Annotated in this window: 56 protein-coding genes, 1 tRNA gene and 1 other RNA gene (2 of these 58 cut by a window edge); 21 read left to right on the top strand and 37 right to left on the bottom strand. The window is 61.0% G+C overall.

Annotated elements, in window-relative coordinates:
• The 3 genes from OHL18_RS18620 to OHL18_RS18630 form a co-directional block, all read left to right on the top strand.
• Window positions 1-50, top strand: the 3' end of a protein-coding gene (locus OHL18_RS18620) for an ATP-dependent helicase (RefSeq protein WP_263376377.1). 2,749 nt of this gene lie to the left of the window's left edge; 50 of the gene's 2,799 nt are visible here — the last part of the coding sequence; its start codon lies beyond the left edge, outside the window; the stop codon is at window positions 48-50.
• Window positions 51-122: 72 nt separating this feature from the next.
• Window positions 123-278 (top strand): hypothetical protein, encoded by a 156-nt coding sequence (locus OHL18_RS18625; RefSeq protein WP_263376378.1) that lies wholly within the window; start codon window positions 123-125, stop codon window positions 276-278.
• 146 nt (window positions 279-424) lie between these two features.
• Window positions 425-1,933 (top strand): amino acid permease, encoded by a 1,509-nt coding sequence (locus OHL18_RS18630; RefSeq protein WP_396274901.1) that lies wholly within the window; start codon window positions 425-427, stop codon window positions 1,931-1,933.
• On the opposite strand, the gene OHL18_RS18635 is transcribed toward OHL18_RS18630, so the two are convergent.
• From OHL18_RS18635 to parS, 3 genes are read right to left on the bottom strand one after another with little or no spacing between them, the layout of a single operon-like run.
• Window positions 1,934-2,506, bottom strand: coding sequence for a hypothetical protein (locus tag OHL18_RS18635; protein ID WP_263376379.1), 573 nt, complete (start codon window positions 2,504-2,506; stop codon window positions 1,934-1,936).
• 28 nt (window positions 2,507-2,534) lie between these two features.
• Complete coding sequence (locus OHL18_RS18640; protein WP_263376380.1) at window positions 2,535-3,017, bottom strand: RES family NAD+ phosphorylase; 483 nt, start codon at window positions 3,015-3,017, stop codon at window positions 2,535-2,537.
• On the bottom strand, window positions 3,017-3,451 hold the full coding sequence (gene parS, locus OHL18_RS18645; protein ID WP_263376381.1) for a type II RES/Xre toxin-antitoxin system antitoxin: 435 nt from the start codon (window positions 3,449-3,451) through the stop codon (window positions 3,017-3,019). The genes OHL18_RS18640 and parS overlap by 1 nt, the downstream gene beginning before the upstream one ends.
• 57 nt (window positions 3,452-3,508) lie before the next feature.
• Between parS and add the strand changes: the two genes are divergently transcribed.
• The 4 genes from add (at window position 3,509) to OHL18_RS18665 (ending at window position 9,272) form a co-directional block, all read left to right on the top strand.
• Window positions 3,509-4,594, top strand: coding sequence for an adenosine deaminase (gene add, locus OHL18_RS18650; protein ID WP_317890512.1), 1,086 nt, complete (start codon window positions 3,509-3,511; stop codon window positions 4,592-4,594).
• Window positions 4,595-4,711: 117 nt separating this feature from the next.
• On the top strand, window positions 4,712-5,701 hold the full coding sequence (locus OHL18_RS18655; protein ID WP_263376382.1) for a zinc-dependent alcohol dehydrogenase family protein: 990 nt from the start codon (window positions 4,712-4,714) through the stop codon (window positions 5,699-5,701).
• Window positions 5,702-5,725: 24 nt separating this feature from the next.
• A complete protein-coding gene (locus tag OHL18_RS18660; protein ID WP_263376383.1) occupies window positions 5,726-7,663 on the top strand; it encodes a glucosidase family protein in 1,938 nt (645 codons plus the stop codon).
• 88 nt (window positions 7,664-7,751) lie between these two features.
• Window positions 7,752-9,272, top strand: a complete 1,521-nt coding sequence (locus OHL18_RS18665; protein ID WP_263376384.1) for a sensor domain-containing diguanylate cyclase — start codon at window positions 7,752-7,754, stop codon at window positions 9,270-9,272.
• Between the two features lie 23 nt (window positions 9,273-9,295).
• Here OHL18_RS18665 and OHL18_RS18670 read toward each other — a convergent pair whose 3' ends face one another.
• The 14 genes from OHL18_RS18670 to OHL18_RS18735 form a co-directional block, all read right to left on the bottom strand.
• Complete coding sequence (locus OHL18_RS18670) at window positions 9,296-9,883, bottom strand: hypothetical protein (RefSeq protein ID WP_263376385.1); 588 nt, start codon at window positions 9,881-9,883, stop codon at window positions 9,296-9,298.
• A 96-nt stretch (window positions 9,884-9,979) separates the two neighbouring features.
• Window positions 9,980-11,065 (bottom strand): VWA domain-containing protein, encoded by a 1,086-nt coding sequence (locus OHL18_RS18675; RefSeq protein WP_263376386.1) that lies wholly within the window; start codon window positions 11,063-11,065, stop codon window positions 9,980-9,982.
• 109 nt (window positions 11,066-11,174) lie between these two features.
• Window positions 11,175-12,332, bottom strand: coding sequence for an RluA family pseudouridine synthase (locus OHL18_RS18680; RefSeq protein ID WP_263376387.1), 1,158 nt, complete (start codon window positions 12,330-12,332; stop codon window positions 11,175-11,177).
• Window positions 12,333-12,334: 2 nt separating this feature from the next.
• Window positions 12,335-13,072: a prolipoprotein diacylglyceryl transferase gene (locus OHL18_RS18685; RefSeq protein WP_263376388.1), complete on the bottom strand. Its 738-nt coding sequence runs from the start codon at window positions 13,070-13,072 to the stop codon at window positions 12,335-12,337.
• A 36-nt stretch (window positions 13,073-13,108) separates the two neighbouring features.
• A non-coding RNA gene (ssrS, locus tag OHL18_RS18690) (6S RNA) lies at window positions 13,109-13,295 on the bottom strand.
• An 83-nt stretch (window positions 13,296-13,378) separates the two neighbouring features.
• Window positions 13,379-13,744 carry a cell division protein ZapA gene (locus tag OHL18_RS18695; RefSeq protein WP_263376389.1) on the bottom strand — a complete coding sequence of 122 codons (366 nt, stop codon included), beginning with the start codon at window positions 13,742-13,744 and terminating at the stop codon, window positions 13,379-13,381.
• Between the two features lie 35 nt (window positions 13,745-13,779).
• Window positions 13,780-14,040: a hypothetical protein gene (locus OHL18_RS18700; RefSeq protein WP_263376390.1), complete on the bottom strand. Its 261-nt coding sequence runs from the start codon at window positions 14,038-14,040 to the stop codon at window positions 13,780-13,782.
• 105 nt (window positions 14,041-14,145) lie between these two features.
• On the bottom strand, window positions 14,146-16,257 hold the full coding sequence (gene pheT / locus OHL18_RS18705) for a phenylalanine--tRNA ligase subunit beta (RefSeq protein WP_263376391.1): 2,112 nt from the start codon (window positions 16,255-16,257) through the stop codon (window positions 14,146-14,148).
• Window positions 16,258-16,347: 90 nt separating this feature from the next.
• Window positions 16,348-17,445, bottom strand: a complete 1,098-nt coding sequence (gene pheS / locus OHL18_RS18710) for a phenylalanine--tRNA ligase subunit alpha (protein ID WP_263376392.1) — start codon at window positions 17,443-17,445, stop codon at window positions 16,348-16,350.
• Between the two features lie 280 nt (window positions 17,446-17,725).
• On the bottom strand, window positions 17,726-18,307 hold the full coding sequence (locus OHL18_RS18715; RefSeq protein ID WP_263376393.1) for a YceI family protein: 582 nt from the start codon (window positions 18,305-18,307) through the stop codon (window positions 17,726-17,728).
• A gap of 96 nt (window positions 18,308-18,403) precedes the next feature.
• Window positions 18,404-19,108: a pirin family protein gene (locus OHL18_RS18720; protein ID WP_263376394.1), complete on the bottom strand. Its 705-nt coding sequence runs from the start codon at window positions 19,106-19,108 to the stop codon at window positions 18,404-18,406.
• 56 nt (window positions 19,109-19,164) lie between these two features.
• Window positions 19,165-19,668: a MarR family winged helix-turn-helix transcriptional regulator gene (locus tag OHL18_RS18725; RefSeq protein WP_263376395.1), complete on the bottom strand. Its 504-nt coding sequence runs from the start codon at window positions 19,666-19,668 to the stop codon at window positions 19,165-19,167.
• A gap of 71 nt (window positions 19,669-19,739) precedes the next feature.
• Window positions 19,740-20,207, bottom strand: a complete 468-nt coding sequence (locus OHL18_RS18730; RefSeq protein ID WP_263376396.1) for a hypothetical protein — start codon at window positions 20,205-20,207, stop codon at window positions 19,740-19,742.
• Between the two features lie 84 nt (window positions 20,208-20,291).
• The gene (locus tag OHL18_RS18735; protein ID WP_263376397.1) at window positions 20,292-20,723 is read right to left on the bottom strand and encodes an organic hydroperoxide resistance protein; all 432 of its coding nucleotides are present in this window, start codon (window positions 20,721-20,723) and stop codon (window positions 20,292-20,294) included.
• Window positions 20,724-20,931: 208 nt separating this feature from the next.
• On the opposite strand from OHL18_RS18735, the gene OHL18_RS18740 reads away from it, so the two are divergent.
• Window positions 20,932-21,429 (top strand): nucleoside deaminase, encoded by a 498-nt coding sequence (locus tag OHL18_RS18740; protein ID WP_263376398.1) that lies wholly within the window; start codon window positions 20,932-20,934, stop codon window positions 21,427-21,429.
• Window positions 21,430-21,551: 122 nt separating this feature from the next.
• On the opposite strand, the gene OHL18_RS18745 is transcribed toward OHL18_RS18740, so the two are convergent.
• From OHL18_RS18745 to OHL18_RS18760, 4 genes are all read right to left on the bottom strand, one after another.
• Entirely contained in the window at window positions 21,552-23,795 is a 2,244-nt protein-coding gene (locus OHL18_RS18745) for a xanthine dehydrogenase family protein molybdopterin-binding subunit (protein ID WP_263376399.1), read from the bottom strand.
• Between the two features lie 139 nt (window positions 23,796-23,934).
• Entirely contained in the window at window positions 23,935-24,939 is a 1,005-nt protein-coding gene (locus OHL18_RS18750; protein WP_263376400.1) for an FAD binding domain-containing protein, read from the bottom strand.
• An 11-nt stretch (window positions 24,940-24,950) separates the two neighbouring features.
• Complete coding sequence (locus OHL18_RS18755; RefSeq protein WP_263376401.1) at window positions 24,951-25,568, bottom strand: 2Fe-2S iron-sulfur cluster-binding protein; 618 nt, start codon at window positions 25,566-25,568, stop codon at window positions 24,951-24,953.
• Between the two features lie 55 nt (window positions 25,569-25,623).
• A complete protein-coding gene (locus OHL18_RS18760) occupies window positions 25,624-28,998 on the bottom strand; it encodes a TonB-dependent receptor (RefSeq protein WP_263376402.1) in 3,375 nt (1,124 codons plus the stop codon).
• A 133-nt stretch (window positions 28,999-29,131) separates the two neighbouring features.
• On the opposite strand from OHL18_RS18760, the gene OHL18_RS18765 reads away from it, so the two are divergent.
• Window positions 29,132-29,587, top strand: a complete 456-nt coding sequence (locus OHL18_RS18765) for a hypothetical protein (protein ID WP_263376403.1) — start codon at window positions 29,132-29,134, stop codon at window positions 29,585-29,587.
• Here the strand turns inward: OHL18_RS18765 and OHL18_RS18770 are convergent.
• Together OHL18_RS18770 and OHL18_RS18775 are read right to left on the bottom strand one after the other, a co-directional pair.
• Window positions 29,584-29,847: an anti-sigma factor family protein gene (locus tag OHL18_RS18770; RefSeq protein WP_263376404.1), complete on the bottom strand. Its 264-nt coding sequence runs from the start codon at window positions 29,845-29,847 to the stop codon at window positions 29,584-29,586. The genes OHL18_RS18765 and OHL18_RS18770 overlap by 4 nt on opposite strands.
• Window positions 29,838-30,461 (bottom strand): sigma-70 family RNA polymerase sigma factor, encoded by a 624-nt coding sequence (locus tag OHL18_RS18775; RefSeq protein WP_263376405.1) that lies wholly within the window; start codon window positions 30,459-30,461, stop codon window positions 29,838-29,840. Before OHL18_RS18775 ends, OHL18_RS18770 begins: the two co-directional genes overlap by 10 nt.
• 155 nt (window positions 30,462-30,616) lie before the next feature.
• On the opposite strand from OHL18_RS18775, the gene OHL18_RS18780 reads away from it, so the two are divergent.
• The 4 genes from OHL18_RS18780 (at window position 30,617) to OHL18_RS18795 (ending at window position 33,312) form a co-directional block, all read left to right on the top strand.
• Window positions 30,617-31,387: a DUF1223 domain-containing protein gene (locus OHL18_RS18780; protein WP_263376406.1), complete on the top strand. Its 771-nt coding sequence runs from the start codon at window positions 30,617-30,619 to the stop codon at window positions 31,385-31,387.
• Between the two features lie 31 nt (window positions 31,388-31,418).
• Entirely contained in the window at window positions 31,419-32,588 is a 1,170-nt protein-coding gene (locus OHL18_RS18785; protein WP_263376407.1) for a M24 family metallopeptidase, read from the top strand.
• 113 nt (window positions 32,589-32,701) lie between these two features.
• Window positions 32,702-33,139 (top strand): DUF6677 family protein, encoded by a 438-nt coding sequence (locus tag OHL18_RS18790; RefSeq protein ID WP_263376408.1) that lies wholly within the window; start codon window positions 32,702-32,704, stop codon window positions 33,137-33,139.
• The gene (locus OHL18_RS18795) at window positions 33,136-33,312 is read left to right on the top strand and encodes a hypothetical protein (protein WP_263376409.1); all 177 of its coding nucleotides are present in this window, start codon (window positions 33,136-33,138) and stop codon (window positions 33,310-33,312) included. The genes OHL18_RS18790 and OHL18_RS18795 overlap by 4 nt, the downstream gene beginning before the upstream one ends.
• Window positions 33,313-33,530: 218 nt before the next feature.
• Here the strand turns inward: OHL18_RS18795 and OHL18_RS18800 are convergent, their stop codons facing one another.
• The 9 genes from OHL18_RS18800 to OHL18_RS18840 form a co-directional block, all read right to left on the bottom strand.
• On the bottom strand, window positions 33,531-34,244 hold the full coding sequence (locus tag OHL18_RS18800) for a lysophospholipid acyltransferase family protein (protein WP_263376410.1): 714 nt from the start codon (window positions 34,242-34,244) through the stop codon (window positions 33,531-33,533).
• A gap of 6 nt (window positions 34,245-34,250) precedes the next feature.
• Window positions 34,251-35,717, bottom strand: a complete 1,467-nt coding sequence (gene mpl / locus OHL18_RS18805; RefSeq protein ID WP_263376411.1) for a UDP-N-acetylmuramate:L-alanyl-gamma-D-glutamyl-meso-diaminopimelate ligase — start codon at window positions 35,715-35,717, stop codon at window positions 34,251-34,253.
• A gap of 111 nt (window positions 35,718-35,828) precedes the next feature.
• On the bottom strand, window positions 35,829-36,743 hold the full coding sequence (locus tag OHL18_RS18810) for a S66 peptidase family protein (protein ID WP_263376412.1): 915 nt from the start codon (window positions 36,741-36,743) through the stop codon (window positions 35,829-35,831).
• Complete coding sequence (dapF, locus tag OHL18_RS18815; protein WP_317890513.1) at window positions 36,740-37,540, bottom strand: diaminopimelate epimerase; 801 nt, start codon at window positions 37,538-37,540, stop codon at window positions 36,740-36,742. Before dapF ends, OHL18_RS18810 begins: the two co-directional genes overlap by 4 nt.
• On the bottom strand, window positions 37,540-38,244 hold the full coding sequence (locus OHL18_RS18820) for an MgtC/SapB family protein (protein ID WP_263376414.1): 705 nt from the start codon (window positions 38,242-38,244) through the stop codon (window positions 37,540-37,542). The genes dapF and OHL18_RS18820 overlap by 1 nt, the downstream gene beginning before the upstream one ends.
• A 121-nt stretch (window positions 38,245-38,365) precedes the next feature.
• On the bottom strand, window positions 38,366-40,063 hold the full coding sequence (locus tag OHL18_RS18825; protein WP_263376415.1) for a hypothetical protein: 1,698 nt from the start codon (window positions 40,061-40,063) through the stop codon (window positions 38,366-38,368).
• 2 nt (window positions 40,064-40,065) lie between these two features.
• Window positions 40,066-41,010, bottom strand: coding sequence for a PfkB family carbohydrate kinase (locus OHL18_RS18830; RefSeq protein WP_263376416.1), 945 nt, complete (start codon window positions 41,008-41,010; stop codon window positions 40,066-40,068).
• Between the two features lie 31 nt (window positions 41,011-41,041).
• Window positions 41,042-41,902, bottom strand: coding sequence for an S-methyl-5'-thioadenosine phosphorylase (gene mtnP / locus OHL18_RS18835; RefSeq protein ID WP_263376417.1), 861 nt, complete (start codon window positions 41,900-41,902; stop codon window positions 41,042-41,044).
• 46 nt (window positions 41,903-41,948) lie between these two features.
• The gene (locus OHL18_RS18840; RefSeq protein ID WP_263376418.1) at window positions 41,949-43,574 is read right to left on the bottom strand and encodes a hypothetical protein; all 1,626 of its coding nucleotides are present in this window, start codon (window positions 43,572-43,574) and stop codon (window positions 41,949-41,951) included.
• Between the two features lie 59 nt (window positions 43,575-43,633).
• On the opposite strand from OHL18_RS18840, the gene ygfZ reads away from it, so the two are divergent.
• The 6 genes from ygfZ (at window position 43,634) to ribF (ending at window position 48,867) form a co-directional block, all read left to right on the top strand.
• Window positions 43,634-44,650, top strand: a complete 1,017-nt coding sequence (ygfZ, locus tag OHL18_RS18845; RefSeq protein WP_263376419.1) for a CAF17-like 4Fe-4S cluster assembly/insertion protein YgfZ — start codon at window positions 43,634-43,636, stop codon at window positions 44,648-44,650.
• Between the two features lie 3 nt (window positions 44,651-44,653).
• Window positions 44,654-45,430 (top strand): signal peptidase I, encoded by a 777-nt coding sequence (gene lepB, locus OHL18_RS18850; RefSeq protein ID WP_263376420.1) that lies wholly within the window; start codon window positions 44,654-44,656, stop codon window positions 45,428-45,430.
• 63 nt (window positions 45,431-45,493) lie between these two features.
• Window positions 45,494-46,162 carry a DUF1844 domain-containing protein gene (locus OHL18_RS18855; RefSeq protein ID WP_263376421.1) on the top strand — a complete coding sequence of 223 codons (669 nt, stop codon included), beginning with the start codon at window positions 45,494-45,496 and terminating at the stop codon, window positions 46,160-46,162.
• A 74-nt stretch (window positions 46,163-46,236) separates the two neighbouring features.
• Window positions 46,237-47,091, top strand: coding sequence for an MBL fold metallo-hydrolase (locus OHL18_RS18860; protein ID WP_263376422.1), 855 nt, complete (start codon window positions 46,237-46,239; stop codon window positions 47,089-47,091).
• A gap of 104 nt (window positions 47,092-47,195) precedes the next feature.
• Window positions 47,196-47,858: a hypothetical protein gene (locus tag OHL18_RS18865; protein WP_263376423.1), complete on the top strand. Its 663-nt coding sequence runs from the start codon at window positions 47,196-47,198 to the stop codon at window positions 47,856-47,858.
• 4 nt (window positions 47,859-47,862) lie between these two features.
• On the top strand, window positions 47,863-48,867 hold the full coding sequence (gene ribF, locus OHL18_RS18870; RefSeq protein WP_263376424.1) for a riboflavin biosynthesis protein RibF: 1,005 nt from the start codon (window positions 47,863-47,865) through the stop codon (window positions 48,865-48,867).
• 133 nt (window positions 48,868-49,000) lie between these two features.
• On the opposite strand, the gene OHL18_RS18875 is transcribed toward ribF, so the two are convergent.
• The 4 genes from OHL18_RS18875 to OHL18_RS18890 all read right to left on the bottom strand — a co-directional run bounded on the left by OHL18_RS18875 (window position 49,001) and on the right by OHL18_RS18890 (window position 55,387).
• The gene (locus tag OHL18_RS18875) at window positions 49,001-51,478 is read right to left on the bottom strand and encodes a penicillin-binding protein 1A (protein WP_449727819.1); all 2,478 of its coding nucleotides are present in this window, start codon (window positions 51,476-51,478) and stop codon (window positions 49,001-49,003) included.
• 192 nt (window positions 51,479-51,670) lie between these two features.
• Entirely contained in the window at window positions 51,671-52,918 is a 1,248-nt protein-coding gene (locus OHL18_RS18880; protein ID WP_263376425.1) for a S41 family peptidase, read from the bottom strand.
• Window positions 52,919-53,064: 146 nt separating this feature from the next.
• Window positions 53,065-54,342: an MFS transporter gene (locus OHL18_RS18885; RefSeq protein WP_263376426.1), complete on the bottom strand. Its 1,278-nt coding sequence runs from the start codon at window positions 54,340-54,342 to the stop codon at window positions 53,065-53,067.
• A 37-nt stretch (window positions 54,343-54,379) separates the two neighbouring features.
• Window positions 54,380-55,387 carry an AraC family transcriptional regulator gene (locus OHL18_RS18890; protein WP_263376427.1) on the bottom strand — a complete coding sequence of 336 codons (1,008 nt, stop codon included), beginning with the start codon at window positions 55,385-55,387 and terminating at the stop codon, window positions 54,380-54,382.
• A 106-nt stretch (window positions 55,388-55,493) separates the two neighbouring features.
• Here OHL18_RS18890 and OHL18_RS18895 point away from each other — a divergent pair, with 106 nt between their 5' ends.
• On the top strand, window positions 55,494-56,390 hold the full coding sequence (locus OHL18_RS18895; protein WP_263376428.1) for an SDR family oxidoreductase: 897 nt from the start codon (window positions 55,494-55,496) through the stop codon (window positions 56,388-56,390).
• A 105-nt stretch (window positions 56,391-56,495) separates the two neighbouring features.
• Here OHL18_RS18895 and OHL18_RS18900 read toward each other — a convergent pair.
• Window positions 56,496-56,572 (bottom strand) — tRNA-Met (locus tag OHL18_RS18900).
• Window positions 56,573-56,773: 201 nt separating this feature from the next.
• On the opposite strand from OHL18_RS18900, the gene OHL18_RS18905 reads away from it, so the two are divergent.
• Window positions 56,774-56,992 carry the start of a hypothetical protein gene (locus tag OHL18_RS18905; protein ID WP_263376429.1) on the top strand. The gene runs 555 nt beyond the window's last position, so only the first 219 of its 774 coding nucleotides appear in the window; the start codon lies at window positions 56,774-56,776; the stop codon falls past the right edge of the window.

Here is a 56,992-nt window from a genome sequence, read left to right on the forward strand (position 1 = left end):
ACGGCGTGAAGAAGCTGGTGGAGAAGTTTGCCCAGCTCGAACGGCTCTAGCCCTTCGCTCGCCAGCAACCATTCCGGATCACATCCGAAATATTTTAGAGAGATAAAGAGACCCGACCCTTCATGGCGAACACCAAGGCAATCACCGACACACTCGAGCGCAAGAAGATCAAGCGCGCAGCACGCAAGGCAGCACCAGCCAAGGGACCGCGCGCAGGCGCACGCGGCGAGAACAAGCAGAAGCTCAAGAAGGCAGCCCGCGGTAAGAGCAAGCGGTAGTCTTACGCCGAGGAACGGGCGAAGTGGCGCGTGAAACCTGCCGCCGCTTCGCCTGTTTTCGTGTAGATTCTGAATACCAAAGAAAACTGAATATTCGGAGCGCCCCACTGCCCCGCCAAATCTTTCGCACGAAGTCGATCGACAAACTGATCTCGGACTCGGAACGGCCGGAGCACGCCCTCACCAAGACGCTTGGCCCGCTCTCTCTCACCGCCCTTGGTATCGGCGCGGTCATCGGCTCCGGCATCTTTACCGTCATCGGCACGGCCATCGGCGGCAATCCTTCGAAGATCGCCGACTGGAAGGGCTCGCCGATCATCGACCTGATCCTGCACCACGGGGCAGTCGCCGGCCGCCCCGGCGCAGGTCCTGCATTGGCGCTATCGCTCGTACTTGTAGCCATCGTCTGCGGCCTCACTGGCCTCTGCTATGCGGAGCTCGCCAGCATGATCCCTATCGCCGGCTCGGCCTACACCTACACCTACGCCACGCTCGGCGAACTGATCGCCTGGATCATCGGCTGGGACCTTATCCTCGAGTACGCCTTCTCCAACATGAGCGTCAGTGTCGGCTTCGCCGCGCACATCGTCGACCTGATGGACTGGCTTGGGATCCATCTCGATCCCAAGTGGCTCTCGCCCGCCTATCTTCCGCTCGGTCTCCAGGACCTCGCCGGTAAAGACATCTTCCCCGAAGGCTGGCACTTCGGCTTCGATATCCCCGCCTTCATTATCGTCCTTCTGCTCACGGTCGTCCTCGTCCGAGGCATTCGCGAGTCCGCCCGCACTAACAACATCATGGTGCTGGTCAAGATCACGGCGATTCTGCTGTTCATCGGCTTCGGGCTGTCGTTCGTCCACCCATCGAACTATCATCCCTTCTCGCCGAACGGCTTCTCGGGCGTGCTCGCGGGCGGGTCGATCATCTTCTTCACGTACATCGGCTTCGACTCGGTCTCGACGGCCAGCGAAGAGTGCAAGAACCCACGCCGGGACGTGCCGATTGGCATTGTCGCCACACTGATTGTCTGTACCATCCTCTACATCGGTGTGGCTGCCGTGCTGACGGGCATGGTGCCTTGGCAGTCGGTCGCAGGCGACGGCGCTCCGGTCGTCAATGCGCTGAAGCGCCTCTCGCTCACTCCGGGCGGAGGACGCCTGCATTGGGTGCGCCTGATCGTCGTGCTCGGCGCAATCGTCGGCATGATCTCGTCGATTCTCGTCTTCCAGCTCGGCCAGGCCCGCGTCTGGTTCGCGATGTCGCGCGACAAGCTTCTGCCTGACGTCTTCTCGCGCATACACCCCAAGTTCCGTACGCCCGCCTTCGCTACCTGGGTCGCGGGAATTCTGGTCGCGATTCCCTCGGGCCTCTTCGACGTCGGCACCTTCGCGGAGATGTCGAACATCGGCACCCTCTTCGCGTTCGTGCTGGTCTCCATCGGCGTGATGGTTCTTCGCGCCAAAGATCCCGCCCGTCATAGAGGATTCCGCGTCCCGTTTGGCCCGCTCATTCCCATCCTCAGCACGCTCTTCTGCATTCTGCTGATGGCTGGTCTGCCCGCGATTACCTGGGTACGATTCTTTGTATGGCTCGTGATCGGCCTGCTTGTCTACTTCTTCTACAGCCGGAAGCGGAGCGAGTTCTACGAAGGCTAATCATTTTCCGGTGTAGCGTCTCACAGTAGGGGCGGGGTCTACACTACTTTCCCCGTTCGCTCCAACGTCCGTCCGGAATCCCCAGTCATTTTTCAACACCAACCCTTGTGGCTGTATGTCACCATAAGCAGACACCGTAATTCCCTGCCCCACCACAATCCCCACGTGCCCGTAGACCGGTCCATGCTCCTGCGCGATGACGTCGCCCGGCAACGCCCCGGTGCGAGGCATCGGAGCTGACCAGCCCTTGATGGCGATCTTTGGGTCGGCCCACTCATGCGCGCTCGGGTCGCGCGGAATCAAGCCAAAGTGTCCGCGCACGAACGGCCTCGGATGACCCGAATCCACGATCCAGTCCGCCACCGCCTTGTTGCACTTGTTGCTTCCCGGCCGGTACCATCCGTTCCACTTCGCCGCCTCATAAGCCGTATCGCCCTGATGACGAAGGGCGATCTCAGCAAGCGTTCCGGCAGCGGTCGGTGCAGACCGACGCACAAGAAGGATGACTGCCGCAACAGCTAGCAGCACCATGAGAATCGTGCCAACAAAAATCCTGCGTCTGGATCGGATCATGACGAGATCGTACCGCAATCGCGGTGCCTCACTGTTGCCTTGTCCGAAACATCCTCGCGTCAAAATGGAACGGCTTCGGCTCGGCTCGCTTGATCCTGGAAACGTCTGGATGATTTGGGTTTATCAAGAGACTCCACTCACCCTCGATCACCACCGATGGAACCATCATCGCAAGCGAACTCCCAGATGCAACCCAATCGTGCCCCATCTGACGCAATGCAGCGTGATCCAATCGCCGCCAATCCTCCGGCAGGTTCGCGGTCAGCTCCTCGCCCCGCTGCCGCAACTCAGACTCGTCAACAGGCAACTCGGCGCTAACGGAGACCAGGTTGGCGGGTTCAATGCCGATCTCGATGTGGACGAAGAACTCCATCGCGGCAAGCGACAGAGAAGTCGAGGTGTATACCATCGGTACTCCCGCTGGATTCCAGCGCCCCGAATACAGCCGTGCGCCTTCGCCCAGAAATGCCGCTTCAGCGAATCTCTTCAGGCAGATACGCCACACCTGCATCAGCTATAGATTCCGTAAGCGATCCGGCCCAGGATCGTCTCGACCGACCTTGTACCCGTATCCGTATCGAGCAGGTCAAGCGGCGATTGTCCTTCCAGCGCCCGATTCGGCTTCTGCAACCATGCAGACGCCTTACTCGCATCGCCCAACGTATCGGTCGCCGCCGCCACAATACGCGCCAGCCGCACCGTCCGATCGCTCTCTTCCGCCGAAAGCCGACCGCCGTTCGCGATCCTGCGATTCAGCGTCCGGTCGGAGATACCCACCACGCGCGCAAGGGTCTTGCGATCGATCGACAGCCCAGCCGCCAGCAGCGTCAGCGCACTTACCGGCAGCCCCTCGCGTGTCAGCAGGGTCAATTCGGAGTCGGAGTTAATGCGCCGCTTCAGCAGCTTGTGTCCGCCCAGCACCGAGGTGATCGCCGCAACCGTCATACGCCAATTGTCTTCTCTTACCAGCCATTTGGCAATGCCCCGTCGAGGAGAGTTTCCATGCTGAGTACAACCATAGAATCGTCCAAAGCCATTAGACTTATAGCCATGCCGCAGAAGCGCACGAAAGCTAAGCCCGAGATCGATGTCCCCACCTGGCTGAAGGGCCTGCCGAAGGTCGAGCTCCATCTCCACCTCGAAGGCACCATTCTCCCCGCCACGCTGCTCGAGCTCAGCCAGCGCCACGATGCCCAGCCGCTCACCGCCGAGGACGCGCGCAAGCTCTACATCTACGAAAACTTCCTCGGCTTCATGGACTCCTTCAAAGCCGTCTCCGCCCGCCTCAAAGGCCCGGACGACTACGAGCTCATCACCTACAACATGGTCCGTGAGCTCGCCGCCCAGGGTGTCGTCCACGCCGAGGTCTACATCTCCTTTGGCATCATCTATTACTGGAAGAATGCGGAGGTTGAGCCCTACGTCGAGGCCATCGAGCGCGGCCGCATCCGGGCCGAGAAAGAGTTCGGCACCACCATCTACTGGCTCATCGACGCCGTTCGCCACTTCGGCGCGGAGGAGGCTTCGAAGGTCTTCCGCAAAGCCGCCGAGCTGCGCCAGCAGTATCCCAGCATCATCGGCATCGGAATCGGGGGCGACGAGGCCCGCGGCTCCGCCGACCTCTTCCGCGAGAGCTACGCCGAAGCCAAGGCCGCTGGTCTCCGTCTGACCGCCCATGCTGGCGAGACGATCGGTCCCGAAAGCATCTGGTCCGCCATCAACATCGGAGCGGAGCGCATCGGCCATGCCCTGGCCGCGCAACACGACCCGGAACTTCTCGAAGTCCTCGCCACCAAACAGATTCCGCTTGAGCTGAACATCACCAGCAACATCCGCACCGGCAGTTGCCCCAGCTTCGACGTTCACCCCGTGCGCGACTACTTCAACGCAGGCCTGATGGTGACGCTCAACTCCGACGACCCACCGATGTTCGGCAGCAACCTGCTCGAGGAGTACATCCTCGCGCACGACAAGTTCGGCTTCACGCTCGAACACCTGCGTGAGTTGGCCGCCAACGCCGTTGAAGCGAGCTTCCTTCCCCCGGAACGCAAGCTGGCGCTGCTTCGGTCGGTCGAACTCTATAGCTAACGTGAGCGCCGATGATACTCGTTAACTGGCACCGTCCCCGCTCACGCCATGTCCGACGGTCTCAAACTTCTCTTTCCGCTATCGAGCGATCTGGTGCAGTTTAGAAGGATGAATTCCATGAGCTACAAAGCATGGCGCGTCGAAACACCGTCGGGTCCGTTTCGCGAGGTCGATCTGCCGAGACCGTCTCTCGGTCACAATCAAGCTCTGGTACGGATCATGGCCAGCGGAATCAATCCCCTCGACGCCAAGATTCGCGCGGGACAAGCTACGCATGCAAGACAGCCGCTGCCCGCGGTCCTCGGTCTTGATATGGCGGGGATCGTGGAAGAGGCCTCTCCCACAACCACGAAGTTCAAAGCAGGAGATGAAGTCTATGGCATGGCCGGGGGAGTCGGAGGCCACCCGGGAACCCTCGCGCAGCTGATTGTCGCCGACGCCGATCTTCTTGCACGGAAGCCAACAAATCTGACGATGCGCGAAGCGGCTGCTCTGCCTCTAAGCTTCATCACCGCATGGGAGGGTCTCGTCGACCGCGCGAAGGTGCATGAAGGACAGGATGTTCTCATCCATGCTGGAGCAGGCGGAGTAGGCCACATCGCGGTTCAGATTGCGCTTGCCTTCGGAGCGAAGGTCTTCGCTACCGTCTCCCCGGATAAGAGAGAGATCGTCGAATCCTATGGTGCCGTTGCAATCGACTATCGCTCTCTGCCGGTCGAAGAATATGTGGCCACTCACACCAGGAACCAGGGTTTCGATATCGTGTACGACACGGTGGGCGGCACGACTCTCGACGCTTCCTTCTCGGCCGTCAAGCGCTACTCCGGCCATGTTTTGAGTTGTCTTGGCTGGGGCTCACACTCGCTTGCTCCCCTCTCGTTTCGGGGAGCTACCTACTCCGGGGTGTTCACTCTTCTGCCTCTGCTGACGGGCCTCGATTGCGCCCATCACGGGAACATCCTCACCCAGGCAGCGAGACTCGCAGAGCGAGGGCAACTGCGGCCACTGCTCAGCCAGGAACAATTCACTCACGCCACCATCGAAGCCGCTTTCGAGAAGGTGCAGGCTGGTTCGGTGGGCAAAGTAGTTGTCGCCGAAACGAATTAAACCGCACAAAAATATGGGTATCTTTTGAAAACACTGATCGCGGCGATCATCTTCTTTGCAGTTTCGGCCTCCTTCGCGTTGGCACAAACAGATGGGATTCTGCTGTCTGCAGCGAACGCCAAACTGACCACCACCGCAGAGGGCATTCTTGTTACACGAACAGATCCTAACGCGCCGATCGAGATGACCTTCACGATCTGCCAGGGCATCGGGGTAAGCCGCGAGCACGATCAGTGGTGGGTTCTTCCGATCAGCGTAACCAATGCCCACATCGATGCGAACAAAGGCCTATGGATTCTGCCCGTCGATGCCACATCAAAAGAAAACTCCTGGTACCTCGAACTGAAGGATGGCAGCGTAAGCGCGACGAAGACGGATAACGGTTTGAAGGTCCTCCTCAACGCCGACAGCACTACCGCCTTCAAAGCAGAAGCCCGTCCACACAGCGATCCCTTCCGCAACCGGTTCTCGATACAGATCGCAGGCGCACCCGGGCTTGAAGACGCGCTGGCGGGATTCTACTGGGGCACCATGCTGCCATCGGTCGTGGAAAAGACGATGGCGGCAAACTTCCGGTACAGCAGCGGCTATGTCCTCAGCACGCTCAACATCACCGCCTATGCGGGCTCCTATCCCGCAGTCGACCACGAGTTCCAGATCAAGGGCCGATTGGCGATGGGCTCGGAGGTCGATCTCGACATAGTGAGGCGGATGATCGAACTCCAGTTCAAGCTGATGGGCGATGACCCAGAGCATCTTTCCCGAGCGCCCACATCGGTTCAGCCCGACGGCTCGCGCGAGTACCACGTCCGCCGCAGCAGCATGGACGACAAGCAGAACGCCGCGATGTTCCCATTAACCGCCAACATCGAGGTGATCGAAGAGGCCTGGCATTACTACGAGGCCCGCAAGGATCTCGCGTGGCTGCGAGATCATATAGGCAACCTGGAGCGCGCCGCTGCCTGGACTCTGGCAAGTGTGGATCAATATGGGCGCGTGTGGTCGGATGTCTACTACGAAGACCAGGTGATCGAAGATGGCCGCGTCACCCAGGCGCAGGCCTTCGCGGCGAACACCTTCAACTTGCTTGCGGGTATGGAAAAGCTGCTGGGGCGGCAAGCGAAGGCGGCCAGCTACGCCGCAACTTCGAAGAAGCTTGCCGGTGCGCTGATCCTGCCGTTGCCTGACGGCTACTGGGACGAGAAGAGCCAGCGGTTCATTGACTGGGTCGACCGCGACGGCAGATCCCACGATCATATTCATCTGCTAGCCAACACGGTTCCTGTCACCTTCGGCTATGCGACGCCAGACCAGGCCACCGCCGTACGCCGCCTGGTCGAAGAGAACGCCGGCCGGTTCGAGCGCTTCCCCAGCTTTGTCGCGGCAGACATCGCCGGGTACACCAAATCCGAGATCGGCAACGGCGGCCCGTACGACCTGAGCGCTGCGGGCCGCTATTGGTACTGGGACGCCGCCTTCCGAGAGTCGCAGAAGCAGGATGGGGTTCTGCTCGACCAATTAAAGGCGGTAGCTGCCGAGGGTGCGAAAGACAACTACTTCATGGGCGAGCGCTACGACATGGACTACATCTACTATATCGACGGAAAGAACGCCCACGGCGCAGGCAAGTACTACGAGTATCCCAACGTCTACTCCGCCGTGCTGATCTCGAAGTTCCTCGGCCTTACCATCCCCGCTGATGCGGACGTATCCGTTGCACCCCACCTCGGCAGCTATGGCAGCGTGGAGTTCGACGAGCCTGCCTACGCGCTGCGCTACAGCTATGACGCAGACGGCTTTGTGCTGAAGAATCTCTCCAGCAAGCGGCGGCGATTCGAGGTAGACCTGTCGGCTTTGGGCGCAGCGACTGCGTTTTACCGGCTGAGAAGCCAGCCGGTCGTAGCGAACGCGACCATCATCCTGGCTCCGCAGGAAGAGGCGCGGTGGATTCGGGAGAAATAACCTCCCGCAATGAGCGAGTTCTCTCCTGGCACCTCAAAAAGAGTGAAGTTGCGTGCCGATCCGCCGATCTTCTCCTCGGAGGATCGACTTGGGACTGGCCACGAAGATCCAACCCACAGTTAGAAGCCTTGAGGCGCAGGTCCGCGTTCGGGTGCGATTCTGGGGGCGCCGCCATCCCTTGCTGCAGACGATTGCGATCATACTCGTCAGCGGGCTTGTGTATGGCATCGCCTTCCGGCTGGCCATCAGCACGTTTTTGCGGGACAACCTGTCCGTCTGCTGGCCTCTGGTCGGCTTTCAGGTTGCGTTCTTTCTGCGTACTCCAAGGCGGTTCTGGCCGCAGATGGTCACCGGAATGGTGATCGTTCAGGTCGCGCTCGAGAAGTCGCAGCCGCTGGATCAGATTCTCTCGGACACCGTGAGCGACGTCGCGGAGCTGCTGATCGCGGCCTACTGGCTGCCCCCGCTCCATGGCCTCTCAAGATGGATCAAAGAACCCGGTTTGTTGAAGAGATTCATTGTCTGGCCGGCGGTGCTTGGCCCTGCGATTACAGGCTGTCCAGTTGCCGTAGCCTACTCCCGCGAACTCGACCTCCACGTCTCTTACTGGGCCTATTGGGCGCGCTGGTTCACTGGCGACATGATCGGGATCGTTCTCTGGCTGCCGCTTGGCGTCATCCTCCTCAGCAGCGAGACGTACACTCTATTTGCCTGGAAGAACCTGCCTCGGACCATCGGATTGATCGGGACGTTCAGCGTGGTGGGCTGGGGCCTCTTCAACTACAAGCCGACGCCTATCGCCTTTGTCCTCATGCCCTTCCTCCTCTTCATCGCGATCAAGCTTGGCTTCAGCGGCTCGGCCATCGCCGTAATTGTCTTGAGCATTCTCTCGGCGAAGGGAACCCTGCACCGCCTCGGCCCCTTTGGATCAATCCCTGAACCGTACAGTGTCACCGCGCTTCAGGCCTTTCTCGCCGTATCCATGCTGATGTGCTTTCCCATCAGCATCCTGCTGCTGGAACGCGACGATTTTGAACGGGAGACGCGGGAAGCTTACGAGCGGATGGAGAAACTCGCGATCAGTGATGGCCTAACCGGCCTCGCCAACCGCCGCCGGTTCGACGACATCTTCGACCAGGAGTGGCGCCGCGCCGTCCGCGAAGGCGAGCCAATCGGCATCATGATGATCGATGTGGACTGCTTCAAGCTGTTCAATGATTTCTACGGACATCTCGCGGGAGACCAGTGTCTGCGCAGCATTGCCGACTCAATTCGCAGCAGCGTTAGTCGGGCCGGCGACCTGCCCGCGCGTTTTGGCGGAGAAGAGTTTGTCGTCCTGATGCCGGGGACCGACCTCTGCGGAGTCCTCCAGGTGGCCGAGATACTCCGCTTCCGTATCGAACTTCTTCAGCTCGAGCACGAGCGCAGCCCACACCGCATCGTCACCGTCTCCGTTGGCTGTTGGAGCACTGTCCCGAAGCCAGGGACTCTGCCTGCGTCTCTGATCGAGATCGCCGATCAGGGTCTCTATTCCGCCAAGCTCGGAGGTAGAAACCGCGTCTCTACGATCTCCGCAGAGATGGAACACGCCGTCGGCCGGGCAAGCTAAGTCTTCGAGGTGCAGGGTCGTCGTCAGCGCCCATTTGGTGCCGGAACCATGACGGCGTTCGGATCCACCTTCGGAATTCCGAAGTGTCCGCTCAGGTGGATCAGGTCCAGCGGCCGCAGGTCGCCCGCTACCTGGATCACGTTCATGTCCCTAGGCGACCTGATCAGCACCGTCACATCGTCGATGTCCGCCCCGGTAAAGTGAAGCCAAAGGTCGGTGATGTTGGACTTCGGCTGGGCGGAGTTCGCCGGGGACTGGTTGCCATTCACCAGGTGTTTCCACCCCGCCGCGTGGTATGCCGCCACCAGCGACGCCATCGCCTCGGGCGTATAGAACGCCGGCCGGGCGAAGCGATAGGTGTCGAAGCTGATGCTGGTCACCGCCGCCGCCGCGCGTTGCGCGTCCAGGCCGCCAGAGGTCAGAAAGCCCTGCGCGACCTGCATCATCGAGCGGTCGAAGACGAAGCCGGTATGCGTCGCGGGCTGGTCGGCAAGATCGCTGAAGCTCGGTGGCGTCACCCGCGTCACCGGAGCCTGTGCCCCGGCGAGAGTGGAGACAGTTGAGAACGAAAGGGCGAAGACGGCGGGCGCAAAGACTCGGAAGATTCTCATGGCGGTACCTTTACAGGATTAGACCCATGAAACTCCGATGAGTTTCTTCGCACATACGCATTTTTTCGCCGGCGCTTCGTAGAACCGGCGAAATCCCTACTGCGGCTTCGGTGCGAAGTACCCGGTACGCGTCCTCACCTGGTAGCGCGAATCGATCGCATGCAGATAGATCGTCCGGAACGATCCGTCCTGCTTGAAGTTTGCCGGCCGGTAGATCAGAAGGTACTGGCTGCGCAGCTCTTCCTCGATGTTGCGGAAGCCGGTCGCCACGTCTTCGATCCTTACCGGGTAAAAGGCCTGGCCGCCAGTTGCCTGCGCGATCGTCTTTAGAACATCGTCGCCCTTGCCCTTGGTCGCGCTGATGTTGGTGCTGATTGCGTAGACGATGGTGTCCGCGCGCTGGCACATCTTGATGGCGTCGCTCTCTTCGGCGCGGCTGTAGTTGTCCTCGCCGTCCGAGACCAGGATCAGCGCCTTGCGCACAGAGTTCGTCTCCCGCAGCGTCAGCATCTCGTCGCGGCAGGTCTTGTAAAGCGCATCGAAGAGCGCCGTGCCGCCGCCGGGCCGCAGCTTGCGGATGCCCTGGTTGAGCAGGTCAATGTTGTTGGTGAAGCCCTGGGCCACGTCCGTCTGCACGTCGAAACCCTCGATGAACGCGCGGTCATTCGTATGCAGTACCTGCAGGAAGAACTCGATGGCGGAGTCCTGCTCGAACTGGAAACGCTGCCGGATGGAGCTGCTGGTGTCGAGCATGATGCCGACGCGAAGCGGAAGGTTCGTCTGCTGGGTGAACTGCTTGACGGAGAGCGGCGGACGGCCGTCATCGAGCAAACCGAAGTTCTCCTGCCGCAGGCCGGTGATGAAGTGGCCCTTCTTGTCGGTGACGGTGAAGATCTGGTTGACTTCGTCCGTCTCGACTCTTGGCAGTACGAAGACTGGCCCTTGCGACGGTTGATCGGTATCTGTCTGTGCAGGTGCCTGCGTGGGAGCCTGCGTCTGCCCTGCTGCCGGCGCCTGGCCCGGAGTTTGAGAAGCGGCTTGAGCCGAAGTCGTTGGCGCGGGAGCACTCTGAGGCGTGGCTGACGGCGGCTGAGCGGGCGGCACGGCAGGTGTCTGGGCGTCGCCCCGAAGATCGAGGGAAGGCGCAGCCGAGACGAAAGAATGCGACGACGCCGATGGCATGTGCGCGCAGCCTGACAGAACGACGACGCACAACGCTGGCAGAAAAATCGTTGCAGGAATTCGGGTACGGCGAAGAAGATCGTTCACGAGGTTCACGGGGTTGAGTGTATCAACTTACGCTGCTCTTCTGCTCTGGCCCGGCCTCGAGCGCTGCCATAAACTCCGTAAGTTCACCAGGCAGAGCCGACCGCATGTCCATAGTCTCGCTCGTCTTAGGGTGGACAAAGACCAGATGCGCGGCGTGGAGGAAGTTCCGTTCCAGTTCGAGGCCATCGTCACCCTTAACTGGGGGGTCGGTCAGGATCCGGTGCGGCGCGCCGTAAAGATAATCCCCCACCACGGGATGCCCCAGCGACTGCATGTGCACGCGGATCTGGTGCGTTCTGCCGGTCTCGATCTTCACCTCGACCAGCGTGAAGGCTCCGTAAGGCGTCTTCAGCCGTTTGACGACCGAGACATGCGAGACAGCCGAGCGCGCGCCCGGGTCGGACGCCGCTCTCCGTGTCGTCATCCGCGTGCGGCGGATCAAATCGCGGGCGATCGGCAGGTTCACCGTGACGTGGTCCTTCGCCAGATGCCCATGCACCAGCGAGATATAGGTCTTCTCGACGCGCCGCTCGGAGAACATCGCGCCCAGCTTGCGGTGCGTGCTGTCATCCTTCGCGACCAGAATGATGCCGCTGGTTTGTTTGTCCAGGCGATGAACGATTCCGGGGCGCAGTTCACCGCCGACCTCAGACAGCTTGCCCAGATGAAACAGCAGCGCGTTCACCAGAGTTCCGCGATTGCGCTCGTCGTCGGTCGCGCCGGAGCCCGCATGGACCATCATGCCAGCAGGCTTGTTCACCACGGCGAGGTACTGATCTTCGTACAAAATATCGAGCGGAATGTCCTCGGCGACAGCGTGCAGCGGCGGAGGCTGCGGCTCGCCCTCGATCTCGATCGACTCGCCCCCGGCAAGCTTCTGCTTCGCCTTTGCATCCTTCCCATCGACACGAACCTGCCCGGACTCAATCAGCAACTGCACCCGCGCTCGCGAGATGTCCGGGATCGCCTGCGCGAGATACGCGTCCAGCCGCTTTCCGGCAGCCTCTGGCGCAGCTGAAAACGTCCGCACGCCGTCCTCAAACTGCGTGTCGCCGTCATCGTCGAGATCGAGCACGGGAATCACAACCTCGGGCACCGGTTCTGCCCCACGGGTAGCGCGATACTCTTTGCGGACAGAGTGGTGTCGCTGCCCTTTCGGCAGCATATTTTTAGATGGCATCGCTATCCTTCTCTCTCATCTGGCTCATGAAACTGGGCGTAGAGCCTTTTCGCGACGCGATAGAGTAACGCGCCTCCGACTGCCACCATCACTAAAGCTATTATCTGCGATGGATCGATAGGCAGACTGGGCAACAGCTCCGAAGGCAGACGATAGAAGTCAATAAAGAAGATGGCCAGCCCGCTCGCCGTCAGCGCCAGACCCGTCGCCTCGCCGCCACGATAGCCGGTGCGCAGCGCGTTCAGCACCGCCAGAAAGATCACAAGAGCTGAGACCAGCGTATACACCTCAACCGGCTGCGGAGCGGACGTAGAGCCAACCGGCATGCCGTCTCGCGTGCCGTCGAGCAGATAGCCCGCGTTCACAAAGGCCCACAACAGCGCGGCCGATGCGGCACAGCTATCCAACAGCGGCAGCAGCGGAACTCCACGCCAGCGCACGTAGCCGTAAACCAGCGCCGCGCTCACTGCGATGCCCAGAGACGTAAGCGACGGCACCGCCAACAAGAGAAGCGGATATTGCAGAAAGCTTCTGAAGTTGAAGACCACCAACAAGAGCCTCGACACGAGGAAGATCGCCGCTACCGCCAGCATCACCGTGTTCCACACGCGGTCCGAATCCAGTCCCACACGGCGTGCGCTCCACTGCGTCAGCGAAAGCGAAGCCATCAGGCCAATCGCGACCACCACGCCGAAGACAGGAATATGCAGATGGCCGAATTGAAGAAACGTTGTATGCACTAAAAGGGAATTCAGTCCAAGGGAAGGAAGATACAAAGCCGACCCACTGGGCCGTGCGTCGAGTCGCTGGTGAACCCGTCTAAGACGGTGGGATCCCGCCGTGGCTCTTTAGGCTTTCCGGACTGGCGGACATAGCACACCGAGCCATATCTACGAGCTGGACCCCTGTTCAATGATTATTGGTTCAACCAGCGTTGGTCGCGCACCTGCTTTGCAGGCCGGCCTCTGAATTGGATGCTAACCGCGCCGGCTCTTATTAGCAAGGCGGGCTGAAGTGGGACACCTCTACCATCAAAGCGGAATCGACTACCCGACCCGGCGATCCAGGCGATCATCGAGCAGCACTTCGTCCAGCATCCCAGCCAGCGAGTGCGCCCGGCTCTGCATGGAGCTCTCTACATTCTGTTGTGAGCCCGCAAGCTCGTCGTACTGCTGCCGCAGCGTGCATAGCTCATCGGCGATATTCAGAGCCGCCAGCACCGCCACGCGCAGCGAGTCCACCGTGCCGCCGTGCTCCGAGACAGCGCGCATCTTTTCGTTCACCATGGCCGCAAGCCCCTCGATGTACTCGGGTTCAACGCCGCGCAGATGATAGACCTGGTCGTAGATATCGACGCTCACCGCAGCCGGAGCGTGGTTGGTTTCTGGGTAGTAAGTATCCGGAATCGTCACGCTCTCCTGCATCGCTGTGTACCTCCGTGGCCGAACTAGAGCAACTCGTCCATCTGCGACAACATGCCCTCGATGCGCTGACGGATGGCCTCGCGCTCCTGCGTCAGCGTCGCGTTCAACGTGGTCACCTGCGACTCCGTCTGCTGGCTCTGGGCGGCAAGTTGGGCACGAAGCTTTTCGACTTCAGCCTCCGCGGCCGCGCGGGCCTCGCGCTCGCGTTTCACAATCTCCACGGCACGGAGCACCTTCTGCTCGAGTGCCTGGAACTCATCGAAGCTGATACCGCTCTCGCTCATTACTAAAGTATAACGTCGCGCCGCGTGAATTTCATCGGGAATTTGTGGTTTCGTTCCGGGATTCTTGCCGGTTTCTTCGGCATTTGTACATGTCTCATCTGCCTGCTAACTACCCTGATGCCCGTCCCGCAGCACACCGCCAAGCCCGGTCAGCGCTGCAACGATTGCGCTCGACCAGTTGGTAAGCTCTTCCTCGCGCAACGTCCGGTCGTTGGACTGGAAGATGCAGCGCAGCAGCAGAGCGTATTGCCCCGCCGCAACCGCCTTGCCCTTCGCATCGCGGAAGACCTCGACGGGAGCGAGCTTCGTCATCTCCGGGATCGCCAGCGCCTCGATGGCAGCGGCAATCGTCTGCCACTGCATGGTGTCCGGCAGCAGCACGGAGAAGTCCCTCTCCACGGCCTGATAGCGCGAAAGCTCCCGCGCCATCACGTTCTTTAAAGGCAGAGTGTAGAGATACGCGAGATCGACTTCGGCGAGGAAGACCGGCTGGCGCAATTTGCGCGCCTCCCGCTCCGCTGAGGTAAGCTCCCCGAAGGTCGCGACGACTTTATCGCCGAGCAGCAAGGACGCAGAGCGTCCCGGCTCCAGCCACTTCGGAGTTTCGGCAACGATCTTTACCGCAGCATGATCCCCGCCTCGATCAAAGAGCGAGAGCAATGACTCCACCGCTCCTTTCAACTCATAGAAGCCCGCATCGGCGGCGGGGTAGAGAGCGCTTGCCTGCGCGGCTCCGGTAAGTCCCAGCGAGAGGCTCGCCGCCTCATGCACCCTCTCCGTGCTGCCGGAGAAGACCTGTCCCTGCTCGAACAGGCGCACCTCGCGCACATCGCGATTGAGGTTGTTCGCCAGCATGGTGACCATGCCCGGAACGAGAGATGGCCGCAACAGCGTCGCCTCATCGGAGAGCGGATTCTCCATCGTAATCGTTCCCTTGCTCTCAGTGCCGGCAAAGAACAGATCGCTCTCTGCCTGCGATGCGAAGGTGCTCGAGATGGACTCGCTGAAGCCGAGCGCCAGCAACCTTGCTCGCACGGCCGCTTCGGCGGCCGCTGTGGGTTGCGCGATCACTACTCCCGGCGAGGGCAGCGTGTTTGCGAACTTGTTATAGCCATAGACGCGCGCGACCTCTTCGATCAGGTCGATCTCGCGTTCCAGATCGAGTCGCCAGCTTGGGAGGCTCGCGGCAAAGAGGTCGTCGGTTTGTGGTTCAAGCTTGCAGCCAAGCGAGGATAGATACTGTGCGACGATCTCCCGGGTGATGCCTTCGGGCGCAAGTGTCGTACCAAGATGCCGCTGCACTTCTTTCACCGAGAGCGAGATCGCTGGCCGCGATGCGGTCTTTGCAGCAATCTCCGGGACGACGATGTCAACGAGCGCACCCTCAACATATCCGCCCGACGCAAGGATTAGCTTGGAGACCAGGCCATTCGCGATGGGCGCAGCGTTGAAGTCCGCGCCACGCTCGAATCTGTGGCTGGCATCCGTATGCAGTCCGTGACGACGCGAGCTGCGGCGAATGCTCGCGGGATCGAACCACGCCGCCTCGACGAGAATGTTCTTCGTCTCCGGCGTAATCATCGAATCCCACCCGCCCATCACGCCGGCCAGCCCGAGCGCTTTGCGCTCATCGGCGACGACGAGGTCGTCAGCTTCCAGCGTGCGCTCCGTGCCGTCCAGCAGCTTGAGCTTCTCGCCCTGCCTCGCCAGGCGAACCACGATGCCGCCCTCGATCTTATCGAGGTCGAACGCATGGGTAGGATGTCCCATGCCCAGCAGGACAAAATTGCTCGCGTCCACTGCATTCGAGATCTGCTTCTGCTCCAGCAGAGAAAACATCTCCGCGACTACGCCTGTGCTGGGCAATATCGTCACATCGCGCAGGACTTGCGCGGTGAATCGCCCGCATAGACCGGGCTCTTCGATGCGGACCGGGAACGCTGCCGCGCTCTTCGCGGCAGGCAAAGCGGCATCCAGCGAAGCTAGAGGGAGATCGTAGATCGTCGCGGCCTCTCGCGCGATGCCGTAATGGTTCATCGCGTCGACGCGGTTGGTCGTGATGTCCATCTCGAAGAGATGCCCGTTGCCCTCGCCCAGCGAGTGCACGCCTTCTACGGCAATGCCGCGCAGGGTCAGGTCTTCAGCAAGCTGCGTGTCATCCACTTCAGTCGGAATGTTCGGTACATAGGAGCGGAGCCACTTGGTAAGAATGTTCATAGTTGTTTCGCTTATCTAAATCCATGGAGCTTCAAACAGAATTCGGGGATTCTTCGCTGCGCTCAGAATGACGGCAGCATCAGGGGTGGACTATGCGAATTGTTCCAGGAAGCGCATATCGCCACTATAGAAGTGTCCGATATCAGAGACGCCGTGCTGGATCATCGCGATGCGCTCGACGCCCATGCCGAAGGCGAAGCCGCTGATCTTCGCTGGGTCGTACGCGGGCTCGGTCTCTCCTGCCAAGGCACGCTGTTCGTTGACCGCGGCAAACACCGCCGGATCGACCATGCCGCAGCCCAGCAGTTCAATCCATCCCGAGTGCTTGCACTTTCGGCAGCCTTTGCCACCGCAGAAGATGCAGCTGATCTGCACGTCTGCGCTCGGCTCCGTGAACGGGAAGAAGCTGGGGAAGAATCGCGTCTTTACAGCCGATCCAAAGAGCGCCTTCATCGCATGATCGAGCGTGCCCTTCAGGTCGGAGAAGGTGATGTTGGTATCCACGCAGAGGCCTTCGACCTGGTGAAAGATCGGCGAGTGGGTCGCGTCCGCTGCATCGTTGCGATGCACCTTGCCCGGAATCACGATCCGCACCGGTGGAGCCTGCTCCACCATGGTGCGAATCTGCACCGGGCTGGTGTGTGTCCGCATCAGCAGCCGCTCGCGTGCGGGCTTCGATTGCTGGTTCGCGATGATCAGCGTGTCCTGCGTATCACGCGCCGGATGGTTCGGCGGAAAGTTCAGCGCTTCGAAGTTGTAGAAGTCCGTCTCCACCTGCGGCCCAGTGTTGGTGCCGAAGCCGAGATGATTGAAGACCTGGACAATCTCATGCATAGTCTTCAGAAGCGGGTGCTCCACACCCGGAGCGCGTACCGCTCCCGGCAAGGTGATGTCGATGCCGCGAATCTGTGCCGTAGCCGCAGCGGGAGCTTCCAGCGCCGCCTCGATCTGCTGCTTCAGCTGGTTGAACCGGATGCCCAGCGGCTTGCGCGCCTCTGCGGGCGCGGACTTCAGCCACGCCTCGCTGATCGTCTTCAGCCGGCCCTGCTTGCGGCCCAGCCAGTGCAGCCGGAAGGCTTCGGCGTCCATACCTGCCACATCGGCGGTCACCTCGGCCATCACACCTTGGAAGGCCTGGTCGAGCGTCGCATCGTCATAATTTTCTAGGAGGTTTACAGCGTCACTCATGCACTACTAAGGGTAAATGATCCAGCAAGAACCTGTGTCCTGCCGGACAGGTGCCCTACGCGGGCGGCGGGCGCTACGCGCCTTTTTTAACGCTTCGCATGGCCCTCCCGTCGGTCGGGATCAAACACTTCTTGCGACCAACGGGAGCACCACGCGAAGCGGTATACAAGTCACGAAGTGACCGCCCCGCGCGCAGCGGGCCGGTCCGGCAGGACATATCTTCTCCCAAAAAGCGAATGCCTCGTGCTTGAAAGCACGAGGCATTTCGCTTTGGAGCTTTTTACTTCTGGTCAGCTTCGACATCGATCGTGAACTTTACTTCGTCGCCGAGGATCGGCTCCGAGAACTTCGATCCAAAGCCGAAGTCGCTGCGCTTGATCGTTCCGGTCGCGGAGAAGCCCGTCACGAGGCCGCCCTGCATACCCTTTACCGGGGCCGTCGGGCCGTCTACATCGAGCGTCACGGACTTGGTCACGCCAGCCAGCGTCAGGTCGCCGATAACCTTCAGCTTGCCATCAGCGCGAACCACCGATGTCGATTTGAACGTCAGCGTCGGGAACTTCTCGACGTTGAAGAAGTCCGGCGACTTCAGGTGCTTGTCGCGAGCTTCGTTGTTCGTGCTCACCGTGGTAGCGTCGATGGTCGCGGTGACGCTGGCCTTGGAAAGATCCTTCTCATCCCAGGTCACAACTCCGGTGACGCCGCTGATCGAGCCACGGACAGTGCTGACTGCAGCGTGACGAATCTGGAAGTTCACCTCGCTGTGGTTCTTGTCGATGGTCCAGGTAGAGGTCTGGGCAAACGCGGTCGTTGCTGAAAGAACAACGCCTGCGACGAGTGCGATAAAGTTGCGACGGTTCATGGGAGTGTCCTCGTAAGAAACCTGTGACTGTTACGTTTCGTCCTGGCGACCAGCAAACATACTGGTGCCGCTTCAGCCAAACTCACCGCACTCGGTTTATTGCAGGTCGAACAGGAGTATCTCACTCTTCGGTGTACCCTGTGCGGCAATCTTCAACACCTCTTCGGAGTCCACAGCAACCGCGTCGCCGGTGGAGAGCTTTTCGCCGTTCACCGAGACCTCGCCATGGATCACATGCAGCCACGCATGACGGTCCGCGCCAAGCTCGTAGCTCAACTCCTTGCCCGCCTCCAGCTCCGCGACCGAAACCTTTGCGTCCTGATTCAGCGTCGCCGCTCCCGGCGTCGGTACAGACGAAGCCAGCACCTTGAACTTGTTCTGCTTCTCCTCCGCCTCGAACTTCAACTGCTCATAGGCAGGTGCGGTGCCGCGATTCTTCGGCTCAATCCAGATCTGCAGAAAGTGCACCGGCTCTGTATCGGAACCGTTGAACTCGCTATGAACGACGCCGCTGCCTGCGGACATCTTCTGGATCTCGTTCGGCCCCAGCAGTTCGGTGTGGCCCATGCTGTCCTTGTGCGCCAGCTTGCCGCTCAGCACGTAGCTTAGGATCTCCATGTCGCGGTGCGCGTGCGCTCCGAAGCCGCGGCCCTGGGCTACGCGGTCCTCGTTGATGACGCGCAGCGAACGATATCCCATGTGCTTCTCGTCATAGTAGTTGGCGAAAGAAAACGTGTGGTGCGAATCCAGCCAGCCATGATCGGCATGGCCCCGTTCGTTGCTCTTGCGAATCGTAAGCATCTTACTTCCTTCCTTTCACTGCTTTCACTTTGCTGCCCGTTGCGAAGCGGCACGCATCAAGCTACCTTGCCGCCATGGCCCGGCAGCGGTGGCGTTGCCGCCTGCGCCGCGAAGCCAATCTTCTTCAAAGCCACGTACAAAACCTTGCGCTCTTCCTGCGAGATCCCGGTCGAGATGCTCTCAAGATCGTCCACATGCTGCGCGAATAGCTCCTCGATGAACCGTCTGCCGTCGCAGGTCAGGTCGACCAGCCGGACCCGCCTGTCCTCAGCACTCAAGCTGCGGTGCACCAGATTGCGCTCCTCAAGCCGGTCGATCGCTGAGGTCATCGATGCGCTAGCCAGAAGCACTTTTTCGCCGATAGCCGAGATCGTCATCGGCCCCTTGTGTAGCAACGCCTCCAGGATCATGAAATCCGTCAGGCAGAAGCCCTTCAGCCCCATCGACCGCTCAATGAAGGTGCCCACCGAGGCCGAAGCCCGCGCCAACACCAGCCACAACCTGGCAGCGGTGATCTCTTCTCCGCCTGCTGCTCCGGTCTGTGCCGCTTGAGATCGCATCGCTCAACTCCTACGACATAAGATATCTCGACATAGAGATAAGATTCAAAACGTGTAGAAGTTCAGAAAAGTCACCAAATCAGGGCTCCCGATAGCCGCCCCAGCGACTTCATGGTGTCGGCCAGAAGATCACCGGGCTCTCCGAGCGCTTCGGGCAGTCCTACCAGGATCCCAGCCTCCTGTAGTGCGCCCTCGACCAGCGCCTGCGCCGCTGTCGGCTCGCCAGCTGGACCGGCTTCGGTGAACACCCACGCACGTTTGCCATCCAGCCCACCCTCCGAAAGCAACTCCAGCAGCGGCCCCAGCTCGTCCGCAACTGGCTCCGCGTGCTCCAGTCCGACCACGATCGTCTGCGCCCACTCCAGGTCCGCCCGCTTGATCGTTCCGTAGGACTGGTGACCCACCTCGGGCGCTCCCGGCGCGGCCAGCCGCCGCAGCCGGATCAGCCCCTCGGCTTCGACCGCTCCCACAGCCACCGCAAGGGCAAGCCGTTCGATCGGCTGCGTATTCGATTGAAAGACGATCAGTACGTGACTCATATGCACACGAGTCTATCCTGCCCAAAACGAAAAAGGCCCGGCGCACAAAGCACCGGGCCTTCTCTGTTGCTTTGAACGGATGACTTAAACCACCGTCAGCGTCACGTCCACATTATTGCGCGTAGCGTTCGAGTACGGGCAGATGACATGCGCGGCATGCACCATCTCTACGGCCTTGGCATGGTCCACACCGCCAACATGCACCTCAAGCGTGACCGCAATGCCGAAGCCCTTTGCTCCATTCGCTAGCGGCCCAAAGGATACCGACGAGTTGATCGAGGTCGCTGGATCCAGCCGCTCCTTCGCTTCGCCCGCGACAACCTTCAGCGCCCCCAGGAAGCACGCCGCGTAGCCTACTGCGAACAACTGCTCGGGGTTGGTGCCCTCGCCAGTGCCGCCCATCTCCTTCGGGAGCTGCAGCTTTACATCAAGCTTGCCGTCGTCTGTCTTTCCGACTCCATCACGCCCGCCGCTTACGGTTGCATGTGCTGTATACACTGCCTTCTCAATTGCCATGGTGTCTCTTTCCTTTCCTGGTTACGGAACTGGGTTACTGGTGTTCGATGCGCATTTACCGCGTTCGGCTTCGCCGGAACCGGCACGATCCAGCGATCCTTTTTGAAACAAGTAGGACGCCGTAGCCCATCATCCTACACTTCCGTTGTTAGACTGGAGCGCATCATCCTGCGGCCAGGGATGTGCCATGTATCCGGAGGCGAGAACAATGACAAAGAAGGACGAGTTCAGCGAAGAGGACCTTGTCATGCTGCGCCGCGCGATCGCGCTCGCCGGCGAAGCCCGGAAAGACGGCCGCCATCCGTTCGGCGCGCTCGTCGTGAACCAGTGGGGTGAGACAGTTGTCGAAGCGCGGAATAACGCTGTCCGCCCCAAAGGTGACCCAACCCAACATGCGGAGATCGTCGCCTGCAGCCGTGCGGCAAAGCTGCTCACCAACTCCGAGCTAGCCGAGTGCACCCTCTACACCAGCACGGAGCCGTGCGCCATGTGTGCTGGTGCAATCTACTGGACCGGAATCGGCCGCGTCGTCTACGGCCTCCCGGAGCAGGACCTGCTGAAGTACACCGGAAGCCACGAGCAGAACCCGACCCTCGACATCCCATGCCGCGATGTCTTCGCAAAAGGCCAGCGGGTGATAGAGGTCTCAGGCCCATTGCTTGCGGAGGAGGCAGGCAAGGTCCACGAAGGCTTCTGGACCGAGTGAACTCTTCAATTCGCGTGGATGCGTCATCTCGGTCGAAGCCACGCAGCCTCATCGCGTGACGCAGTGGAGAGACCTCCGCATTCGTTGTTTGGGCTGCCACAAATGCTCGCCACGTTCACCCTCTAAGCGACGTCTCTCTTCGCCCCCAGAAGGTCCTCGATCCTAACCGGCAGCTCTCGCACTCGTACTCCGGTCGCGTGATACACCGCATTGGTGATCGCGGCAGCAATCCCCGCAAGCCCAATCTCGCCCACGCCCCGCGCGCCAAGTTCGTTCAGCACCGTATCCGGATGGTCGAGGAACGTCACATCAATGGCTGGTGAGTCCGCGTTCGTCGTCACCATGTAGTCGGCAAGGTTGTTATTCAGCGGCAGCCCGAACTTCGGGTCGTAGTGCGTCTCCTCGAAGATCGCCATGCCCACGCCCATCACCACCGCGCCTTCAATCTGGTTGCGAGCAGGCTTCGGGTTGATGATATGGCCGCCGTCGATCACCGTCACCACGCGCGAGACCCGCAGCCGCGCCGTCTCCGGCTGCCACGTCACCTCGGCGAACTGCGCCCCGAAGGAGTGCAGCGAGAACTTCTTGTTGGGATCACCGAACGTCCCTTGGGAGCTTCCCTGCCCCGACGCCACGCGGATGTTTCCCTTGTTCAGAATCTCCTCGAACGGCACGCCGGTATCGGGCGACTTGTCCTTTAGATGAACCCGGCCATCGGTAAACGCCAGCGCATCCGGCTTCGCGCCATCGAACTGAGTTCCCTTCGCTCCAGTCGCCACGGCAAATAATGTTCCCTTCGCCTTCTCGATCGCCTGCATCACTGCGGGAACCAGCGACGCTGTCGCCCACGATCCCCCGGAGATCGGCCCGGGCGGAAGCCGGGTATCGCCAAGCACCACCTCAATGCGATCATGCGGGACGCCCAGCTTGGTCGACACCATCTGCGACAGCGCCGTGTACGTGCCCGTTCCGATGTCCTGCGTTGCCGTAGAAACCCGCACCACGCCCGTCTGGAGCAGGTCGACCGCCGCCTGGGCCTCAGTCCGTTCAGCAATCCACGAACAGCCGGCAACACCCCAGCCGAGGATCAGGCCATCCTTCTTCATGGAACCCACGCCGGGAGTGCGCTGCGCCCAGCCAAACTTCTCAGCACCGGTGTTCAGACACTCCACAAAGTGCCGTGACGAGAACGGCAGGTTCAGCCCTTCATCTTTCTCCGGCTCGTTCATCAGCCGCAGCTTGATGGGGTCCATCTTGAGCTTGATGGCAAGCTCGTCCATCGCGGACTCCATCGCGAACAATCCCGGCACCGCTCCCGGCCCGCGCATCGAAGTCGGCGTACCCACATTCCGCCGCACAATCGCCGATGTGGCCCGCAGATTCGCCGTGCTGTAGCTGTAGGGCGTCGCCTCGCTGCAGCCCTCGCTGTAGTCATCGAGAATGGAAGTGTGATTCAGCGAATCGTGCATCAGAGCGACCAGCTTGCCTTCCGCAGTCGCTCCGAGGCGGAAGCGTTGCTGCGTCCTTGGCCGGTGGCCAACACTCTCAAACATCGACGACCGCGCCACCACCAGCTTTACCGGTCGGCCCAGGTTCCGAGATGCTGAAGCCGCGAGAAAAGTGTGTGGCCACGGCCACAGCTTGCCCCCGAATCCCGAGCCCAGGAACCGCGAGATCACGCGAATGTTCTCCTCCGGCACGCCCAGCATCTGCGACATGACATTACGATGATTCATCACCGCCTGCGTCGTCTCGTAGACCGTAAATCCCTGGCCATCCCAGCTTGCGACACTCGCGTGCAGCTCGATGGGATTGTGGGTCTCCGTCGGCGTTGCGTAGGTCTCGTCGATCTTCACCGCAGCGGAAGCGAACGCCGCGTCGGGGTCGCCGCGATGGAAGTCCACCTTGGGCTTCTCGTCGGTCTTCAGCTTATCGCTGACGTCGTGGTCGCTCTTGCGATAGGTGACCTTCACCTTGTCTGCTGCTGCCGTCGCCTGCTCGAAGGTCTGCGCGACCACCACGGCGACGTACTGCCCGTAGTAGCGGACAAACTCATCCTCGAGCGGAGGCCGCTGTTCATCGAGAATTCCGACGAATCCAGATGGAGGTGCAGCCCGGTACAGCTTGCCGATGTTGCCGTGGCTGTAGACCGCCTTCACTCCCGGCATCTTCTCAGCTACGCTTGCGTCGAGCGCGGTGATCGTACCACTCGGAATCTTCGCGCAAACAGGAACGGCGTACAGCATGCCCGGCAGGTTGTAGTCGGAGCTGTACATCGCCGCACCTGTAACCTTCAACGGTCCATCGACGCGAGGCAACTTGCCCATCGTCTTAGGGGGAGTCGTCGTCGCCAAACCTGTCGTCATCGCCATCGTCTTCTCTCCCCGTCAGTGCTTGTTGAAAAGCTCTTCCTTGATCTTGATCATCTCTGTATTGTTTAAGGGCACGACTTTAGCCGTGCCATCCATGCTGCCTCATCCACGGGGCTTTAGCCGCTGAGGTACCTTATGCCTGCTGGGTTGCGACTGTAAGTGCGTGAACGATACACCGCTTGGCCAGCTCCACTTTGAATCCGTTCTCGCTCTGCGGCTTGGCTCCGTGCAGCGCTGCTTCGGCCGCTGTCCGAAAGCTCCTCTCATCTGCGGTCTTTCCCAATAGCGCATTCTCTGCCTCGTGCGATCGCCATGGTTTCGTTCCAACCCCACCCAGCGCCACGCGAATGTAGCTGATCTTTCCGCCATGCACCTCAACCACGATTGCAGCCGATGCCAGCGCAAACTCGTAGCTCGCTCTATCCCTCAACTTCAGGTAAGACTGTTTCGATCCCGCTTTCGCCGCAGGCAGCGTCACGCTCGTCACCAGGTCGCCCGGCTCCAGCACATTCTCGCGGTGCGGCATATTACCCGGCAGCAGATGGAACTCGCCGATGGGAACCTCGCGTTCGCCCTTCGCGCCCTTTATCTGCACGGTCGCCTCAAGCGCCACCAGCGCGATGTTCATGTCCGAAGGATTGGTTGCGATGCAATCGCTGCTCGTGCCCAGGATCGCAAGGCTCCGGTTGTCGCCCTCGATCGCCGGACATCCCGTTCCCGGCTCACGCTTGTTGCACGGCAGCGCGTCGTTGCGGAAGTACATACACCGCGTCCGCTGCAACAGGTTGCCGCCGGTCGTCGCCATGTTGCGGAGCTGCGCCGAAGCGCCCGACAACAGCGCCTGCGAGAGCACCGCATAGTCTTTCTGGACTTCGGGATGGTGGGCGAGATCGGAGTTGCGCACCAGCGCGCCGATGCGCAGCCGGCCATCCGGGAGGCGCTCCACGTTGTCGAGCGCAAGGCCGTTGATGTCCACCAACTGCGTCGGCACCTCGACGTTCAGCTTCATCAGGTCGAGCAGCGTCGTTCCGCCCGCGATGAACCGCACATCCGCGCCCTGCTGCGCCGTCTTCGACAGAGCGGCCATCTGCACCGCCTGCGGAATCTCCGTCGCCTTCGTAAACTTGAATAGCTCCATGCTTGTGCTCCTTAAGCTGTGTGGCGAACAGCCTGGATGGCCAAAACGATATTCGGATACGCTCCGCAGCGGCAGATGTTGCCGCTCATCAGCTCCTTCACGTCCGCGTCTGTCGGACCGCAGGGCTCTTTTAGCAGGGCGACGGCCGACATGATCTGCCCCGACGTGCAGTATCCGCACTGGTAGCCGTCATGTTCCACGAACGAAGCCTGCATCGGGTGCATATTCTCCGGCGACCCGAGACCTTCGATCGTCGTGATCTCGTCGCCCTCGTGCATCGCGGCCAGCGTCAAGCAGGAGTTGATCCGCCGCCCGTTCACGTGCACCGTGCAGGCTCCGCACTGGCCGTGGTCGCAGCCCTTCTTCGTACCGGTCAGGCTGATCGTCTCGCGCAGGCAATCCAGCAGCGAAGTTCTTGGATCGATCTTCAAATCGAGCGTCTTCCCGTTCACCTTCAAGCTCACAGGAATGGCGTTCTCGACCGGCTCAAGGTCCATCGCCGCACCAGTCACCACAGGCGCGACCTCGGCATGCACTGGCCGCGCGATCACTGGCGCTGCTGTCGCTACACCCACCGCTCCCAGTCGCGACAGAAACGACCGTCGCGAAAGTCCGCTTTCATCACTCATTGGGGATCCCTCACGAATAACATACTCTAACTGCCCTGCGCGGGCTTTTTCGCCTCTAATAAAGCAATTTCACCGAGAACTGAATCTGCCTCGAAGTTCCCGCCGTCTTGCTGATCTCTCCAAACCCCGCGCCCTTGATTGTGTTCGCCGGCAGTCCAAAGTTCGCCACGTTGAAGAGGTTGAAGAACTCCGACCGGAACTGCACGTCGAACAGTTCACCGCCCGCCGAGCGCCTTCCCACCGGCGTGTCCTTGATCAACGAAAAATCGAAGTCATAGTAGGCAGGCCCGCGAAAGGTGTCCCGTCCCAATGTCCCAAACGACCCATCCGGAATCGTGAAGTAGGAGCCGTTGTCTAACCCCTTGCCGAAGTAGTCCACCCGGTTCGGTCGCGCCGTGGAAAGATCGGGGGTCGCAATCTGGTCTGGCCTGTCCACGCCACCCAGCCCGGCCTCCGTCTGCTGCTGGCCGGAGTACACCGTAAACGGCAAGCCGCTGCTGATCGTCGAGATGCTCAACAACTCCCACCCAGCGGTGAACCTGCGGTTGATTCCTTGCAGCATGTCCACCTTCTCAAGCTGCAGATCCTGCGCCAGGCTTGCCGTGAAACTGTGCGCCACATCGAAGCTCGCAGGTCCCTTCTCGGGATGGTTGTCGAGCGGATCCTGCGGCAGCGGATTCGAGACTGCCCCGGTTCCGCCGATGCCGCCCGCCACGCCGCTCGTATCGTCCAGCGCCTTCGACCAGGTATAGCTGATCTGCACGCCCGGACCGCCATGCGGCAGTTGCCCCGAAAGAGACGTCTGTAGCGCGTGATAGCTCGAGTGCGCCGTCGCGACGATCACTTGTTCCGTGCCGTAACCACCAATGGCCTCATTCGCACTGTTGAACTGCGTGTAGGGCGCAAACGCCGGTCCGGCGCCCGAGTACCCATTCGGCGAAGAGATCCTCGGCAGCTTCGCCGAGGCCGTCCCGACATAGGCTGCATCCGCCGTCAGCTTGCCAAACTGCCGCTCCGCTCCCACCGTCCACGTCTGCAGATATCCGTTGCCGAAGCGCGGGCTGATCGCAGCCAGATTCAGCGGCGTGAACTGCGCTCCCGGCGTAAGCGCAGCAAGGCCGTTCTGATACCGCTCGACATCCAGAACAGTGTTGGGTGCCGTCGTGTTCGTCTTTCCATCCGCGAACAGCTGCTGCCCTGATGTCGAATAGAACGTCGGCAACTGGGCCGAGGTGATCTGGAAGCCATACGGTATCGGTGCCGATGCTGTGGCCGTGATGTGCGGATAGATCACATACGGTACCGCTCCGGTGAGGAAGTTGTCCTGCCAGATATTCGGCGGAATCGTCGTAATCCCCCCGCCCGCATGAACATGCAACGAGCCGGCCACTCGCCAGTCGATCTGCACCCGCGGTGCAAACTCCGCCCACTGGTGCCGGTATCCCGGCTGCGGGTTGACCGCGTACTGCGTACCACCATCGGGACCGAGGAACGATGCCGTCCGCTTGGCGCGCTCGGAGATCGGAGTGTACGCCTCCCAGCGAACACCGTAGTCCAGCACAAATCGCGGCGAGATCTTATAAGTGTCCTGCAGATAGACCGCGAAGCCGTTGCGTGAGATCGCCGCCGGCCCAATATGCGCGCCGCCCGAGATAAACGGAGGCGCAACCGCCGTTGTATAGACGAACGCGCTTCCCGTCAGGAAGGCGCTCAACGTGTCCGGCAGCTTGTCGCCGACATGTACATCATGGGTATGGCTGGCGGAGGTGATCTCCACCGGCGAATACACCGTGCCGCCTCCGAAGTCATACTCGCCGTTCGGGCTCGTCCCGAAGTACGTCGTGTCGCGATTCAACCGCACCTCGCCGCCGCCCTTCACCACATGCTTCGATGTGGTCCAAGTAAAGGCCTGCCGCACCTGGAAGAGGTTCCCAAACGCCGACATCACCGATCCGCCCGCGGAGTTGAAAGCCTCAAACGACCCATCGTTGAACTTGATCGCCGGATCGGTGTGATTCGCCGTCGGAAACTGCGGCGTCGTACGGGTCAGGCTCAGCCCGCTCTCAAACGCGAACCTTGGCGACACGGTCTTGGTGTAAGTGATCGCCCCGTTGCGCTGGTGGTCCATGTACACCACGCCGAAGCTCGGATCGATCGCCGTCTGGTCCGGGTTCGTCGTCGGCCCAAAGAGGTTGTTGAAGTTGAACCGCGCCGTCAGGTGCGCGTTCTTCGGGAGTTCCTGATCTAGCCGGATCGAAAACTGGTTCGCATTGGTGGTCACCTTTGACGCCCCTGCGAACGTATTCACTCCGTAAGATCCCGTCGGATTGTTCGGCAACGGATAGCGGGCGAGCACCGCAGCAATCTTTGCATCCGGCATGATCGTCAGGGTGTCACCCGAGTAGGCTGTCGTATCGATTCCCTGCCGCTCAGCCTCGGTCGGCACCGGGAAGACCTGCGATGTGCCCAGCACCTGCCGGAAGCCTTGGTACTGAATGAAGTAGAAGCTCTTCCCGCGACCATCGTAAACGTGGGGAACCACGATCGGGCCCCCATTGGTGAACCCGAATTCATTCCTTCGGAACGGCGGAATCCGTCCCGGCTCCGCCAGCGTGGGATGATCGAAAAAGTTCCGCGCGTCCAGCGCCGAGTTCCTCAGGAACTCGAAGATGGACCCATGAAATCCGCCCGCGCCCGAACGCGTGATCACGTTCGTGAAACCCGCCCCCCCGCGACCGATCTCCGCCGGCATCCATCCCGAACTCGACCGGATCTCCTCGACCGCGTCGACATTGAAGTTGCTGAACGCCGCTCCGCCCATCTCCGGGTCACTGGTGTCCGCGCTGTCCATCGCGAACGTCGCCTCCACTCCACGCTGCCCATTGATGGCAAACTGCTGGGTGAAGTTCGTCTGCCCGTTCGAGTCCGTCATCGTCCCCGCCGCCAGCAGCAACAACTGGCTGAAGTCACGCTTGTTCAGCGGAATCGCGCTTACCGTCTGGCTCGAGAGCTTCTCGCCGCCCGTGCCAATCGTCGTCTCGCCGGTGCGCGACACGACCCGCACCTTCCCCGACTTCGACACCGTCACCACCATAGGCAGCGACTCCGCAGAGAGCTCCAGCGTCTCCGGGTAGCGATGCTCCACCCCGCCTATCACCACCACTAGCGTGTACTTGTCCGCCGCAAGGCCACCGAACCGGAAGGCTCCTGCGTCCGAGGTGTTCGCGACCACCTCGCCGTGTGCGCCAATTAAACGGATGGACCCATTCAGTACAGGCTCTCCTTTGTCATTCCGCAGCTCTCCACTCCATCCATGCACGACGAGCTCCTGCCCGTAAGCATCGGCTGCGCCGATCCGGTCGAAGGGAAAGAGACCCGGCACAAGGACGAGCAAGAAGACATGAAGCACGAGGAGGGCCAACTTTTTCATGATCGCCAATTATATGCAGCGCAAGCACTTCGCGACTCGCCGGCAGTCCTGAGAGCTTTACCCAGATACCGTAGCCCGTCATCGGCGTCCAGCTTTCTGCAGGACTGACCGTGTTTGTAGTACCGTCGGAAGCGTGATCTCGGACTCGACAAACAGCGTCGCGAAAGAACATTCTCCACCTTCGGCGTTTGCGCGCACAGCCGTAAAGTGGTCCGTCGCTGTTGTCAGCTTCGGTTTCATCCTTCTACAAAGCGCCTGCACCTGGGTGATGGCCGTCAGCGGAGCACGTCTGCTTATCGGCTTGAGTGCGCTCGCTGCCGCCTCCGGTCTCAACCGTCCCTCCAGCGGCTTCCACGCCGATATCATTCGCGTGCCTATGATGATCGTCGCGGTTGCTGGATCGCTCATCAACCTCTACGTCATCTGGCGAATCCGCTCGCTACGCGCCCGGCCATCTTCACAATGGCGCACGACGCCCGCACCGCGCTCGAAGATTCGTGCGGAGAACTTCCAGATCGCCCTGGCGATCCTCACCCTGATCCTCGTCATCGCCGAACAGGCCACTCACCTGATCGTCCACAACGCTTAGGGCAGCTTCCGAACCACCGCTTCCGCACTCTTCAACTCCGCATCCAGCCGGGCGTGTAAGCGTTCGCTATACCCTAGCGGCAGTTCAAACACCCGCTCATCCGCGGTCAGAATCAGGATATTCCGCGTCGAATCCAGGATCGCCGAGCATATCTCGCAGTGCTCCAGATGCTCCTGCACCATCCTTAAGACCTCCGGCTCCAGCGTTCCATCCAGGTATCCGGAGATGTGCTCCCAGACATGCTTGCACTCTATGACCATGGGAACCACCTCCGTTTCGAGTCCATCTGCTTCAACTGCGGTGCCAGGGTCTTCTGCAATGCCACTCGCGCCCTGTGCAGCCTTACCTTCACCGAAGCCACTGTGATCTGCAACACGTCGGCGGCCTCGGCAATGCTCAATTCCTCGATGTCACGAAGTACAAAGATCTCCCGGTAGATCGGCGGCAAGCCTTCAACCGCCTTCTGCAGCAGGCTTCGCATCTCACTTCGCTCCAGCGCCTCCGAAGGAATCTCCTTCCAGTCCCGCAGCAGCGCCGGCGATACATGGCTGCCGTCGTCGTTCGACGCTTCCAGCGGCTCCATCTTGATCAACTTTTTCCGGCGTAATCTGCTCCGCGCCTCGTTCAATGTGATGCTGATCAACCACGTTCCGAACTTCGCCTCTCCGCGAAAGCTCGCAAGGTTGCGGAAGGCCTTCAGGAACGCCTCCTGCGCGACATCTTCCGCGTCGGACTCATCATGTACGAACGACAGCGCCATCACGTATACGCTCCGCTCGTACGGCCGGATGAGATCGTGAAAGCGTTGCGATTCGCCAGCCAGAATCGCTGCGATCATCTCCGCTTCGTTGCGTGATTCGTCTATTTCAGGCATTTCGTTGCGAACTTCTCTCCATCCAGCGGCACACTTGCATCCATATCAGACATTAGAACCTTGCGCACTCCATAAGTTACAAGGAGAGCGAATCTCGTATCCCCTGTAACCCCGGGCGTGTCGTGGCGTCTGATGGCTGTACTTCGGAGGCACCCATGCACCTCTTCCCAGCCCGCTCCCTTGCAGTATCCTTCCTCGCACTCTCCGCAGCAGCCATTCTTCGAGCACAGGCACCAAGCGCGAAGCCCTCGGTCGTCCTCGTTGAACTCTTCACCTCCGAGGGCTGCTCAAGCTGCCCTCCCGCTGACGCTCTCCTCCGCCAGATCGACCACACGCAGACCTCCGCTGGCCAGCTCATCGTCGGCATCAGCGAACACGTTACCTACTGGAACTCTCTGGGCTGGTCCGATCCCTTCTCCTCCTCCATCTACACCGATCGCCAGAGCAGCTACGGCCAGCGCTTCAACCTCGACAGCGTGTACACCCCGCAGATGATCGTCAACGGCTCCGACCAGTTTGTAGGCAGCGATAAGGCCAGCCTTATCCGCGCAATTCAGCGGCAACCTGCCGACCACCAGCCTGTCACCCTCAATATCTCCTCCGTCAATCGCACGGGCAACAGCCTCGCTGTCACCTTCTCCGCCGCAGGCGCGATCCCGACAAACGGCACCGACATCATCGCCGTCCTCGCCGACGACACCGACCAATCCAGCGTTCAGCGCGGCGAAAACTCCGGCCGCACTCTCACCCACGTCGCCGTCGCCCGCTCACTCACCCGCGTCGCCACGCTCAAGTCAGCCGAAGAAAAGACCATCTCAGTAGCCCTCCCTTCGTCCTTCCAACCCACGCAACATCACCACCTGATCCTGTTCGCGCAGGCACTTGGCTATGGTCGTGTCCTCGGAGCCGACAGCAAGCCGATCTAGCGCCACCAAACTTGCCGCTAAAATAACCCTCATGGATCTGGCGGCAATTCAATCTGCACTCAGCGACGCCCACCTCGACGGCTGGCTCTTCTACGACCACCACTACCGCGACCCGCTCGCCTACAGCATCCTCGGCCTTCCCGAAGGCCAGCTCGTCACCCGGCGCTGGTACTACTTCATTCCCGCCAGCGGCGAACCGAAGAAGCTCGCCCATCGCATCGAGAGCGGTCGCCTCGACACCCTCCCCGGCGCAAAGTCCGAATACTCCTCCTGGCAGGAGCTCGAAGCGGGCATCGCCGCACTTACCGAGGGCAGCACCAAGATCGCCATGCAGTACTCCCCGCGCAACGCCATCATGTACGTCGCTCTGGTTGACGCCGGCACAGTGGAACTGCTGCGCGGCCTCGGCAAGGAGATCGTCACCTCCGCCAACCTTGTCGCCCAGTTCGAAGCTGTGCTCACCGAGTCCCAAATCGCGACCCACTTCGCCGCGGGCGAGAAGATCGATCGCGTCCTCGCAGCCGGATTCGAGCAGATCGGCATCCGCACCAAAAATGGCGGGACGCACGAGCAGGCCATCGTCGACTTCCTCCAGGAAGGCATGCGCCGCGAGGGTCTCGTCTGGGACCACGGCACGAACGTCAGCGTCGGCCCCCACTCCGCCGACTCCCACTACCACCCGTCGCCCGAGACCTCCGCGCCCATCCGCTCCGGCGACTTCGTCCTCATCGACATCTGGGCCCGCCTCGACCAGCCCAACTCCTGCTATTACGACATCACCTGGACCGGCGTCGTCGGCCGCGAACCGACCGACCGGGAGCAGCACATCTTCACCACCGTCCGCGACGCCCGCGACGCCGCCTGCCAGCGCGTAATCGACGCCTTCGCCGCGAACGAACTGATCGCAGGCTTCCAGGCAGACGACGCCTCCCGCGCCGTCATCCGTGCGGCTGGCCTCGGCGAGTTCTTCACCCACCGGACAGGCCACAACATCGGCAACACCCTTCACGGCAGCGGCGCTCATCTCGACAACCTCGAGACCCACGACGAGCGCTGGCTCCTGCCTAACACCTGCTTCTCCGTGGAGCCCGGCCTCTATTTCCCCGGCGAGTTCGGCGTCCGCAGCGAGGTCAATATGATCGCCCGCGCCGGCAAGGCCGAGATCACCGGCCGGATTCAACGCGAACTAGTCCGGATCTGAACGAACGCTCTCCCCAAAGAAACGTCATCTCGACCCGAGCGGCGGACAGTTTCATCGTCCGTCGCGTAGTGGAGAGACCCCGCATTTCGTCTTTGCCTTATGATGGAAAGTGCATGTCAACCAATCCCCAAGCCGCACAGCAGATGAGCAAGGCCGATAAAGCTCTTCTGAACCAGAAGTCCGGCGTCTCTCCCGCAGTCGCTCTCTTCGCCGGATGGCTCGTCCCCGGCGCGGGCCATCTGCTCATCAGGAAGCCAATCCGAGCCCTTCTGCTCTTCGTCTCCATCGTGGCCATGTTCTCGATCGGCATCGCGCTCGAAGGCAAGGTCTACACGCCCAACACCGGCGACCTGCTCGACATCCTCGGCTTCGCCGGCGATCTCGGCAGCGGCGTGCTCTACATCCTCGCCCGCGTCTTCGACCTCGGACACTCCTCAGTACAGATCGCCATCGCCGACTACGGAACGAAGTTTATCGTGGTGGCAGGGCTGCTCAACATCGTATCCGCCGTCGACGCACACTCGCTGGCCAGCGGGAGGAAGCTCTCATGACTGTTACCCACTTCGGGGCCGTCCTTCTCTTCGCCTTCTTCACTTCCATTGTCTTTGGCATCACCCAGCGTTCAGAACCAAAGATGATGATCCGTTTCGGAGCGTTCTGCTTCGCCCTCTTCGTCTTTGGCACCATCGCCGCAAGCTGGGGTATGTGGTTGATTAAGCACTAGTGTGGTGCGTCACGCAGAACGGCAGTTGTCCGAACAGCTTACGTCCCACCCATCCTCGCAAAAGACGCGAAGATGGATGGGGCACCCGATCAGTTGCGACCGGTCAAGACTTCTGACGCACTGGAGTCGATGCTGTTGATCCACAAATGCCCGGGTGCCCCATCCATCGCGGTCGTATCGCGATGGGTGGGATGTAGGACATTACCGCGCCTGAAAGCCTAAACCGCCTTCATCTCCACCGGCAGCGCCGCATCGATCGCTCCTCGAACCGCGGCCATCAACTCCTCGCGGCTGGCATATTCGCTCGGCTCAATCGCCTTCAGAAACTCCACCCGCGCCACTCCCGGCCTGATGGAAAAACTCCCTTTGCGCATCATGTTCTGCGTGCCCGAGATCGCAATCGGCACAATCGGCGCTTTCGTGTCCTCAGCCAGGAAAAACGGCCCTTTTTTGAACACCTTCAGACGCCCATCCACGGAACGAGTTCCTTCAGGAAACACAATGATATTCAGCCCCTCGCGGAGTGCGCTCGCCGCCGCCGCGATGCTCGCCTTCGCCGCCTCCACGTTGCTGCCGCGCTCCACCGGGACAAACTTGGCCATGCGCATCGCCGTGCCCAGGACTGGAATCCCCATCAAGCTCTTCTTCAACAGGATCGAACTCCGCCCCGGCAGACTCGGCATCAGCACCGGCGGATCGAGATTCGACACATGGTTCGACATGAAGATGCACGACCGTCCCGCAAGCAGATTCTCCTTGCCTACGATCTCCACGCGAATTCCACCAGCCACCACGCCCGCGTGCATAATCCGCATCGCCAGGCGGTAAAGCGGGCCAATGTCGCGAATCAAAAACGAGTAAGGAACTCCCAGGATTCCGACCGCTCCGCCGAAGATCCCGTACACGAACAACATCTTGAAAGCAGAAAACATAACGTCTCAGGATACTCCGGCAAACTCGACCGCAAGCGCTGCCGGAAGTTTCTCGTAGATGCCGCCGAAGCCACCGTTCGAAAGAATGGCGACGACGTCACCGGACCTCAGCTCCGGCACCAGCGCATCCACAATCGCATCGGCATCCGCATGCAGCTCCGCCGGAACCCCACGGGCATTCAGCCCCGCGACCACCTCTTCCGGATGCAGCCGCTCCGCCACAGGTATGCTCTCGGACTTGAAGACCTGCGCCAGCACTACGGCATCGGCCAGCGCAAGACTGTCCACCAGCGCCTCCGCAAAGACATTTCGCCGCAGCGTATTCGATCGCGGCTCTAAGACCGCCCAGATTCTACGGCCCGGATAGGCCTCCCGCAGGGCCCGCAGCGTCTCACGAATTGCCGTTGGGTGATGCGCGAAGTCGTCGATCACGGTCACGCCCGCAACCTTCGCCCGAACCTCCAGCCGCCGCTTCACACTCTTGAATGTCGCCAGTGCTTCGACAATCGCGACCACCGGAACTCCCTGGCCTGAGGCCAGCGCGGCTGCGGCCGTCGCGTTCATCGCGTTATGCTCGCCGGCCATTGGCAGGGTCAGATCTGCAAAGAACTCGCCGCCACGATCCAGGCGCCACGAGCTTACGCTGCCCTCGTGTCGCAATTTTGAGACCCGCCAGTACGACTCAGGATCGAAGCCGTAGCGCTCGACAAAACAGAATGCCTTCGCCACGCACTCCGACACGTTCTCGCTGCCATCGAACGCCACCAGCCGCCCGCGTCGTGGGATGAGATTCACCAGCCGCTTGAACGCCGTCTTCACCGCCGCAAGATCGTCGTAAATATCCGCATGATCGAATTCCACGTGAGTCAGGATCGCGGCGTCGGGAAAATAGTGTAAAAACTTCGGGCCTTTATCGAAGAAGGCGGTATCGTACTCGTCGCCCTCAATCAGGAACGGCGGCCTTGCGCTGCCCACAACCGGACGCACCATGAAGCTCGTGCCAAAGTTCTCCGCCACTCCGCCGATCAGAAATGACGGGGCGAACATGGCGTCGTTCCTGGACGCGACCTCGTAGATCCAGGCCAACATACTGGTCGTGGTCGTCTTGCCATGCGTCCCCGCAACCACGAGCGACTCCCGTCCTGCGATGAACTCATCATGCAGCAGCGCAGCCATCGAGCAGAACGAGATCCTCGTGTCGAGCACGTGCTCCAGCTCCACATTGCCGCGCGAGATTGCATTGCCCACCACCACCAGGTCCGGCCGCGGCTTGAGATTCGTCGCCGCATAAGGCTCGGCGACATGAATCCCCATCGTTCGCAGCTGATCGCTCATCGGCGGATAGGCCGCCGAATCCGAGCCTGTTACCCGGTGTCCCTGCTGCTGCAGCATCCCGGCCAGCGAAGCCATCGCCGTGCCACAGATGCCGATCAAGTGAATATGTTTCGAAGCTTTACCGTCAGTCGTATGCATGAGCTGTTAGCTCAAGAATAAAGCACCGCGGCGACGCGAAGCGGTATACAAGTCACGAAGTGACCGCCCCGCGCGCAGCGGGCCCGTCCGGCAGGACATGGCCTCTACGAATCAGCCCCTGAAAAACTCCAGCCTGGGCTCCCCACCCAAATCCAGCCTGGCCTGCGCCCCAAGCGTCAAAGTCACATTCCCCGCCCCCACATGCCCGCTCCTTAGCCCAATCCCCACCGGCCCTGCAAAATCCCGCAGCGCATGAAGAATCGCCCGCTCCAGCAGCTCCTGGTCCTCCGCCGGAACGCACTGCGTCATATCGCCCAGCACAATCCCCTTCACACCATCCAACTGCCCCGCATAACGAAGATGCAGCAACTGCCGGTCCCACTGATACGGCTTGGTTCCAATGTCCTCGAGAAAGAGGATCCCCTCCGAAACCTCCGGCGCATAAGGCGTTCCCACCGCTTCCACGAAGATCGACAGACATCCGCCGTCGAAGACGCCTTCCGCCACCCCGGGCTTGAGAACCCGCAGCCCCTCCGCTGCTCCCACCGACCAGGCGCCACCACTAGCTCCCACCACAGCAGCCCAACTGGCAACATCCGCTCCGTCCCCCCGCGAAAAATCCGCCGCGACCATAGGCCCGTGGAACGTTACCAGCCCGGCAAACTTTCGCATCCAGATATGCAGCGAGGTATGGTCGCTATACCCGACAAACACCTTCGGATTTGCCTTGATTAGCGCAGCATCGAGATACGGCAGCAACTCCGCCGAACCCCACCCTCCACGCGTACACACGATCCCATCGATGCTCGTGTCCGCGAACGCCGCATGAAGATCGTCGACCCGCTCCGCGACCGTGCCGGCGTAGTAAAGCGGTCCCCGCGACAGCGCATGTGGGAAGAGCACTGGCTCGTACCCCATCGCACGCAGCCGCTCCATTCCTGCCTCAACCAACTCCGCCTTCGCAGCGCTCGCCGGCGACACAATCGCGAGCCTTGCCCCCGGCTTCAGAGCTTTGGGACGAATCACAGGCCGGCAACCTTGCCCGTGCAGATGATCTCCGCAGGTCCGGTTAGCCGCATCACCTCTTGATTGCTCGGCCAAAGTGTCCTCTGCGGGCCGCCTTCAGCCAGCGCCGTCAGCTCGCGATTCACTCCACGCAACACCATCGCCGCCGAAGAAGAAGCACACGTCCCCGTCCCCGAAGAAGTCGTAGGCCCACACCCACGTTCAAAGATGCGAAACTCAATCTCGCCCTGCGAGAGCACCTTTACGAACTCCACATTCGTTCCATGCGCGAACATCGGATCGGTGCTGATCTTCGCTCCAAGCTCTTGCCAGCTCATGCCATGCGCGCTGAAGTCGTCCGTCTCCACAAACAGCACATAGTGTGGATTGCCCACATTCACCATCGCACCTTCAACGATCCCCACGCCGGGCAGATCGATCGCTCGCGCCATCACCCGCGGCACGCCCATCTCGCTCTCAATGGTGTAGACCGGATCGCTCGCCTCAATCACCGTGCAGGCCCGCTTGCCGCCGTGCGTGCCCAACGTCACCTGCGTCAGTCCCTCGCTCTGCGCCAACCACGCGGCCACGCACCGCGTCCCGTTGCCTGAAAGCTCCGCCTCGCTGCCATCTGCATTGAACAACCGCAGAAAGAACTCCCCGGCCGCACGGCGTTCCAAAAACTCAATCCCATCCGCGCCAATCGAAGTGTTCCGCGAACAAAGCTTCCTAGCAAGCTCCGCATGTCTCCGCTGCGCTACAGCTTCTTCCAGAATCAGAAAATCATTCCCACAAGCATGGGCCTTCACAAAATCCATCACTCTTCCTCTTCATCATGGAACGCCACCACCACATCAGCCGCGTGCGCTGCCCGGAGGCTCGCCAACAGCATCGCATGCCGCTTACGATCCGCATTCACCATGAACGTGACTCGCTCGAGATCGGCAACGGTCTCCTTCTCGATCACATTCAAGCGAATCCCACACGGGTCCAGCACGGCCATAATCGCCGTATACATCTTCATCTGATCGGTCCCGCGCATCTCGTATAAAAGCGGATAGCGCTTCCATCCCAGCTTCGTCTCCACCATCCCTATCATCTGCAGCGAAACCACCACGATCACCGTCGCGAGCAAAGCCTCAAGATAAAGCCCAGCCCCGCAAGCCATGCCGATCGACGCCACCGCGAAGACGCTCGCCGCGCTCGTCAGCCCCATCACCCGGTTGCGCGTATGCAGAATTAGCCCCGCGCCCAGGAACCCGATCCCCTGCACGATGTTCGCAGCAACCCGTCCCTTGTCGGGATTTCCCTCGCCCGCCAGTACCGCCGACAACAGCGTAAAGAACGCGCAACCCATGCAGATCAGCATGTTCGTCCGCAGGCCGGAGGCCTTATGGCTCAGCGTCCGCTCCAGCCCCACCACGCCGCCCAGACCGCACGCCATCAGCAACCGCTGCGCCGTGCCGGTCGAGAGCAGCTCCTGATCGATCTGACTGAAGTGATACCAACTCGGTCCGTACATGCTTCACCGATTCTAATGCCGCTCGTTTCACTTGCTTGTCATTCCCGGAGGGAATCTGCGTTACGCTTTGTGCCCCATTCATTCGCAGTCTCATCGCGAATGAGTGGGACTGCCACAAAGCTCAAGGCTTCCAGATATCCGACTTGTAAACACGAGCGCACGGCTGTCCTGTCGTACAAAGCACAGTCAGCTCCGTCAGGTTCTCCGGATGCTCGCGGACCGCCTTATCGACCGGATCGCCAGCGATCGCGACGACGTAGTCCGCCTTCTCCGCCGGCGCGTCGAGTGCCGCCTTCCAGCTGTACCACTCGCCCTCATTGATCGTCTGCTTCAACGGAATCCCAGCCTGCTGGAGCGCCCCAATGTGGTCGCCATTCGTCATCAGGATCGGCACGCCCACCGGAAACGACTCGATCTGCCTCGCAACTGAGGTCTCAAAGGCCTGCCGCGTCGTCGCGTTCACCATGCCTTCCTTCAGCACCAGTGGAATCGTTAGCGTCATCACGGCGCAGTTCACGACGGCCAGCGCAATTCCGGCGCGAGGAAGCCACTTCGATATTTCTGGCTTCGTTGTCTTCAAATATGAATCAAGCGCCGCCACCGCGATAAACGCAAACAGCACCAGCCCCGGCAGCATCTCCATTCCATAACGCGAGTTATAAAACGAGTGCGGATAGAGCTGCGGAATAAAGATCGGCACCGACCCATACGACACCGAGTACACATAAAACGGAATCGGCATCCACAGCAGCGTCGCCGCCCGCTGCGCGCCGGTGAAGCCCTTCTTCAGCGTCAGCCAAAGCCCCGCCAAAGCCGCAGCCAGCAGCACAAATCCCGTCTCCCACATCGCAGCGTCTACCTGCGACGTCCGTGTATAAAACAGCAGCGCCCATCCCGGGTTATGCCATCCGCGATAGTGTTTCGCTCCGGGGGGCGATGTCTTCTTATCAATCGCCGCAGCCGAGTAAGGGCCACGCATGAAGTCCAGCGGATCGTGCATGAAGTGCTGGTTGTACCAGAGCCAGAGCACCGGCCCGGCCACCGTAATCACCGTAAACAGAAGGAACGCCGGGGTGATCTTTGCGAACAGCTTTCTCGTACGCGCGATCTTCAGCGTCAACACACACCACACGACGGCACCTGCGATCCATCCGTCGTAGCGCGTCATCACGGCAGCGAAGATCAGCAGCGAGATCACGATCAGCTTCGGCCCAATCGCCTTCGCCAGTGCCGGACGCTGCTTCAAGGGCGCATCGTCGATCTTATCCATGGCATCGATGCACTCCACCGTGAGCAATGTCAGCCAGATTAACAATGCAAGGAACAGCGGCTCCGTCATCGCCGTCGTCGCAAGATAAAGAAGATTCGGATTCAGCAGATAAAACACCGTCGCCGCAAACGCCCACCGCGGCACCAGCATCCTTCGCGCGAGCCGGTAAAACCCAGCCGCGCCGAGGATGAAGCAGATCAGCGAAGGCCACGCACCGGCCAGGCCGGTCTGCCACCACAACATCCGCTGCACGAACGGCAGCATCAACAGGTGAGGCAGCGGCAGCCACACTCCGCCGAGCTGCGACAGCCCCGGAGCCCGCGAATCGAGAATTCTTCTGGCGATGCCGAGATGAGCGACCGCATCGCCATAGAGCAATACGTAACCGCGAGTGAAGCAAATCAGCAGCGCCATAAAGCCGAGCACCATCGCCATCGAAGCAATCGGCACCGTCTCCTGTCGCGTCGCCGGAATGATCACATTCGAATCAACATTGGACGACTCCGACGCCGCTCGAATCAAGTTCTGCCGTACACTTCTTCGCCGCAACTTCAAGCTCCTGCCAACGCGTCTTCAAGATGCGATATCTCGCGGAACAACTCAAACCGCTCATTGATCTCTTCGCTCGTCACCGAAGCCAGCCGGTCCGTCCCAAACCGCTCCACCGCGAACGAGCCCATCACGCCGCCATAGAACATCGCCGTTTTGAAGACCGCAGGCGTAAGCTCCGGCTGCGACGCGATGTACCCATAGAAGCCGCCAGCAAACGAATCGCCCGCTCCCGTCGGATCCACCACTTCACCCAGCGGAAGGGCCGGTGCACGAAACGGCCGCGAAGCCTTCCCGCCAAACGCACGCTCGCTGAAGTATCCCGTCGCTCCATACTCGCCATGCTTCACCACCAGCGACTTCGGCCCAAGCTGCATCACCTTCTCCGCAGCCTTCACAGGGTTCTGCTCACCGGAGATCATGCGCGCCTCGCCATCGTTGATCAGCAGCACGTCCAACACCGCAAGAACCTTATCCAGGTTCGCGCGATGGTCAGCGATCCAGTAGTTCATCGTATCGCCGCACACCAGCTTCACGTCGGGCATCTGCTGGCGCACCTGCAACTGCAGCACCGGGTCGATGTTCGCCAGGAAGAGGTACTCGCTGTCCTTATACTGCTCAGGAATCTTTGGCGCAAACGTCGCGAAGACGTTCAAGTCCGTGCCAAGAGTCTTTGCTTCATTCAGGGTGCCGCTGTACTCGCCGGTCCAGTGAAACGTAAGTCCGTCAGCCCGCTCGATCCCCTCGGTATCGATCCCGCGGCGCTCGAAGACCGCCTCGTGCTCCGCCGTAAAGTCCTCACCTACGACCCCGATCACGCGCACGTCCGTAAAGTAGCTGGCAGCCAGCGCAAAGTGCGTCGCCGCCCCGCCCAGGATCTTCGTTCTCTTCCCAGAAGGCGTCTCGATCGAATCGAACGCCACCGAACCTACAACAAGTATCGACATGAAGCTCTCTTTCTAATTGCAACTCAAAGCGTTACAGATACTTTCCCAGCAACAACCCCAGCCGCTCCTTCACCGCCTCCGGAATCGCCTTCTTATCCGTCAAAATCGCGTACTTCAGCGCGTCTGCACAGGCACACTTGCGGTCCGTCGGCATCGCTGCGATCGCCGCCTTCACGACCTTCGTCCCGTTATCGGCGTTCTGGTGCAAAACGGCGACCACCTGCTCCACAGTCACGTCATCATGACCCTCGCGCCAGCAGTCGTAGTCGGTCACCATGGCGAGCGTGGCATAACAGATCTCCGCCTCGCGAGCCAGCTTGGCCTCCTGCAGATTCGTCATGCCGATCACGTCCGCGCCCCAACTGCGGTACAGGTTCGACTCCGCCCGCGTAGAAAACTGCGGCCCTTCCATGCACACGTAAGTCCCGCCGTTTTTTCCAACAACACCGACCTCGGCGCAAGCCTTCTCGAACACGCCGCGAACCGTCGCGCACACCGGATCGCCAAACGCCACATGGCCCACGATGCCATCGCCAAAGAACGTCCCTACGCGCGCAAACGTGCGATCGATGAACTGGTCTGGAATCACAAAGTCTGTCGGCTTATGCTCTTCCTTCAGCGACCCAACAGCCGACACCGAAAGAATCCGCTCCACGCCCAGCATCTTCATCGCGTAGATGTTCGCGCGAAAGTTCAGCTCGCTCGGAAGAATGCGATGCCCCCGCCCATGCCTCGCCAGAAACGCGACGCTGCGACCATCCAACTCACCCAGCACAAACGCATCCGAAGGCGCTCCAAACGGCGTTTCTACAATCTCTTCACGAACATTCGTTAGCCCGGACATGCCATACAAACCGCTGCCGCCAATAATGCCAATCTCTGCCTTCTGCAATGAACTGCTCTCCTTCTGCTCTTTTGCTCTTCTATCTATAGATCCGTCAGTGAGTATATCGTCCGGCCAGAGCCGCTTTCATCACGCCGAACTGCCCCATGATGCGCACCAAGGACATCGCTGGCCCCATCTCGTTCACGCCCGCCACCTGCAGCGGCCCGCTGGACTGCACCTCTTCCACGCCGTCCCGAAGCTTTCGCGCCAGCGCTAGATCGAAGCCCTCGGCCACAAACACCTGGTCGTCCTTCAACGAGATGAGCACATCGCCCTCGTTGGTCGAGTACACCTGCTCGTCGTCGCCAACCTCATCCTTTTCGCGCCGCTTCAAACCGGAGTACTTTCTTGCCAGTTGCGCCGCGTAAATCCGCATAAACGACCGCGCCGAATCCTCGTTCTCCCACTTCGAGTAGTAGAAAATGCCCAGCGAAGCGGGTGTCTCTTTCTGCGCCGCCGTTGCACTCTTGCGCTGCGCCGCATAGTAGATTCCACCCTTCCACGCCGGCGAAAGCGCCGCGGCAATCTGCTGGCCGCCAAACAACTCGGCGATGATCCGCACATCCAGCTCACCCATCACGCCCTCGTCATACGGCGTGTACTCGGCATCAATCAGCGGATGGATATCCGGCATCCGCAACACCGGCACCGGCGTGTGCGCGAGATACGCATCCGGATGAATAATCTCGAAGCTCGACGAAGGCGGCCGGCTCAACACGCCCGCAAACGCCGCATCACTTCCCGCCTTCACCAGGACACGATGCTCAAACGCCAGCCCATCGCCATAAGGAAACAGCAGCGACTTCTGCAACAGCAGTGGAGCCCGCGCCAGCAGTGGCGATCCTCCCGTGTCCTCGGTCATCTCCTTCAGCTTCGGCCCCATGTCCGGCGCATCGGCAATCGTCTTGCCGGAGTCCTTCAGCCCGTAGTCGACGAAGACCGCCATCGCCTGGCCTTCGGTCACGGCCTCGCGCGCCGTATCGCCCTCGTCCGTCTGGATGTGATCGACATCCTCAGCATGCGTCTTCGCGATCCCCTTCGGCCCAACCTCCGACCACTTCGAAAGATCTACCTTCTGATCCTGCAGCGCATGCGTCAGTTCATGCGCCAGCACAGACTTCTGCTCATCCGGAGCGATCCAGTCCAGCAGATTCACCGTCTTCGTCTTGTCGTCGTAGTAGCCGGCGATCTGCTCCGTCAGCAACGAGACCAGGAACGTCTGCAGATGAAAGTCGCGATCCAACAGACCAAACTTCTTCAGAACGATTTCAGACCGTTCCAGCCGCTTCGTGCTCTCGTCCTTATCGAACCGCTCACGCAGGAACTTGTTCACCTCATCGCGTGAGATCAGCGTCCGCTTTACGCTGTGCTCGATCGGCAGCTTGGAGTCCTTGCTGGCAAACGCCAGAATCTCGTCGACGGACTTGAACAGCTCCTTCGCCTGATCCTTGGTCATCCGGGTCTCACCCGTAGCGGCGTCCTTCTTGTCTTTATCAGCAGCAACCGATCCCATGAGGGCAATCTTGCTTAAGGGCACGGCTTCAACCGTGCCATATCCGCTCTCTAAAATCTGCGGCTTTAGCCGCTGAGGTACGCTTTGCCCTACAGCCGAACCAGATGCAGCGCTCGCCACCAGCAGCACCGCCGCCCACCCACCACCCAGCTTCAACCCAGCCATACGCCTCCGCATCACTCGCTATAATCAGTGTACGCAGTGTCTTTCCTGCGTGTCCGCTTATGACAGCTATCGCCTCCCCGCCCGCACAATCCGCAACCGCGCAGCAGCAGCTCACCGCGCTGCTCGAAGCCTCTGCCGTCGCACCACTCTCAAGCATCGGCTGGATCAAGTTGACGGGCGACGATCGCGTCCGCTGGCTCAACGGGATGACGACCAACTCCATCCAGGCGCTCGCGTCCGGCGAGATGAACTACAACTTCTTCCTGTCCTCGCAAGGCCGAATCCAGGGCGATGCCGTCGCCCTCGCGCTCGACAACAGCATCCTGCTCGGAACCGCCGCTGACCGGGTTCCCGCGCTCATGGAGCTCCTCGACCGCTTCATCATCATGGACGACGTCGAACTCGCCCAGCATCCCAGCTTCGGCCTCGTCGTCGCGGGCCCTCAAGCTGCATCAACACTTGCAGCCGTAGGCATCGCAACGAACGACCTTGCACCGCTTCACTTCACGGCAATCGACGACTGGCGCGGCCACAAGGTCGCCATCCTCCACTCCCACAGTCCCCTCGTGCCACGCATCGAACTCTGGGCCGAATCGCCTGACACCATCGCGCAGATCACCGAGGCCGTCATCGCCAGCGGCGCAGCACTCGTGGGTGACGAAGCCCTCAACCACCTCCGCCTCCTCGAAGGCACGCCCCTCTACGGCACGGACATCCGCGACAAGGAGCTCCCCCAGGAGACCGCCCAGACCCGCGCTCTGCACTTCGCCAAGGGCTGCTATCTCGGCCAGGAGATCGTCGAGCGCATCCGCTCGCGCGGCAACGTCCATCGCACCTTCCACGCCTTTCAACTCACAGGCGATCTCCCCGCCGCCAGCACCGTCCTCGAAGTCGACGGCAAGCCGGTCGGCGAGCTAACCAGCGTCGCAGCCATTCCGTTAGCGTCCGGCCCCATGAACCTCGCCCTCGGTTACATCCGCCGCGAGGCCCTCGAACGCAATCTCGCCATCGCGTATCCCGGCGGCACGGCACAACCCGTCACCACCCCCATTACGATCTCCGAAAGGAACGTCTGAGAGATGGCTGAACGACAGGCAGCGAAAGATCCCCGGGTGAGCGAGAGCGGCTTGAGCTTCATCGCTTCGTACCTGACACTAGCAGCAGTCTGGCTCTTCGTCATCACGTACGTCTTTCAAAACTTCTTCATTCCGTCGTCCTCCATGGCGAGCACCTTGCTTGTAGGCGATCACGTTCTCGTCGAGCGCGAGATGCTGGCTCCCGCGACAAAAGGTGCTTCCTTCCTTCCATACCGCGAGGTCAAGCGGGGCGACGTCATCGTCTTCTACAAGCCACTCGAAGAGAATGGCTCCCACATGCCTCTCGTCAAGCGAGTGATCGCCATCCCCGGCGACCGCATCCACCTTCGCAACGGCGTCGTCTTCCTCAACGGAGTCGCCCAGAGCGAGGCTTACGTCGCAAAGCCCGATCCGAACCGCCCCTACGATTCGTACGTGAATGACTTCCCGTCGGTCACCGCAGACACCGAACCGGGTGTCTCAGCACAGTGGTCGCTCGCAATTCCCTCAGCCATGGAAGGCGAGGACATCGTCGTCCCGCCCGGCAAGTACTTCGCCATGGGGGACAACCGCACCAACAGCCTTGATAGCCGCTACTGGGGATTCGTTCCGCGGGAGAACATCATTGGCCGGCCGCTGCTTGTCTACTGGTCGATCAACGTTCGGGAGGTAAGCGACACCGACGTCGCTTTGACCGCACAAGCGCAGTCCACAGTTCACGAGCTTCTTCACTTCTTCAGCGACACTCGATGGAGCAGAACACTTCATCGAGTCCAATGAGTTCCAAGCGCTGCACTCATCATGCTTCACGCAGCATCATCAAGCCCTCCCGAAAGAGAAATCATGCCCGAGCAAAACAAGCCCTTCGTCATCACCGACCGCCGCAAGTTCACCCTCGACGGCGAGCCCCGCCCCGACGCCGACCCATCGCCCGAAAAAGTCCGTCCCATCGTCCCGCCGGCTGAAGCGCCCGTAGAATCCAGCGCCCGCGTCATCCCACAGCCGATCGCGGAAGCTCCGCGGGCCGTGGCCGCTTCGCCTGAGACTGAAGCTGCTAACGACTTCGCCGACGAAGACCCCAACCAGCCCCCGGCCCCCACAGCCGAGCAGATGGAGCAGTCCCGCATCGCGTTCGATGCCACCGCAGAACGCCTCGACATCGCCATTCGCTCCGCCAATCCCGGCATGGAGCAGCTCCCGAAGATGTCCTTCGAGCGCCTCGTCCAGTCCGTCTACATGACCGCCATCATGCAGCTTGGCGGCAACACCCCCGAAGGCCAGAAGCCGCAGGTCGACCTGCTCGGCGCAAAGCAGAGCATCGACATGCTCACGGTCATCGCGGATAAGACCGCAGCCAGCCTGACGCTCGACGAACAGCAACTCATCGACAGCGCCCTCTTCGAGCTCCGCCTCGCCTTCCTGGACATCACCCAGGCGCTGGCCCGCACCGCACAGAAGCCCCAACCACCCGCGCCCGGCACTCCCGGCTTCGGCCCCAGCATCGTCCGGTAACCGAGTTTGTCATTCCCGAAGGGAATCGGCGTTCAGCTCTTCTCAATCCCTTTCCCTTGGCCCTTTCTTCCTGAATGAAAGCTACTCTTACCTTCCTCGGCACCGGCACTTCGATGGGCGTCCCCACGCTGGGGTGCGGGTGCGCCGTCTGCACCTCCGCCGTCACGCCACCGCCCGCCGGAGACCCGCGCAACCGCCGAACCCGCCCCTCCGTACACATCGCCTGGCATAGCGATGGCCCCGACAGTTACACAGACCACGCCGTCCTCATCGATACCGGCCCCGACTTCCACGCCCAGGCCATCCGCGAGCGCGTCACCCACGTCGACGCCGTCTTCTTCACCCACCCCCACGCCGACCACATCCTCGGGATGGACGACCTTCGGCCGCTCACCTTCGCACTCGTCGACCCGCTCCCCCTCTACGCCGACGACCAGACCGCCGCCACCATCGAACGCGTCTTCGACTACACCTTCCGCCCGCCTTCAAGGGGTACAACGATCGCCCGGGTAAAGCTCAACCGGTTCACCGAAGCGTACGAGGCAATCCACCTCTTCGGGGCCAGCTTCCAACGCATCCCCGTGAACCATGGCAACCTCGTCATCAGCGGCTACCGCTTCGGCTCCGCAGCGTACCTGACAGACATGAGCTCCATCCCGCAAGCAAGCCTTGCGCAGCTCCAGAATCTCGACATCCTCATTCTCGACGCCCTCCGCCACACTCCGCACCCCACTCACTCCAACGTCGAGAACTCCCTCAAGATCGTCGACCAGCTCAAGCCCAAACGCGCCTTCTTCACCCACATGGGCCACGACCTCGACCACGCCGCCACCGACGCCACGCTCCCCCCGCACGTGCGTCTGGCCTACGACGGCCTGAAGCTGGACTTCGACCTAACACCTCATATCACCGCCGAGGAAATCGCATGAGACGATGCTTCTGCGCCCTCGTTCTCTCCCTCGTGACCTCCGGCCAATGCTGCGTCGCGCAGAGAGCGAAACTTCTTCTGCCGGAAACCAAACGCGAAGTCTCCGTGACACTGACGAAACCCGTTGAGCGAGGCTCTTTCCGCACAGTAACGATTGTTTCAAATGGAAGATCAGTTTCGCTGATGCCAAAAAACTCTGTCATCCAAATTCCCGATGGTGCTGGAGAAAAACTGGCAAGAGGAGTTTGGACCGACATTCCCGGCCTGAAGCTGCACCCTTCGCGTTGCTTCCTGACTGGCAGCTACTCTATCGACTCCCAATCGCACACGTTGTTGTTTTTTCTCGGAGAAGCCGGTATCGGAGCTGCTCCGGTCTTCATCGTAGGCTTCTCTGACGACGGCCAGCCCTTCAAAATCCTTGATCAAACCGAATTGGACGTGACCTCTCTTCAGCCGTCCCCCGATGGCGTCTTCATTGTCGGCAAAACAAGTCTCTCCGAGGTGATGGCGGGCGACGGAGGCAAAGGTTCAAAGAAGCCATACGCCACAACCTACGACCCCTTCTCGGTCTATCTCGTGCGTCCATCCGGTCCCGCGGTCTATTCCCTGGAAGCATCCCGGGCCTATAACGAGAAGCATTATGTTTGGGTTGGGCCGCATATTCGCGAGGACTATGCCGTCCTCTACAACATGCCCGGACACTCCAAGCTTTTAGGCGCACCTGCCTCAAAGGTCAGCGAGCTCCTTGCTCATGCGGGAGTTAGATAGTCCGATGAAGATCTACCGCAGCCTCGCCGAACTCCCCACCGACGTCGGCCCCACCGTGGCCACCATCGGAAACTTCGACGGCGTTCACCGCGGCCACCAATGGGTCATCGACGAGGTCATCGCCCGGGCTGCCGCACTCGGAGCCACGTCGCTTGCAATTACTTTGGACCCCCACCCCGCCCGCGTCCTCGGCAAGCAGGCCAATCTAACCCTTATCACCCCGCTCGAAGAGAAGCTCGCGCTCCTCGCCGCCACTGGCATCGACGCCGCCTTCGTCCTCCCCTTCGACCTCGAACTCTCCCGCCTCACCGCCCGCGAGTTCGCCTCGACCATCCTTCGTGACGCGCTCCACGTCGCGGAGGTCCACGAGGGCGAGAACTTCCGCTTCGGCCACCATGCGGAGGCCGGCGTCGAAGGCCTCGAACAGCTAGGCCGCGATCTCAGCTTCAACGTCCGCGCCTACGCCCCCCGTGCCCTGCGTGGCGAAGCCGTCTCTTCCAGCCGCATCCGCAAGCTCATCGCCGCAGGAGAAGTCCATCGCGCCCGCCCACTCCTGGGCCGCCCTTTTAGCATCGTCAGCACCCCGGCCTCAGGCCGAGGCTACGGCACCAAATACACTGTTCCCACGATCAATCTCGCCGACTACGCGGAACTCCTACCCGCCACCGGCGTATACATCACCCAGATCTCTATCAATAACGAAACCTTCGACGCCGTCACCAACGTAGGCACACGCCCTACCTTCGGCCACATCCCCGGCACGCCCGACTTCACCGTCGAGACCCACATCCTCAACTTCCACCCCATCGACCTGACGGAGACCACCCCTATCCGTCTAGCCTTCCTGCACCGGCTCCGGCCCGAGATCAAGTGGCCCAATCCGGAAGCCCTACGCGCCCAGATCGGCCTCGACGTAGCCCGCGCGAAACGCTACTTCTCTCTTTGTAAGAGACTGGCAAAGACTGTCCTGCCAGACGAGCGCCCTCCGCGGGCGGCGGTCACTTCGTGACTCGTATTGGGCTTCGCATGTTGCTCGCAAACACGCTGCGGGTGCCGACCAACGGGAGGCCCACGCGAAGCGGTATACACGTCACGAAGTGACCGCCCCGCGCGCAGCGAGCCCGTCCGGCAGGACATCGCCTCTAGTGCGGTACCGTCTTAGGCTTCCCCGTAGTTTCAGCAGCATCCTCCGGGACCGCATCAGCCGGCATCACTGCCGTGCCCGCTGCCGCCGCCGGAGCATCCTGATCCTCATCCGCATCCGGCTCGAGCGGCTTCGCCTTCCTCACCGGCTTAGGCGCGTCCGCTTCGCCCAGAGGCACCTCAAGCTCCTTCTTCGGCGCGCCCTCGCTCGGAAAGACCTCATCCGGTCGCGTCGCAATCACCGCCCTCATAAAATCCATCCACATCGGCAACGCCGCCTTTGCGCCCGTCTCCTTCTCACCCAGCGACTGCCTGTCGTCGAACCCAATCCACGTCCCGCACGTCACCCCCGGCGAGAAGCCCACAAACCACGCATCCGTGTAGTTGTTCGTCGTCCCCGTCTTGCCGCCCAGAGGATGGTGAAGTTGCGAGGCCGCAGCGCCCGTCCCATACGCGACAACAGCCCGCAGAAGCTGCATCATCGTCCGCGCCGTGTCTACTGAGATCACCTCTTTTACAGGCACCTCGATCTCGTGCATCGGCTGCCCATCCGCCTGCGTGACGCGGCGAATGTAGTGCGGTTCAATCCTGATCCCATCGTTGGGAAAGACGCTGTACGCTCCCACCTGCTCGGCGAGCGTAATGTCTGCCGACCCGATTGCCACCGGCAGAAACGCCGGGATATTGCTGGTGATCCCAAACCGGTGCGCCGTCTCAATCACCTTCGTGATTCCCGCCTTCGCCGCCAGCTTCAACGCCGGGATGTTCCGTGACTCCGCAAATGCGGTAATCAGAGTCATCGCGCCTTTGTAGTCGCCCTCGTAGTTATGCGGCGTATACGGCCCGTTCGGCGTGTAGAACGACGTCGGCCCATCCACAATAATGTCCGTCGGCTTAGCTCCCGCCTCGACTGCCGTCGTATAAACATATGGCTTGAACGACGACCCCACCTGCCGCTGCGCCTGCGTAGCCCGGTTGAACTGCGACAGCGCATAGTCGCGGCCGCCCACCATCGCCAGCACCTCGCCGTTCACGTTGTCGATCGCCATCATCGACGCCTGCGCTCCCGAGTCCTGCTCCAGCAGCGCATGCATCCCGCCATCCGGGAGTACCTTGTCCACCTTCACGTAAACCAGATCGCCGGTCCGCAGAAAACTGTCCGCCGTCGGAAACTGTGTCCAGGCCCAATCCGCCGGCTTCAGTACCGCTCGGCGAGCGCCCATCTTCACCACGACATGGTCGGCGGCGACTTCGCCCACCAGCCCATGCACGTATGTCCCTTCAATCACCGGCTGCGCCCAGTCAGGATGCTTGTAGAGGTCAGGATCGAGCCCCGCCAGCACCACGTTCAGCAGATGCCCCTGCCATCCCCGCCGCCGCTCGTACGCTGCCGTCCCATCGAGCACCGCCTTGTTCGCCACGGCCTGCAGGTCCAGGTCGAGCGTCGTATCCACCCGCAGCCCCGCTCCGTGCACCTCTTCGACGCCATACTCCTTTTCGAGCTGCCGCCGAACCTCTTCGACAAAATAAGGCGCAACATTGTTCGAAGGCGTCTCGATCCGCAGCCCCAGCGGCGCAGCCTCCGCCGCCTTCGCCTGCTCGGCGGTGATCTTCTTGTCGTGCAGCATCTCGCTCAGCACGAGGTTTCTGCGTTTCAACGCCTTCTCCGGGTAGCGTAGTGGCGAGTACGCCTCCGGCCCCTTCGGCAGTGCTGCCAGCAGAGCCGCCTCCTGCAGGTTCAGGTCCTTCACATGCTTGCTGAAGTAGAACTCGCTGCCCGCCTCGAACCCATACGTCCCACGCCCCAGATAGATCTGATTCGCATACAGCGTGAAGATCTGCTCCTTGGTAAACCGCCGCTCGATCTGCATCGAGAGCAGTACCTCCTGCAGCTTTCGCCCGTAAGTCTTTTCGGACGACAGAAACAGGTTCCGCGCCAACTGCATCGTCAGCGTCGAAGCCCCTTGCGCCCTCCCCTTCGCATGAAGGTCCCGCCAAGCCGCACCCACCGCCCGAAAGAGGTTTACGCCCCAGTTTCGTTCGAAGCTCTTATCTTCAATGGAGATGATCGCGTCCCGCAGGTTGACCGGGATATCCGAGTACTGCACCACCACCCGGCGCTCCAGTGAAAAGCTGCCAAACGCCCGGCCATGCACGTCATAGAGCGTCGTCGTCGTATTCGGCCGGTACTTTACCAGGTCGTCGATCTGCGGCAGGTCGACCGAGTACACCAGCATCAGCCCGCACATCACCCCGAAGAGCGCCGACAGTAGCAACAGCACGCTGAACGTAGCTCGAGCCACAGCCTTGTGGCTCTTCGGCGGCTCCCAGCCATTCTTTCGCTTCTCTTCAAGCTCCCGCTCGCGTTCGGCCCTGGTCTCGGCCTCCCAGCGTGCTTCGAGCGCCGCCAGACGCTCTGCTTCGGCGTCATCTACGTCTTCGCGATCTCGGGAGGGTCGGCTGCGGAAGAGACTCAACACGGCATCCTCAGCCTAGCAGATTGGCCCACGCCCCCGGATCAAACGTAAAACAAGCGAAACCCACTCCGGAACCAACCGGCCAAAAATCTGTGCCCCACTCATCGCAGTACCATCGCGATGAGTGGGGCCGCCACGGAATCCTATGGCAAGCGACCGACCAAAAACTCTCTGCTGTCGCTTGCGGGCAACCTAAGCCGCTTTGGCCTTCAACAGGTCGAGCGCCTTGGTCAACTGTTCGTCTACTGTTACCTGTGGCTTAACCACCACGACGGGAGCGGGGGTCGCTCCCATCGGCTGCGCGGCAGCGTCGTCGTCTGATCCACCCTGCTCCAGGGTTGCGGAGGCAACCGTCACACCGGGCGTAACTCCCTCATCCTGAAGCTTTTTCCCTGAAGGCGACTCGTACTTCGCCACGGAAAGAATGAGGGCCGAACCATCGGGCATCTCGAAGGTCTTCTGCTGCGTGCCCTCGCCGAAGGTCTTCTCCCCCACCAAATCCGCGCGCTTGTTGTCGAGAAGTGCCGCTGCCACCAACTCCGCCGGGCCTGCCGTACCGTGATTCACCAGCACAACTGTCGGTGCCGTAGGAACGATCGCCTTTGAGGGATCAGCCGTAAAGGTCACCTTCGCGACCTGCTGCCCTTCCAGGCTGCCAATCGTTCCCGACTTCAGCAGGAAGTTTGCCAGCCTCGTCCCCTCAGCCATATCGCCTGCGGCTACGTCGCGCAGATCCAGCAGAACCTTCTTGTTTCCCGCGCTCCGCATGCCTTTGAGCTTCGATTCAAGCTGCTGCACATGCTCGTGGTCCAGGATCCCCGGCTTCAGGTAGAGAATGCTGAAGCCGTCGTACATCGCGTCCTGCACCGCTGGAATCTGCGTTACCGTGCGAGTCATGTCGATCTTGTCCGGCTCCGGTTTCTTTGGGCGCACCACGGAGACCGAGACCGCGCTTCCAGGAGCGCCTTCGAGCATCTTCTGGATGATCGCCAGCGGAATGTCGCGGGTGTCGTGGCCGTCGATCGCCTCGAGGATATCGCCATCGACCAGACCAGCCCGATCCGCCGGACTGCCGGGAACGACCGATACCACATTGGCATAGCCGAAGCGCTTGGAGACGTTGATCCCGACCTGCGCTTTGCCACCCTTGTCCATCTTGTAGAGCTTGTAGTCGTCCGGCGACAGGTAGCTCGAGTCCGCATCCAGCGATTCCAGCAGCCCGCGCAGAGCGCCATTCGTCACCGAAGGAATGTTCGGTTCGACCACATAGTCGCTCTGGATATGCTGCAGCACCTCGCTGTATACGTTGATCTGCTTGTAGGCGCTGTCCTGGGTGGTGTCCGATGCGGCGCTCACGCCACTGGCGTTCACACCCATGAAGATCGTCAAGACAAGAACAGCAGAGGCAGCAAGCAACAGGATCTTCGAGGTCTTCGGCATAGTCGCAGCAATCTCCAGATACAGCTTCAGTCTCGGCGCGGTCGCGCTAATCAGAGTTAGACGTATTCTATGCTCGCTGGGCACCGGTTGGCTCCGGAATTCGTTATTCCCCCCGTCCGGCTTGCCTCTTTCGCGGAATTGCCTTGTCATCCTCCGCGGAGCGGAAGCTCCGCTCTTCCTGCCTGAGCTACGGGCCATCGCCACATCGCGAACGCCATCACCGCACACGCCACCAGGCTTAAACACCCGTCCCACAGATACATACCACTCAGCCCGCTCACTCCTGCGAGACCTGCATAGGCCCGGCCATCCAGGACACCCATATAGAGAATCGGAAGCACCGTGGCCGAGGTGAGCAGGGTGAACTGCGTCGCCGCCAGCGGATTGTCCTTACCAATCGTCGACAGGCAGATCGCCACCGCCGACGTAAAGCTGAGAGCCTGAACGACGTTCTCAGCCATAAACGCAATCGCAAACGCCGCTGGAGTTCGTGGCAACAGCAGCAGTCCCAGAGTAAACAAGCTCCCAACTGTTCCAATCGTCAGATAGAGCGGCAGCGGCTTGACCCAGCGGGCAAGGACCGGCAGCAGCAGGCATACCGCCGCCCCGGCAAAAGAGAGCACTGCCCCTCCCATCCGGCTCACGAACGCATCCGACGCGTGAAAGTCCCGCGCGACCCCACCAAGCTGGTTGGTCAGCGCAAACGACCCCGTCGGCGCAAGGAACAGCGCCATCATCCACCAGACATCGCGGCGGGTAAGCAACTGCCGGAGATCGCGAAAGAGCTCCGCGAAGCTCTCCACCGCCGTCCGCCGCAGCACTCCGTCCGCCTCAACTGGCAATGGAATCCACGGAAAGACCGCCGCCGGCAGCATCACCAGTAGCCCCAGAAGTACCGCTGCCACGTTCACCGGGAAGAGCCGTAAAAACTCCCCCGCCAGCACAGCGATCGCTCCACCGCCCAGGAAGCTTCCCACCTGCGTCCAGGCTCCCAGCTTCACCGCTTCGTGGTTCGATTCGTCCTGATCTCCTTCCGCCACCTGCGGCAGAATTGCCCCCAGCCATCCGCCCAGGGCGTTCGAGTTCAACACCGCCGCCGCGTACGAGACCATTACAGAGATCTCCAGCACCGGAAGATTTGTCTTCATCACGACAGCAAACGCCAGGCCAAGGCCAGCCAGAACGGCAAATAAGCTCGCATAGAACCTTCGGCTAAAGCGCAGGTCGAGCAGCGGACCCAGCAGGAACACCCAGAATCCCGGCGAGAGACAAGCAGCACTTACTGCGGCGATCTTCGCTTCGCTGACGCCCTCGGCCGCCAGCAACTGCGGCAGCGGCAGTACGATAAAGCCGCCCACCAGCCCGAAGGTGGCATTGGACAGCCCCATCAGCCATACAGGAGCCCGGCGTTTACTTGGCGGCATCCCCTAAGTCTATGGCAGAACTCGAAGGCGACTCGCATCAGGTCGTGATGGCTTCTGACTTCGCAGACAGCGAGTGCGCAGGCATTCGCGCATATTGTCTTGGCGAACATCCCATCACCCGGCGGAAGGCCTTGCCAAAGGCGCTTTCCGACTCGTAGCCAAGCGACTGCGCGATGGTCCCGAGCCCCTCCGAGGAGTTCTTCAGGCGGTCGGTCGCCAGCACCATCCGCCATCGGGTGAGGTACTCCATCGGCGTACTGCCAACCGTCTCCCGGAAGCGCAGCGCGAAGACCGAGCGCGACAGACCGACGCGTTCTGCAAGCGCTTGCAGCGTCCAGCCGTAGCCCGGATCATGGTGCATGCTCGTAATCGCGAGGCTCATATGCTTATCCGAGAGCGCGGAGAGCCAGCCCTGGCCTGCGCTGGCCGTGTCCGTGAGATGCAGGCGCAGGGCCTGCACCAGCATCATGCAGGCGAGTTGCTGCGTGATCAGCGAGCTGCCTGGTTGGGGATTGCGAAGCTCCTCGCGCATCCGCTCCATGGACCAGCGCATGGTCGCTTTGTCCGATTCGCTGCGAATATGGACGATGGGAGGTAGCGACTGAAGCAGCATCTCGGCATGGCTTCCGGTCAGCGCGAAGTGTCCACCGGCAATATAACGAGCCCCTTCGGTGACACCCGGGGCCTCATTGCGCATACCGAAGTGCGCGATCGCGACCGTGTAGTGGACGGGCTCCAACGCAAGGTCGGTCGTGAGCCGGAATGGCATCCCGCGCGGCAGCAGAAAGCAATCGCCTTCGTTGATCAGGATCGGCTCAGGTATGTCGTCGAATACCAGCCAGCACTGGCCGGCGAGCAGAGCATAGCACTTGATTCCCTGATGTTTCGGGAACTGGATGGCCAGGTCGCCGCTCACCGCGAAGCCGCCAGAGGAGTAGCTCTGCGGCTTCAGCAGCGAGATCACTTCGGAGAGCGGATCCATCTTTCCAGCGGTCTGCTGAGCTGGCTGCGCGATTTTCAAATCCGGGACGATTGGACTAATCATACGGACTTTCAGTATAGATCGTCCGCGATCCGCAGCCCATCTATTGAGCTACTGAGTGCCGGAGCAGGTCCGCCACTCATTTGAGAAGGCAAAGGGAGAGATCATCATGCGTATTTTTGTGACCGGAGCGACAGGGTTCATCGGTTCGGCTCTTATTCCGAAGTTGGTAGAGGCGGGGCACAGCGTGCTTGGCCTCACGCGGTCCGAGGCCGGAGCCGAGGCTCTGCGGGCTAAGGGAATCGACGTGCTTCACGGCAATATCGAAGACCTCGACAGTCTGCGCGAGGGAGCGTCCAAGACGGACGGCACCATTCACCTGGCCTTCAACCATGACTTCTCGCAGTTCCAGAAGAACTGCGAGGATGACCTGAAGGCGGTTAAGGCGATCGGTGAGGTTTTGGTGGGGTCCGACCGGCCGTTCATCATGACATCCGGTACGGCGATCGCCGCCAACATCGATGGAAAGCCTTCGACGGAGGACGGTCCAACCTTGTCCTGGAACCCGCGCGTGGCTTCGGAGGCGGCGATGAAAGAGCTGACGGAGCGCGGCGTGAAGACCACGGTTGTGCGGCTCCCGCAGGTTCACGACACGCGCAAGCAGGGCCTGGTGCCCTACGTGCACGCCGTGGCGCGGCAGAAGGGCGTCTCGGCCTATATCGGTGATGGCAGCAATCGCTGGCCGGCAGCGCATATCTCCGACGTCGCGCGGCTCTATCATCTGGCGCTTGAGAAGGCCGAGCCGGGCGCGATCTACCACGCTGTGGACGAAGAGGGCGTCTCGATGAAGGCCATCGCCGAGGCACTGGGCCGCGGGCTGAAGATCCCGGTAGTCAGCATCAAGCCTGAAGAGGCCGATGCACACTTCGGCTGGCTTGGCCGTTTCGCGGTCCATGACATGCCAGCGTCCAGCGCGCTGACAAGGCAAAAACTCAACTGGACGCCCACCGGCCCAGGTATGATCGCCGACCTTGACGGAATGGACTACACGCAGCCGCCGTTGTAAGTAGGACAACGCTGCAGATCCGCGCACCGGTGACGCCTTCGGGCTGCCGGTGCGTTTTTTGTTCGTCTTGGGACTTACTGACTGCGGAATTAGCTCTTGAATCATTGGTGGCGGTGGACAGAATCGAACTGTCGACCTACGGGTTATGAGTCCGTCGCTCTAACCATCTGAGCTACACCGCCACGGTGTGTTGGGATGAAGGGCCGGATCGTCAGGCGGCCGATTCGAACTACCGGTCATGACACCTCGACAATCGCAGAAGAATTCCCTGCGGCCATCTCCGATGATACTTGAATCACCGCGCCGGGTAAATGGCCGCAGCGCACGCGTCTGGAGCGCCACTTGCCCCGGCGCTCTCGGAGAGGCATCATGGGAACACCCTCATGCCCGACGTACCCGCAGTACCCGCCGAAGCCAAGCCGTCGCAGCACTCCGCCGCCCAATCGGCAGGCAACGCTGCCAAAGCAGTCGCTCATTCCGTGGGCAACACCATGAATCAAGTCATGCATCCTGCTCCGGCTCGCGACCCCGAACCGCGCTGGCCGGCTCTGCTTGCTCTCATCGCCATCGGCGGCCTCCGGCTGGCGCTGCCGGACTTCCTC

Origin of the sequence: Granulicella aggregans (assembly GCF_025685565.1) — a bacterium.
Lineage (GTDB): Bacteria > Acidobacteriota > Terriglobia > Terriglobales > Acidobacteriaceae > Edaphobacter > Edaphobacter aggregans_B.

Coding starts and splice junctions, on each gene's coding strand:
- parS (WP_263376381.1), bottom strand. CDS start 3,451: ATGACGGTTGCGGCGATCACCTCGGTGCTGGGCGGACACAAGCTGCTG.
- ygfZ (WP_263376419.1), top strand. CDS start 43,634: ATGACAGCTATCGCCTCCCCGCCCGCACAATCCGCAACCGCGCAGCAG.
- OHL18_RS18775 (WP_263376405.1), bottom strand. CDS start 30,461: ATGCCTGAAATAGACGAATCACGCAACGAAGCGGAGATGATCGCAGCG.
- OHL18_RS18890 (WP_263376427.1), bottom strand. CDS start 55,387: ATGATTAGTCCAATCGTCCCGGATTTGAAAATCGCGCAGCCAGCTCAG.
- OHL18_RS18635 (WP_263376379.1), bottom strand. CDS start 2,506: ATGATCCGATCCAGACGCAGGATTTTTGTTGGCACGATTCTCATGGTG.
- OHL18_RS18800 (WP_263376410.1), bottom strand. CDS start 34,244: ATGTTTTCTGCTTTCAAGATGTTGTTCGTGTACGGGATCTTCGGCGGA.
- OHL18_RS18820 (WP_263376414.1), bottom strand. CDS start 38,244: ATGTACGGACCGAGTTGGTATCACTTCAGTCAGATCGATCAGGAGCTG.
- mpl (WP_263376411.1), bottom strand. CDS start 35,717: ATGCATACGACTGACGGTAAAGCTTCGAAACATATTCACTTGATCGGC.
- OHL18_RS18655 (WP_263376382.1), top strand. CDS start 4,712: ATGAGCTACAAAGCATGGCGCGTCGAAACACCGTCGGGTCCGTTTCGC.
- OHL18_RS18640 (WP_263376380.1), bottom strand. CDS start 3,017: ATGCAGGTGTGGCGTATCTGCCTGAAGAGATTCGCTGAAGCGGCATTT.
- OHL18_RS18625 (WP_263376378.1), top strand. CDS start 123: ATGGCGAACACCAAGGCAATCACCGACACACTCGAGCGCAAGAAGATC.
- OHL18_RS18760 (WP_263376402.1), bottom strand. CDS start 28,998: ATGAAAAAGTTGGCCCTCCTCGTGCTTCATGTCTTCTTGCTCGTCCTT.
- OHL18_RS18885 (WP_263376426.1), bottom strand. CDS start 54,342: ATGCCGCCAAGTAAACGCCGGGCTCCTGTATGGCTGATGGGGCTGTCC.
- OHL18_RS18735 (WP_263376397.1), bottom strand. CDS start 20,723: ATGGCAATTGAGAAGGCAGTGTATACAGCACATGCAACCGTAAGCGGC.
- OHL18_RS18860 (WP_263376422.1), top strand. CDS start 46,237: ATGAAAGCTACTCTTACCTTCCTCGGCACCGGCACTTCGATGGGCGTC.
- lepB (WP_263376420.1), top strand. CDS start 44,654: ATGGCTGAACGACAGGCAGCGAAAGATCCCCGGGTGAGCGAGAGCGGC.
- OHL18_RS18725 (WP_263376395.1), bottom strand. CDS start 19,668: ATGCGATCTCAAGCGGCACAGACCGGAGCAGCAGGCGGAGAAGAGATC.
- add (WP_317890512.1), top strand. CDS start 3,509: ATGCTGAGTACAACCATAGAATCGTCCAAAGCCATTAGACTTATAGCC.
- OHL18_RS18770 (WP_263376404.1), bottom strand. CDS start 29,847: ATGGTCATAGAGTGCAAGCATGTCTGGGAGCACATCTCCGGATACCTG.
- OHL18_RS18675 (WP_263376386.1), bottom strand. CDS start 11,065: ATGCCATCGGCGTCGTCGCATTCTTTCGTCTCGGCTGCGCCTTCCCTC.
- OHL18_RS18745 (WP_263376399.1), bottom strand. CDS start 23,795: ATGACGACAGGTTTGGCGACGACGACTCCCCCTAAGACGATGGGCAAG.
- OHL18_RS18780 (WP_263376406.1), top strand. CDS start 30,617: ATGCACCTCTTCCCAGCCCGCTCCCTTGCAGTATCCTTCCTCGCACTC.
- pheS (WP_263376392.1), bottom strand. CDS start 17,445: ATGAGTGACGCTGTAAACCTCCTAGAAAATTATGACGATGCGACGCTC.
- OHL18_RS18840 (WP_263376418.1), bottom strand. CDS start 43,574: ATGGCTGGGTTGAAGCTGGGTGGTGGGTGGGCGGCGGTGCTGCTGGTG.
- OHL18_RS18830 (WP_263376416.1), bottom strand. CDS start 41,010: ATGTCGATACTTGTTGTAGGTTCGGTGGCGTTCGATTCGATCGAGACG.
- OHL18_RS18680 (WP_263376387.1), bottom strand. CDS start 12,332: ATGCCATCTAAAAATATGCTGCCGAAAGGGCAGCGACACCACTCTGTC.
- OHL18_RS18795 (WP_263376409.1), top strand. CDS start 33,136: ATGACTGTTACCCACTTCGGGGCCGTCCTTCTCTTCGCCTTCTTCACT.
- OHL18_RS18720 (WP_263376394.1), bottom strand. CDS start 19,108: ATGCTTACGATTCGCAAGAGCAACGAACGGGGCCATGCCGATCATGGC.
- OHL18_RS18855 (WP_263376421.1), top strand. CDS start 45,494: ATGCCCGAGCAAAACAAGCCCTTCGTCATCACCGACCGCCGCAAGTTC.
- ribF (WP_263376424.1), top strand. CDS start 47,863: ATGAAGATCTACCGCAGCCTCGCCGAACTCCCCACCGACGTCGGCCCC.
- OHL18_RS18785 (WP_263376407.1), top strand. CDS start 31,419: ATGGATCTGGCGGCAATTCAATCTGCACTCAGCGACGCCCACCTCGAC.
- OHL18_RS18790 (WP_263376408.1), top strand. CDS start 32,702: ATGTCAACCAATCCCCAAGCCGCACAGCAGATGAGCAAGGCCGATAAA.
- OHL18_RS18880 (WP_263376425.1), bottom strand. CDS start 52,918: ATGCCGAAGACCTCGAAGATCCTGTTGCTTGCTGCCTCTGCTGTTCTT.
- OHL18_RS18750 (WP_263376400.1), bottom strand. CDS start 24,939: ATGGAGCTATTCAAGTTTACGAAGGCGACGGAGATTCCGCAGGCGGTG.
- OHL18_RS18755 (WP_263376401.1), bottom strand. CDS start 25,568: ATGAGTGATGAAAGCGGACTTTCGCGACGGTCGTTTCTGTCGCGACTG.
- OHL18_RS18700 (WP_263376390.1), bottom strand. CDS start 14,040: ATGAGCGAGAGCGGTATCAGCTTCGATGAGTTCCAGGCACTCGAGCAG.
- OHL18_RS18730 (WP_263376396.1), bottom strand. CDS start 20,207: ATGAGTCACGTACTGATCGTCTTTCAATCGAATACGCAGCCGATCGAA.
- pheT (WP_263376391.1), bottom strand. CDS start 16,257: ATGAACATTCTTACCAAGTGGCTCCGCTCCTATGTACCGAACATTCCG.
- OHL18_RS18740 (WP_263376398.1), top strand. CDS start 20,932: ATGACAAAGAAGGACGAGTTCAGCGAAGAGGACCTTGTCATGCTGCGC.
- OHL18_RS18895 (WP_263376428.1), top strand. CDS start 55,494: ATGCGTATTTTTGTGACCGGAGCGACAGGGTTCATCGGTTCGGCTCTT.
- OHL18_RS18670 (WP_263376385.1), bottom strand. CDS start 9,883: ATGAGAATCTTCCGAGTCTTTGCGCCCGCCGTCTTCGCCCTTTCGTTC.
- OHL18_RS18715 (WP_263376393.1), bottom strand. CDS start 18,307: ATGAACCGTCGCAACTTTATCGCACTCGTCGCAGGCGTTGTTCTTTCA.
- dapF (WP_317890513.1), bottom strand. CDS start 37,540: ATGGATTTTGTGAAGGCCCATGCTTGTGGGAATGATTTTCTGATTCTG.